The 56,987-nt window shown below is 46.2% G+C and carries 62 protein-coding genes (2 of these 62 only partly in view); 48 read left to right on the top strand and 14 right to left on the bottom strand.

Annotated elements, in window-relative coordinates:
• From KNO76_RS01770 to nadE, 6 genes are all read left to right on the top strand, one after another.
• A protein-coding gene (locus KNO76_RS01770) for an NADPH-dependent FMN reductase (RefSeq protein ID WP_214797859.1) crosses the window boundary here: on the top strand, positions 1-491 show its 3' portion. 70 nt of this gene lie to the left of the window's left edge; only the last 491 of its 561 coding nucleotides appear in the window; its start codon lies off the left edge, out of view; its stop codon occupies positions 489-491.
• Between the two features lie 68 nt (positions 492-559).
• Positions 560-799, top strand: a complete 240-nt coding sequence (locus KNO76_RS01765; protein WP_214881824.1) for a hypothetical protein — start codon at positions 560-562, stop codon at positions 797-799.
• 84 nt (positions 800-883) lie between these two features.
• Entirely contained in the window at positions 884-1,975 is a 1,092-nt protein-coding gene (locus tag KNO76_RS01760; RefSeq protein ID WP_214881821.1) for a virulence factor, read from the top strand.
• Between the two features lie 246 nt (positions 1,976-2,221).
• Positions 2,222-2,416 carry a hypothetical protein gene (locus tag KNO76_RS01755; protein WP_015881244.1) on the top strand — a complete coding sequence of 65 codons (195 nt, stop codon included), beginning with the start codon at positions 2,222-2,224 and terminating at the stop codon, positions 2,414-2,416.
• A gap of 99 nt (positions 2,417-2,515) precedes the next feature.
• On the top strand, positions 2,516-3,304 hold the full coding sequence (locus tag KNO76_RS01750) for a BsuPI-related putative proteinase inhibitor (protein WP_214881818.1): 789 nt from the start codon (positions 2,516-2,518) through the stop codon (positions 3,302-3,304).
• Between the two features lie 114 nt (positions 3,305-3,418).
• Positions 3,419-4,234: an ammonia-dependent NAD(+) synthetase gene (nadE, locus tag KNO76_RS01745; protein ID WP_214881815.1), complete on the top strand. Its 816-nt coding sequence runs from the start codon at positions 3,419-3,421 to the stop codon at positions 4,232-4,234.
• Between the two features lie 44 nt (positions 4,235-4,278).
• Here nadE and KNO76_RS01740 read toward each other — a convergent pair whose 3' ends face one another.
• A complete protein-coding gene (locus KNO76_RS01740; protein WP_214702309.1) occupies positions 4,279-4,665 on the bottom strand; it encodes a disulfide bond formation protein B in 387 nt (128 codons plus the stop codon).
• Positions 4,666-4,773: 108 nt separating this feature from the next.
• Between KNO76_RS01740 and KNO76_RS01735 the strand changes: the two genes are divergently transcribed.
• The 5 genes from KNO76_RS01735 to KNO76_RS01715 all read left to right on the top strand — a co-directional run bounded on the left by KNO76_RS01735 (position 4,774) and on the right by KNO76_RS01715 (position 10,256).
• Positions 4,774-5,652 (top strand): transcriptional regulator CcpC, encoded by an 879-nt coding sequence (locus tag KNO76_RS01735; RefSeq protein ID WP_026826380.1) that lies wholly within the window; start codon positions 4,774-4,776, stop codon positions 5,650-5,652.
• On the top strand, positions 5,649-6,770 hold the full coding sequence (locus tag KNO76_RS01730) for an N-acetyldiaminopimelate deacetylase (RefSeq protein ID WP_214881801.1): 1,122 nt from the start codon (positions 5,649-5,651) through the stop codon (positions 6,768-6,770). Before KNO76_RS01735 ends, KNO76_RS01730 begins: the two co-directional genes overlap by 4 nt.
• Before the next feature lie 258 nt (positions 6,771-7,028).
• The gene (locus tag KNO76_RS01725) at positions 7,029-8,417 is read left to right on the top strand and encodes a cytochrome ubiquinol oxidase subunit I (protein WP_214881799.1); all 1,389 of its coding nucleotides are present in this window, start codon (positions 7,029-7,031) and stop codon (positions 8,415-8,417) included.
• Between the two features lie 14 nt (positions 8,418-8,431).
• Positions 8,432-9,463, top strand: a complete 1,032-nt coding sequence (locus tag KNO76_RS01720) for a cytochrome d ubiquinol oxidase subunit II (protein WP_026826377.1) — start codon at positions 8,432-8,434, stop codon at positions 9,461-9,463.
• Between the two features lie 130 nt (positions 9,464-9,593).
• Complete coding sequence (locus KNO76_RS01715) at positions 9,594-10,256, top strand: potassium channel family protein (protein ID WP_026826376.1); 663 nt, start codon at positions 9,594-9,596, stop codon at positions 10,254-10,256.
• A gap of 78 nt (positions 10,257-10,334) precedes the next feature.
• On the opposite strand, the gene KNO76_RS01710 is transcribed toward KNO76_RS01715, so the two are convergent.
• Complete coding sequence (locus tag KNO76_RS01710; protein ID WP_214881797.1) at positions 10,335-11,123, bottom strand: Cof-type HAD-IIB family hydrolase; 789 nt, start codon at positions 11,121-11,123, stop codon at positions 10,335-10,337.
• Between the two features lie 199 nt (positions 11,124-11,322).
• On the opposite strand from KNO76_RS01710, the gene rnjA reads away from it, so the two are divergent.
• Entirely contained in the window at positions 11,323-12,990 is a 1,668-nt protein-coding gene (rnjA, locus tag KNO76_RS01705) for a ribonuclease J1 (protein ID WP_026826374.1), read from the top strand.
• A 62-nt stretch (positions 12,991-13,052) separates the two neighbouring features.
• Positions 13,053-14,510: a phospholipase D family protein gene (locus KNO76_RS01700; protein WP_214881795.1), complete on the top strand. Its 1,458-nt coding sequence runs from the start codon at positions 13,053-13,055 to the stop codon at positions 14,508-14,510.
• Positions 14,511-14,553: 43 nt separating this feature from the next.
• Here the strand turns inward: KNO76_RS01700 and KNO76_RS01695 are convergent, their stop codons facing one another.
• Together KNO76_RS01695 and def are read right to left on the bottom strand one after the other, a co-directional pair.
• Entirely contained in the window at positions 14,554-16,179 is a 1,626-nt protein-coding gene (locus tag KNO76_RS01695) for an alpha/beta hydrolase (RefSeq protein ID WP_214881793.1), read from the bottom strand.
• Position 16,180: 1 nt separating this feature from the next.
• Positions 16,181-16,720, bottom strand: a complete 540-nt coding sequence (gene def / locus KNO76_RS01690) for a peptide deformylase (RefSeq protein ID WP_214881790.1) — start codon at positions 16,718-16,720, stop codon at positions 16,181-16,183.
• Between the two features lie 331 nt (positions 16,721-17,051).
• Here def and pdhA point away from each other — a divergent pair, with 331 nt between their 5' ends.
• The 4 genes from pdhA to lpdA all read left to right on the top strand — a co-directional run bounded on the left by pdhA (position 17,052) and on the right by lpdA (position 21,897).
• Positions 17,052-18,137, top strand: coding sequence for a pyruvate dehydrogenase (acetyl-transferring) E1 component subunit alpha (gene pdhA, locus KNO76_RS01685; protein WP_026826370.1), 1,086 nt, complete (start codon positions 17,052-17,054; stop codon positions 18,135-18,137).
• A gap of 3 nt (positions 18,138-18,140) precedes the next feature.
• The gene (locus KNO76_RS01680) at positions 18,141-19,118 is read left to right on the top strand and encodes an alpha-ketoacid dehydrogenase subunit beta (protein ID WP_214881788.1); all 978 of its coding nucleotides are present in this window, start codon (positions 18,141-18,143) and stop codon (positions 19,116-19,118) included.
• 78 nt (positions 19,119-19,196) lie between these two features.
• Positions 19,197-20,480, top strand: a complete 1,284-nt coding sequence (locus KNO76_RS01675; protein ID WP_214881786.1) for a dihydrolipoamide acetyltransferase family protein — start codon at positions 19,197-19,199, stop codon at positions 20,478-20,480.
• A gap of 4 nt (positions 20,481-20,484) precedes the next feature.
• Positions 20,485-21,897, top strand: coding sequence for a dihydrolipoyl dehydrogenase (lpdA, locus tag KNO76_RS01670; protein ID WP_214881782.1), 1,413 nt, complete (start codon positions 20,485-20,487; stop codon positions 21,895-21,897).
• A gap of 19 nt (positions 21,898-21,916) precedes the next feature.
• Here lpdA and aac(6') read toward each other — a convergent pair whose 3' ends face one another.
• A complete protein-coding gene (aac(6'), locus tag KNO76_RS01665) occupies positions 21,917-22,369 on the bottom strand; it encodes an aminoglycoside 6'-N-acetyltransferase (RefSeq protein WP_214881778.1) in 453 nt (150 codons plus the stop codon).
• Between the two features lie 79 nt (positions 22,370-22,448).
• Between aac(6') and KNO76_RS01660 the strand changes: the two genes are divergently transcribed.
• The gene (locus tag KNO76_RS01660; protein WP_034771146.1) at positions 22,449-22,754 is read left to right on the top strand and encodes a DUF3055 domain-containing protein; all 306 of its coding nucleotides are present in this window, start codon (positions 22,449-22,451) and stop codon (positions 22,752-22,754) included.
• A gap of 119 nt (positions 22,755-22,873) precedes the next feature.
• Here the strand turns inward: KNO76_RS01660 and KNO76_RS01655 are convergent, their stop codons facing one another.
• Positions 22,874-24,355: an aminotransferase class I/II-fold pyridoxal phosphate-dependent enzyme gene (locus KNO76_RS01655; RefSeq protein WP_214881775.1), complete on the bottom strand. Its 1,482-nt coding sequence runs from the start codon at positions 24,353-24,355 to the stop codon at positions 22,874-22,876.
• A gap of 157 nt (positions 24,356-24,512) precedes the next feature.
• On the opposite strand from KNO76_RS01655, the gene KNO76_RS01650 reads away from it, so the two are divergent.
• The 3 genes from KNO76_RS01650 (at position 24,513) to KNO76_RS01640 (ending at position 26,534) form a co-directional block, all read left to right on the top strand.
• Complete coding sequence (locus tag KNO76_RS01650) at positions 24,513-24,779, top strand: UPF0223 family protein (protein WP_026826363.1); 267 nt, start codon at positions 24,513-24,515, stop codon at positions 24,777-24,779.
• Between the two features lie 236 nt (positions 24,780-25,015).
• Positions 25,016-25,204, top strand: coding sequence for a hypothetical protein (locus tag KNO76_RS01645; RefSeq protein ID WP_214881772.1), 189 nt, complete (start codon positions 25,016-25,018; stop codon positions 25,202-25,204).
• Between the two features lie 76 nt (positions 25,205-25,280).
• A complete protein-coding gene (locus tag KNO76_RS01640) occupies positions 25,281-26,534 on the top strand; it encodes an inositol monophosphatase family protein (protein ID WP_214702300.1) in 1,254 nt (417 codons plus the stop codon).
• 53 nt (positions 26,535-26,587) lie between these two features.
• Here KNO76_RS01640 and KNO76_RS01635 read toward each other — a convergent pair whose 3' ends face one another.
• Positions 26,588-26,767: a DUF5325 family protein gene (locus tag KNO76_RS01635; protein ID WP_026826361.1), complete on the bottom strand. Its 180-nt coding sequence runs from the start codon at positions 26,765-26,767 to the stop codon at positions 26,588-26,590.
• Between the two features lie 163 nt (positions 26,768-26,930).
• On the opposite strand from KNO76_RS01635, the gene typA reads away from it, so the two are divergent.
• Both typA and KNO76_RS01625 read left to right on the top strand, forming a co-directional pair.
• Positions 26,931-28,775 carry a translational GTPase TypA gene (gene typA / locus KNO76_RS01630; protein ID WP_026826360.1) on the top strand — a complete coding sequence of 615 codons (1,845 nt, stop codon included), beginning with the start codon at positions 26,931-26,933 and terminating at the stop codon, positions 28,773-28,775.
• 85 nt (positions 28,776-28,860) lie between these two features.
• The gene (locus tag KNO76_RS01625; protein WP_214881769.1) at positions 28,861-29,205 is read left to right on the top strand and encodes a YlaH-like family protein; all 345 of its coding nucleotides are present in this window, start codon (positions 28,861-28,863) and stop codon (positions 29,203-29,205) included.
• 36 nt (positions 29,206-29,241) lie between these two features.
• Here the strand turns inward: KNO76_RS01625 and KNO76_RS01620 are convergent, their stop codons facing one another.
• On the bottom strand, positions 29,242-29,442 hold the full coding sequence (locus KNO76_RS01620) for a YlaI family protein (protein ID WP_026826358.1): 201 nt from the start codon (positions 29,440-29,442) through the stop codon (positions 29,242-29,244).
• A 115-nt stretch (positions 29,443-29,557) separates the two neighbouring features.
• On the opposite strand from KNO76_RS01620, the gene KNO76_RS01615 reads away from it, so the two are divergent.
• Together KNO76_RS01615 and KNO76_RS01610 are read left to right on the top strand one after the other, a co-directional pair.
• Positions 29,558-30,007, top strand: coding sequence for a PNPOx family protein (locus KNO76_RS01615; RefSeq protein WP_214702299.1), 450 nt, complete (start codon positions 29,558-29,560; stop codon positions 30,005-30,007).
• A 33-nt stretch (positions 30,008-30,040) separates the two neighbouring features.
• Positions 30,041-31,357: a PhoH family protein gene (locus KNO76_RS01610; RefSeq protein ID WP_214881766.1), complete on the top strand. Its 1,317-nt coding sequence runs from the start codon at positions 30,041-30,043 to the stop codon at positions 31,355-31,357.
• Between the two features lie 39 nt (positions 31,358-31,396).
• Here the strand turns inward: KNO76_RS01610 and KNO76_RS01605 are convergent, their stop codons facing one another.
• Positions 31,397-32,569, bottom strand: coding sequence for a multidrug efflux MFS transporter (locus KNO76_RS01605; protein WP_251127831.1), 1,173 nt, complete (start codon positions 32,567-32,569; stop codon positions 31,397-31,399).
• A gap of 125 nt (positions 32,570-32,694) precedes the next feature.
• Positions 32,695-33,162, bottom strand: coding sequence for a hypothetical protein (locus tag KNO76_RS01600; protein ID WP_214881763.1), 468 nt, complete (start codon positions 33,160-33,162; stop codon positions 32,695-32,697).
• Positions 33,163-33,334: 172 nt separating this feature from the next.
• Between KNO76_RS01600 and KNO76_RS01595 the strand changes: the two genes are divergently transcribed.
• The 4 genes from KNO76_RS01595 to KNO76_RS01580 all read left to right on the top strand — a co-directional run bounded on the left by KNO76_RS01595 (position 33,335) and on the right by KNO76_RS01580 (position 39,812).
• A complete protein-coding gene (locus tag KNO76_RS01595; RefSeq protein WP_214698112.1) occupies positions 33,335-33,613 on the top strand; it encodes an Fpa/YlaN family protein in 279 nt (92 codons plus the stop codon).
• An 86-nt stretch (positions 33,614-33,699) separates the two neighbouring features.
• Complete coding sequence (locus tag KNO76_RS01590; protein WP_214881760.1) at positions 33,700-34,935, top strand: FtsW/RodA/SpoVE family cell cycle protein; 1,236 nt, start codon at positions 33,700-33,702, stop codon at positions 34,933-34,935.
• A 21-nt stretch (positions 34,936-34,956) separates the two neighbouring features.
• Positions 34,957-38,406 carry a pyruvate carboxylase gene (locus KNO76_RS01585; RefSeq protein WP_214881757.1) on the top strand — a complete coding sequence of 1,150 codons (3,450 nt, stop codon included), beginning with the start codon at positions 34,957-34,959 and terminating at the stop codon, positions 38,404-38,406.
• 53 nt (positions 38,407-38,459) lie between these two features.
• Positions 38,460-39,812 carry a cryptochrome/photolyase family protein gene (locus tag KNO76_RS01580; RefSeq protein ID WP_214881754.1) on the top strand — a complete coding sequence of 451 codons (1,353 nt, stop codon included), beginning with the start codon at positions 38,460-38,462 and terminating at the stop codon, positions 39,810-39,812.
• Positions 39,813-39,845: 33 nt separating this feature from the next.
• On the opposite strand, the gene KNO76_RS01575 is transcribed toward KNO76_RS01580, so the two are convergent.
• Positions 39,846-40,751, bottom strand: coding sequence for a COX15/CtaA family protein (locus tag KNO76_RS01575; RefSeq protein WP_214881751.1), 906 nt, complete (start codon positions 40,749-40,751; stop codon positions 39,846-39,848).
• A 333-nt stretch (positions 40,752-41,084) separates the two neighbouring features.
• Between KNO76_RS01575 and cyoE the strand changes: the two genes are divergently transcribed.
• The 9 genes from cyoE to KNO76_RS01530 all read left to right on the top strand — a co-directional run bounded on the left by cyoE (position 41,085) and on the right by KNO76_RS01530 (position 48,408).
• On the top strand, positions 41,085-42,008 hold the full coding sequence (gene cyoE / locus KNO76_RS01570) for a heme o synthase (protein WP_214881748.1): 924 nt from the start codon (positions 41,085-41,087) through the stop codon (positions 42,006-42,008).
• A 97-nt stretch (positions 42,009-42,105) separates the two neighbouring features.
• Positions 42,106-43,083 (top strand): cytochrome c oxidase subunit II, encoded by a 978-nt coding sequence (coxB, locus tag KNO76_RS01565; RefSeq protein WP_214882010.1) that lies wholly within the window; start codon positions 42,106-42,108, stop codon positions 43,081-43,083.
• Positions 43,084-43,121: 38 nt separating this feature from the next.
• Positions 43,122-44,990: a cytochrome c oxidase subunit I gene (gene ctaD, locus KNO76_RS01560; RefSeq protein WP_214702872.1), complete on the top strand. Its 1,869-nt coding sequence runs from the start codon at positions 43,122-43,124 to the stop codon at positions 44,988-44,990.
• Positions 44,991-45,617, top strand: a complete 627-nt coding sequence (locus KNO76_RS01555; RefSeq protein ID WP_015881284.1) for a cytochrome (ubi)quinol oxidase subunit III — start codon at positions 44,991-44,993, stop codon at positions 45,615-45,617. It begins immediately after the preceding gene.
• A 1-nt stretch (position 45,618) separates the two neighbouring features.
• Positions 45,619-45,948 (top strand): cytochrome C oxidase subunit IV family protein, encoded by a 330-nt coding sequence (locus KNO76_RS01550; RefSeq protein WP_214733659.1) that lies wholly within the window; start codon positions 45,619-45,621, stop codon positions 45,946-45,948.
• Between the two features lie 134 nt (positions 45,949-46,082).
• Complete coding sequence (locus tag KNO76_RS01545; protein WP_214881745.1) at positions 46,083-47,006, top strand: cytochrome c oxidase assembly protein; 924 nt, start codon at positions 46,083-46,085, stop codon at positions 47,004-47,006.
• Between the two features lie 23 nt (positions 47,007-47,029).
• On the top strand, positions 47,030-47,491 hold the full coding sequence (locus tag KNO76_RS01540; protein WP_214698118.1) for a DUF420 domain-containing protein: 462 nt from the start codon (positions 47,030-47,032) through the stop codon (positions 47,489-47,491).
• 21 nt (positions 47,492-47,512) lie between these two features.
• Positions 47,513-48,127, top strand: coding sequence for an SCO family protein (locus KNO76_RS01535; protein WP_214881735.1), 615 nt, complete (start codon positions 47,513-47,515; stop codon positions 48,125-48,127).
• Positions 48,128-48,132: 5 nt separating this feature from the next.
• The gene (locus KNO76_RS01530; RefSeq protein ID WP_214881733.1) at positions 48,133-48,408 is read left to right on the top strand and encodes a hypothetical protein; all 276 of its coding nucleotides are present in this window, start codon (positions 48,133-48,135) and stop codon (positions 48,406-48,408) included.
• Between the two features lie 451 nt (positions 48,409-48,859).
• Here the strand turns inward: KNO76_RS01530 and KNO76_RS01525 are convergent, their stop codons facing one another.
• Positions 48,860-49,222 (bottom strand): YugN family protein, encoded by a 363-nt coding sequence (locus KNO76_RS01525; RefSeq protein WP_214881730.1) that lies wholly within the window; start codon positions 49,220-49,222, stop codon positions 48,860-48,862.
• A 104-nt stretch (positions 49,223-49,326) separates the two neighbouring features.
• Entirely contained in the window at positions 49,327-50,082 is a 756-nt protein-coding gene (locus KNO76_RS01520; protein ID WP_214881727.1) for an ATP-grasp domain-containing protein, read from the bottom strand.
• 132 nt (positions 50,083-50,214) lie between these two features.
• On the opposite strand from KNO76_RS01520, the gene KNO76_RS01515 reads away from it, so the two are divergent.
• Genes KNO76_RS01515 through KNO76_RS01495 form a run of 5 tightly spaced genes read left to right on the top strand, consistent with a single transcriptional unit; the run spans position 50,215 to position 53,010 of the window.
• Entirely contained in the window at positions 50,215-50,664 is a 450-nt protein-coding gene (locus tag KNO76_RS01515) for a YlbF/YmcA family competence regulator (RefSeq protein ID WP_026826338.1), read from the top strand.
• A complete protein-coding gene (locus KNO76_RS01510; protein ID WP_235181850.1) occupies positions 50,648-50,902 on the top strand; it encodes a DUF2129 domain-containing protein in 255 nt (84 codons plus the stop codon). Before KNO76_RS01515 ends, KNO76_RS01510 begins: the two co-directional genes overlap by 17 nt.
• Positions 50,903-50,954: 52 nt before the next feature.
• Complete coding sequence (gene rsmD / locus KNO76_RS01505; RefSeq protein WP_214881724.1) at positions 50,955-51,521, top strand: 16S rRNA (guanine(966)-N(2))-methyltransferase RsmD; 567 nt, start codon at positions 50,955-50,957, stop codon at positions 51,519-51,521.
• Positions 51,522-51,526: 5 nt separating this feature from the next.
• Complete coding sequence (coaD, locus tag KNO76_RS01500; RefSeq protein WP_026826335.1) at positions 51,527-52,021, top strand: pantetheine-phosphate adenylyltransferase; 495 nt, start codon at positions 51,527-51,529, stop codon at positions 52,019-52,021.
• Entirely contained in the window at positions 52,018-53,010 is a 993-nt protein-coding gene (locus KNO76_RS01495) for a SepM family pheromone-processing serine protease (RefSeq protein WP_214881722.1), read from the top strand. Before coaD ends, KNO76_RS01495 begins: the two co-directional genes overlap by 4 nt.
• On the opposite strand, the gene KNO76_RS01490 is transcribed toward KNO76_RS01495, so the two are convergent.
• Positions 52,989-54,119: a tRNA(Met) cytidine acetate ligase gene (locus KNO76_RS01490; RefSeq protein WP_214881719.1), complete on the bottom strand. Its 1,131-nt coding sequence runs from the start codon at positions 54,117-54,119 to the stop codon at positions 52,989-52,991. The two genes, KNO76_RS01495 and KNO76_RS01490, sit on opposite strands and share 22 nt — an antisense overlap.
• 156 nt (positions 54,120-54,275) lie before the next feature.
• Here KNO76_RS01490 and KNO76_RS01485 point away from each other — a divergent pair, with 156 nt between their 5' ends.
• The 5 genes from KNO76_RS01485 to bshC form a co-directional block, all read left to right on the top strand.
• A complete protein-coding gene (locus KNO76_RS01485) occupies positions 54,276-54,803 on the top strand; it encodes a YceD family protein (protein WP_026826332.1) in 528 nt (175 codons plus the stop codon).
• A gap of 22 nt (positions 54,804-54,825) precedes the next feature.
• Positions 54,826-54,999: a 50S ribosomal protein L32 gene (gene rpmF, locus KNO76_RS01480; protein ID WP_015881300.1), complete on the top strand. Its 174-nt coding sequence runs from the start codon at positions 54,826-54,828 to the stop codon at positions 54,997-54,999.
• Positions 55,000-55,118: 119 nt separating this feature from the next.
• Positions 55,119-55,964: a ketopantoate reductase C-terminal domain-containing protein gene (locus KNO76_RS01475; RefSeq protein ID WP_214881716.1), complete on the top strand. Its 846-nt coding sequence runs from the start codon at positions 55,119-55,121 to the stop codon at positions 55,962-55,964.
• Entirely contained in the window at positions 55,958-56,317 is a 360-nt protein-coding gene (locus tag KNO76_RS01470) for a DUF3397 domain-containing protein (RefSeq protein WP_026826330.1), read from the top strand. Before KNO76_RS01475 ends, KNO76_RS01470 begins: the two co-directional genes overlap by 7 nt.
• Before the next feature lie 24 nt (positions 56,318-56,341).
• Positions 56,342-56,987, top strand: the 5' end (the start) of a protein-coding gene (gene bshC / locus KNO76_RS01465) for a bacillithiol biosynthesis cysteine-adding enzyme BshC (protein ID WP_353047851.1). The gene runs 911 nt beyond the window's last position; only the first 646 of its 1,557 coding nucleotides appear in the window; it begins with the start codon at positions 56,342-56,344; its stop codon lies beyond the right edge, outside the window.

Raw genomic sequence — 56,987 nt, 5'->3', positions numbered from 1 at the left:
GCTCAATCATCGGACTTGCTCGAGACGATTTTGACATTGAAGTCGTCTCAATCGAGCTCCCATTATTTAATGATGATTTGATTGACCCAGATGAACCGGAAGTGGTGGCAACTTTGAAACAAGCCGTTCGGGAAGCGGATGGATTACTGATCGTCACTCCGGAATATAATCACAGTATCCCAGGTGTCTTGAAGAACGCGATTGACTGGCTCTCGCTCGAACCGGGTACCCCACTTCGGGATAAACCGGTCATGATTGCCGGAGCGTCTCCAGGTATGCTCGGAACGGCCAGATGCCAGATTCATCTTCGACAAGTATTTGCCACAAATCGAGCAAATGTTTTACCAGGAAATGAAATCTTTATAACGCATTGTAAAGACAAAATCGGGGAATCAGGACTTCACGATGAAAAGTCCATTAGACAAATTAAAAAAACGTTATTTGAGTATTATAAATGGATTGAATTTTGGAAGCGTAGCGCAAAAAATTAACTTGAAGTCGTTCTTGTTGTTTGATAGAAAGGAATTGTGAAAACAAACACAAGAGGAGCGACACCAAAATGGAAACTTACATCGAACTGTACAATGGCGGCGAATTAGGTGATCGGGCGGTAATGAACGATGGAATGACGTTTGGACGTATGACGATTGTAGAGTTGTTCTATCAATCCAATCATATTTTCGGTTATGTAAATGAAGACGGAGAAAAACGTTTCTTCCTTGAACCGATTGCAGATGACGACACGTTTACTGTGGATGGTGATACGTATTCGCTCCAACAGTTCATCGCGCTGTTCTAAACATAAATAGACGAATGATTGACGCAAGCGACTCGCTTGCGTTTTTTTGTCATTTTCGTCACGATGAAGAGTGAGGTGATGAGAATGAAACTAGTAGCAATTGAACCAACACCAAGTCCAAATAACTTGAAAATTATCGTAGAACCTCCATTTGAAGGAAGAGGCACCACGTATGACAAAGCGAGTACCGATGCTCCGGTCATCATTCAGGAGATTGTCGCACTTCAAGGGGTGAAATCAGTCTATGCTGTATCTGATTTTATCGCTGTCGAACGTCATCCGAAACATGATTGGCACGACGTGATGAATGAGATTCGTCGAGTTTTTGGGGAACAAGTCGAGGAAGTCGAGACCGCCCAAATGGATACGGACTATGAACCGGTTCACGTTTCTGTTCAGTTTGTACTCGATGTTCCGATGCAATTAAAACTCGTCAAAGGGGACGAGGAAAAACGAATCGGACTGTCGAAACGATTTGTTGATGCAGCGATGGAAGTTCAAGCACAGGTGAAAAATGTTATCCAAGACCGTCGTTGGGTGGAACAAGCCCCACGTTATGGCCAACTGGATGAAGTCAGTGCCGTCGCTCAAGAAGAGTTGGAGGCTGCGTATCCAAAAGAACGTGTCGAACGCATTGTAGCTCGGGCATTCGGACGCGAGGCTGATTTTGAGACGAACGCGAATCATTTACAATCGGAGAACTGGAAAGATCGGATGGCATTCCTAGATGAACTCGAAATCCATCATGAAAATATGCCATATTTCCGTCGTTCACTAGAAGATTCAGTGATGGCCATCCGTCGACAGGCTGTCGTTATGATCGGGATGTTTGAAGAGCGACGTGAGGAATATGTCACATATATCGAACAAGCCTTAGTAGACGCTTCTCCTATTGTGAGGCGCACAGCTGGGGACACAGTCTCAGACTGGGCGTTACCTCAATCACAGCCATCGATGATTGAAGCGCTAAAAGATAAGAACAAACTTGTCCGTTGGCGTGCGGCTCGATTCTTGTTTGATTGTGGAGATGAACGAGCTGTACAAGCCCTATCAATTGCCGAAGAAGACCGTGAATTTGAAGTTTCATTACAGGCAAGACTTGCGAAAGAGCGGATCACGAGCGGGGAAACGGCACTTGGAACGGTATGGCAACAAATTTCTAACCGCTCTAAATAACTTGTTTCGTTCGACAAGTGTTGAATCAATTTGATTTACAATTTAAGGTAAAGAGGAGCGTCTGCAGTGCGGATTGCTCCTTTTTTCATAAAATCATATGCACATTTCCCCAATTGCTTAACATTTGATGTAAGCGTTTCGACAATAGGTATAATGTCATTGGTTCACTGTCGAACGATAGGACATATATATCGGTTTAAGATTGGTACACTAGGTTTATCACAGATGAACAAAGGAGCCTTACTTATGATATTGTTTGCAGAAACGCCTGAACTTGTGGCTTATAAGGAAGTAGTAGGAGAAACGATGGTCGTCACGTTTGAATCGATGCACAGTGAGACGTTCTCGATTACGGCTCAAGTCCGGTCTGATCTCGATATCGCAGATTCATTGTTCATGACCGGCTGGCAGCAATACATGGAACAAACTAAAGTTTCGTAAAAAAGGTAAATAATATAAGGAAAATCATTACAAACGTCTGCACTTTGTATACACTAGTGCTATAGACGTTTTTTTATTTTGTTGAGGAGAGTGGGATCCATGAAGAAAACTTGGTTGCTCGCCGTAGTGACGGCAATCTTATTAGTCGTAGCAGGGTGTGGTAAAGAAGAGGCGAAACCGAGTCAAGTGAACAGTGATTCGTCTGAACCACCGGCTCCATTGACGCTCGACACGGAAGTGGCATACGATTCATCTGCAAATACACTGTCGGCAACAATCAAAATGACGAACCCAAATGAAGAAGCCGTGGACGTGACATTCAATACGTCCCAGCGCTATCAGTTGATTATCAAGCAAGGTGACAAAATCGTATTTGATTATGGTAGCGAATTTATGTTCACGGAATCGATTATTGAAGAAAAGTGGGCAGCGGATGAACAGAAGATCTTCGATGAGGTCTTACTGTTAGATGAATTAGAGACTGGTGAATATTCAGTCGAAGTGGTCGGGCTCGCTCAAGTCGACGGGGCTCCGGAAATTGCTGTAACGGATGAAACGACGTTCACAGTTGAACGATCTGCCTCAGAAAAACCTGAAGAAGATACTTCAGAACCAACTACATCAGAACCTCAATCAGATGGTGCGTTCCGTGATGTACAAATTGATGTGAATGACACGATGATTCAAGTTAGTGGTTTCACGGACGAGGTAGAGTTCGAGTGGTCTGTATCAGATGGGCATAACCTGTATGCACAAGGAGCAGCTGAAGTCACAGGAGGCGGATTCTCGTTTGGCGTGTTGCTCGACGAAGCACCAGCGGATGATCAACAATTGTTCTTAGAAATGACACCGATTGGTGGAGAAGTCACATCATTTAAAATTCAATAACTTTCTTGACGGAAACGATTGTTTCCGTCTTTCTTTTTTTTAGAGTGCTAGTTGACGGGGTATAAGGATTATCGGACAATATAGCAAAATGAGAGAATAGTGGGAGGGTCATCCATGCAACAACATATCATTGAATCAACACATGTCAAACCGACCATCGATCCGAAAGAGGAGATTCGACAGCGGATTGACTTCTTGAAAACTTACGTGAGACGAGCTGGTGCGAAAGGACTCGTCCTAGGTATTTCAGGAGGACAAGACTCAAGTTTGGCCGGAAAACTATGTCAACTCGCGATGGAAGAGCTGCGATCGGAAGAGGGTGGAGAATATACGTTTTACGCGATAAGATTACCATATGGTGAACAACATGATGAAGGTGATGCGCAACTTGCTCTTGAGTTTATACGCCCGGACAAAGCATTGAACATCAACATCAAACCTGCTGTCGATGCATCACTTGAGGCGTTCCGACAAGCGACTGATCTTGAATTGAGTGATTTCCATAAAGGAAACACGAAGGCGCGAGAACGAATGAAAGCTCAATATGACGTCGCGGCAACTTTCGGTGCCCTCGTCGTTGGTACCGACCATGCAGCAGAGTATGTGACAGGATTTTATACGAAACATGGCGACGGTGCATGTGACCTCACACCTTTGACTGGCTTGAACAAGCGTCAAGGAAAAGCACTTCTCCACGAATTGGAGGCTCACGAACGTGTCATTTATAAAGTACCGACAGCAGACCTTGAAGATGGTCGTCCTGGACTTCCTGACGAAGTGGCGCTTGGTATGACGTATGATCAACTAGATGATTATTTAGAAGGAAAATCCATCGACCCGGAGATTGCCGAACGAATCGAGACGATTTTCAAGCGTTCACGTCACAAGCATCATATGCCTGCCTCTTTGTACGACGAGTGGTGGCAATGAAAATAGGAGAAGCTGTCGCGATGACAGCTTCTCCTTTATTTGTTTCACGCTTTCTTGAAAGGGGCGAACTGAATAATCAGAATGCATGTGAATGCGATGAAACTGAGTAAAGGAATTGTGACGAATCCAAAGTAGTTGACCCAGCGAATCAGGCAGTCGTTCGTACAGAAAGCCTCTCCATTAGGGATGCGTTCTAAAATCACGTGGTATAGGCTAATACACCATCCTGCTCCGGCCATGATTCCGACAAACAAGCGGTTGACATCACGAACGGTCAACATGGTGGTCAGATAGTAGATGGCCAGCGGATACATAAAAATACGCTGGAACCAGCATAATTTACACGGTAAAAAGAGCATAACTTCAGAATAATAAAGGCTGCCGAGTGTCGCGACAGCTGCGAAGATAAAGGCGAAATGACGGCGTTGCATCAGAATTCCTCCTAATACTCAAAATATTGAATAAACATGATATGATACATTGAAACAAATACTTATTCAGTATACAATCTTTCAAACGATAGAGAAACAGGTGACGTGATGCAAGTTTCAGAAGTAGAAGTGTTAATTATTCTTGCAGAAGAATTGAATATGCGTAAAGCGGCAGAGCGATTGTTCGTCTCACAACCGGCTCTCAGTCAGCGGCTCGTGACAATCGAGCATCAATGGGGGAAGAAGATTTTTGTTCGATCGACCCGAGGGCTCGCATTGACACCAGATGGCGAGAAAATCATCGAGTTTGCCAAAAAGATGTACAGTGAAGAACAGGAGCTAAGAGGCGAGCTGACAGCAAACCAAGGAGAAGTATACGGGACATTGAAAATCGCCGTCGCCTCTATCATGGGGCAATATTGGCTACCGAAAGTATTAAAGACGTTTGTGGAACGATATCCGTCCGTTCGAGTGAAGTTGGTCACAGGATGGTCGAGTGAAATGATGCGTTATATGCTTGAAGAAAATTATCATATAGGGATTATACGAGGGAATCCGGACTGGCGGGGCGAGCGTATGAAGTTGTTCTCCGACTCCTTACACTTGGTCGATTTGAAGATGACCGAACTCTCCCAACTGAAAAATAACGAACGCTCGTTCATTCAGTTTAAGAGTGATTCGACTTATTACCAGGAAATATTAGAGTGGTGGCAAGAACGGTTTTCAAGTCCGCCACTCACGACGCTTGTCGTAGATCAGATTGAAACGTGTAAACAGATGGCGTTACATGGAATCGGCTTTGCAATTTTGCCGGAGTCGACCATCAAAGACGTCAATGAGATGAATAAGATCCCATTGACCTCATCAGCTGGGGTGCCGCTTGTTCGAGACACTTGGATGCTCTCGACAGAATCGATGTTAGAGTTGGCGCAAGTTCAAGCATTTTGGAATATTGTTGAAGAAGTAACGAAGGAGACTGAATCATGAATTGGGCAATCGAAGCGAGAAGACAACTACATTTAATTCCAGAGGTCGGGTATGAAGAGTTCAAAACACAAGCGACTCTTGAACAATTGATTCGTTCGCTCGATTCACCACGTGTTCAGATCACGCATTGGCGGACGGGGCTCTTTGTACGTGTAGATGGACTTGTCGGTGAAAAGACGATTGGATATCGGGCTGATATGGATGGGTTACCCATTACGGAAGAGACAGATTTAGAATTTGCATCGATTCATGAAGGAATGATGCATGCGTGTGGTCATGACGTCCATATGTCCATCGCGCTCGGATTGATTAAACGTGCCGTCGAAGTACCGTTTAATCATCATCTCGTCATCTTCTTCCAACCTGCTGAAGAAGGACCGGGGGGAGCGGAACCGATGGCGAAATCTGAGTTGTTCTATCACTTTCGTCCAGATGCGTTATTCGGCTTACATGTTGCTCCTGAATATCCGGTCGGGATGGTAGCTTCAAGACCCGGTGTGCTATTTGCAAGCGCGCGCGAGCTCCATATGACGATTCATGGTAAAGGAGGGCATGGCGCCTTTCCTCATGCTGGAATTGATGCTGTCATCGTTCAAGCTGCGCTCATCATGCAACTGCAAACAATCGTGTCACGGAACATCGACCCGATGGGAAGTGCGGTCGTCAGCATCGGAAAAGTCGCGGCCGGGACGAAAGAGAATATCATTGCTGATACGGCTAAATTGGATGGGACGGTACGAGCATTGTCTGATAAAGAAATGGTCGTGCTCGAGAGTCGGATTCGTCAAGTCATCGCTGGGATCGAGATGACGTATAACGTTCAAATTGATCTTGAATTCGGGAATCGCTACCATGAGGTCGTCAACGATGAGCGCTATCTCTATCAATTCGAAGAAGCGGTCGAAGAGGTGGGCTATTCGTATAAGACTTGCGTACCAGCCATGACGGGCGAAGATTTCGGATATATGCTGAAGCAAGTCCCGGGCTTCATGGTTTGGTTAGGGGTAAACGACATGGGGTCGGGTCTCCATCAATCGACACTCAATCCGGATGAACGTGCGATAGAAGTTGCCATTGATTTATTTGATCACTACTTCCGTACAGTCATGATTCAATAACTCGGAGCGGTCGCGTTTGTGACCGCTTTTAGTGTGTTCAAATAGGAGTGAAGCTTGGTGGAAAAGGGAAAAGTGAATGAATGTAAAGCGACGATTTTGTGGCGATTGCTCAAATGTGAACATTTTGCGAACTCAAGCGTTAGGACATTACAGCGCAATACAAAATCATTATGATGAAAGTATCGAAGGGTATTCATCTGTGATTGTCGCTTCATACATGTTTCGAAGTGATAGAGAGAGATAGGAGGTAATCAATAGATGTTTCAAGATCCTGTCCTGATGAGCCGGGCATTGACGGCACTCACATTAGGGTTTCATGTGATTTTTGCCACACTCGGCGTCGGGGTTCCACTTTTAATCTTATTGGCAGAATTTTTAGGGATTCGTAAAAAAGATCCGAAATACACGCTCATGGCTCGACGATGGTCACGTGGCTATGTCGTGACGGTAGCGGTCGGTGTTGTGACGGGTACGGCAATCGGTCTACAGCTTTCTCTATTATGGCCGAATTTGATGCGCGTCGCGGGTCAAACGATTGCGCTCCCGCTGTTCATGGAGACGTTCGCGTTCTTCTTTGAAGCGATTTTCCTCGGGATTTATTTGTACACGTGGGATCGCTTTAAAAATCCATGGCACCACATGCTTCTTGGCATTCCGGTAGCGGTAGGTGCATTGTTCTCAGGATTTTTCATCACAACGGTAAACAGTTTTATGAACCAACCTGTAGGGTTTGATATTGTCGACGGTCGTTTGGCGAACGTTAGTCCCTTTGAGGCGATGTTCAGTCCGGCGATGCCGACGAAGATGGCACACGTGCTGACGTCTGCGATTTTAACATCTGCGTTCATCCTAGCAGCGATCGCAGCCGTACAATTGTTGCGTCAACGTCGTAATCAACTCGACAAGATGTCGATCGAGTACCACAAAAAAGGTCTTCGTTTGACGATGACAGTCGCACTGATTTTTGCGATTGCGACAGCGCTTGTTGGTGATTTCTCAGGTAAATATTTGGCTCAATATCAACCGGATAAATTAGCGGCAGCAGAATGGCACTTTGAAACCTCCTCCGAGGCAGAATTGATTCTCGGTGGTTGGTTAGAAGATGACGGTGAAGGTGGATATGAAGTCCGAGGGGCTTTGAAGATTCCTTATGCACTTTCTATTCTCGCTGGTGGTGTCCCGAACTATGAGGTGACAGGTCTAGATGAATTCGCAAAAGAAGACCAGCCGCCGCTCTTTGTTCACTACTTGTTTGATGCGATGGTCGGAATCGGGATGCTTCTCGCGCTCATCTCTTTCCTATTCGTACTAGGGCGCTATATTAAGCGATTGAACCAGTTCAGTAAACCGATGCTCTTTGCGATTGCAGCCGGTGGACCGCTTGCGATGGCAGCGATTGAATTTGGATGGTTCTTCGCTGAGTTTGGTCGCCAACCTTGGGCGCTTTACGAGTTGATGCGCACGAGTGATGCAGCTACGACATCGGCAAATGTCGGTTGGATGCTTGTCGCTTTCGCGATCCTCTACGCGGTACTTGGAACAGTCACAGTATTGGTTCTATCACGCCTGTTCAAAGAGAACCCAGTAGGGAAAGAACTAAAACAATCCGAACATCGTGGTGAAGCGATGTTTGCGGATGAAGTGTGATCGGAGGGTATGACATGCAAATTCAAGAATTAGGGATTGCCGTCTTATGGACGTTCTTGTACGGCTATCTCATCGTCGCATCGATTGACTTCGGTGCAGGATTCTTCGCCTTTTATAGTCGCTATACGAAACGCGACCATCTAGTGAACCGACTCGTCAAGCGGTATTTGTCCCCGACATGGGAAGTTACGAACGTATTTTTTGTCTTCTTCTTTGTCGGAATTGTTGGATTCTTCCCTGACACGGCTTACTATTATGGGACGGCATTACTCGTTCCGGCATCTGTAGTTTTAATCTTGCTTGCGATTCGTGGTAGCTTTTATGCGTTTGCGAACTACGGGTCGAAAGAAAGTACGCTTTATGTATTCCTTTACGGGGCGACCGGGTTACTCATCCCAGCTTCGATGTCGACAGTATTGACGGTCAGTCAAGGTGGTTTTATCACCGAAACGGAAAACGGAGTCATCTTTGACGCGGCGAAGTTGTTTACCAACTTCTACTCGTGGACAGTCGTCATTTTAGCAATTGTCTCGGTCCTATATATTAGCGCCATGTTCCTTTTGTTCTATGCGGACAAAGCACGTGATCGAGATGCGGTCGAACTCGTCAGAAAATGGGCTCTCTTTTGGAGTGTACCGACGATTATTGCTTCAGGGCTTGTCTTCTTCGGCTTGAAGTCGCAGGCGGCTTGGCACTATGAAAGTATTCTAGGAGGAAACTGGTGGTGGTTCGCGATGAGCTTCCTCTTCTTCGTCATCGCCGTCTCCTTCGTTTATATGAAACGGAACTACGGTATTGCTTTCCTGATGGTTATGGGACAATTTTTCATGGCTTGGTTCGGATACGGATATTCGCACTTGCCGTATATCTTGTATCCGTACATCGATATCAATGGAAGTGTCGTCAACGAGTCGATGGCGGTGGCGCTCGTCATCGTATTCATCTTAGGATTGCTCCTTCTCGTTCCGGCGCTCTATCTCTTGCTTCGTTTGTTCTTGTTCGACAACGACTACGTACGAGGGAAACGCTCGAGTGGAAAAGCATAATGTCAAAGACGGGATTTCCTTTATTTGAAGGGAATCCCGTTTTGTTTTTTGTATAGAGTTTTGAAGTGGAATCAGTTAAACTGAACGAAGAATCAAGAAGAGAATATGTGTAGGAAAGGGATGTAGCATCATGACAGGTGAATTTGCAGTCATCGGATTAGGACGGTTCGGTGGATCGATCGTCCGTGAATTGTCTTCAAACGGATATGACGTCCTCGCCATCGATTCCGATGAAGAACGCGTCAACGAGTTTATGGGGTTAGCCACTCATGCCGTTATTGCCGATACGACAGATGAGAACGTATTGAAAAGTTTGGGGATTCGTAACTTTGAACATGTCATTGTCGCAATTGGAGAAAACATTCAAGCTTCGATTTTGACGACGTTAATATTAAAAGAGCTCGGTGTACAAATCATCACGGTGAAAGCGACAAACGATTACCATGAAAAAGTCCTTCGTCGAATTGGGGCAGACAACATCGTCCACCCAGAACGGGATATGGGCGTTCGAATTGCAAATGGATTGATGAGCCAAAGTATTCTCGACTATCTTGAGTTATCGAATGAACACTCGATTGTCGAAATCAAAGCGTCTGATAAGTTGTCGAACAAATCTCTTATTGATTTGGACTTACGAGCGAAATACGGGGTGAATATTGTTGCCGTTCGTCGCGATGATGATGTCCTCATTTCTCCGCAGGCGGATGAAATGATTTTATCAGAAGATATTTTGATCATCATTGGTAAAGATACTGATCTAGATAGACTCGAGCGGACGTTACGTTCGAAATAAAAAAGACCTCTTGAGCGATACCGTGATTGTTGAATCGTTTGATCCAACTCGACGGTTTGACTCAAAAGAGGTCTTTTTTTAGATTAGATTCATGGTCTTCAAACCGTGTTCGATACCATCTTCGAGGATTGATTTTGTCACAAAATCCGCAACGTCCTTCGCTTCAGAACGAGCATTGCCCATGGCGATACCTGTCCCTACATATTGGAGCATGGCCAGGTCATTCAAAGCATCTCCGAAGGCGTACGTATTTTCAACGCGGTAGCCGTTCGTTTCGATAAAGTGATGGATGCCATCGGCCTTACTTGCCCCTTTATTGATCACGTCCATCGCATGAGGGTGCCAACGAATGAAATCGAACTCCTGATAGGTACCGATATAGTGATGTTCATCTTCTGGCGTACAGTAGAGGAGTGTCTGGTACACATCCTCTTCCACGTGGAAGTTCGGTTCAAATCGAGGAATCGGCATGGCGAGCTCTCCGAGGGATTGATTGACAATGGTATCATTCGGTTTTGAGGCGCCTCCACTATCCTGTCCTAAATAGACGAGGGTATGGTCATTTGATGTGGCGTGAGTCGTCAAACGGTTTAAGGCGTCTTTTGAGAGCGTATTACGATACACGATTTCGCCTTGATGCACTACGATTTGACCGTTGTAACATACAAGGCTGTCAATCCCGACGCGTTCTGGGATGTCCGAGAGCATGGCTGGTCCTCGCCCCGTAGCGATAAATGTTTCGACACCATTTGCCTGCAAAGCTTGAATTGCTGAAATCGTTGAAGGTGGAATATAACTTCCTTCATGTAAAAGCGTTCCGTCAATGTCGAAAAAAACAACTTTTTGGTCTTCCATTTGATTCACCATTCTTTCTCTTTGTCTAAAAATATGTTTTTCGAACCCACTAAAAGGATAACATGAATTAGGGAAACTACCATGAATATCACATCGTTAGTGAAATATTGGCATGATATGAGCTATAATGAAAAAAGAATCTTACGGGCATATTCGAGAATTACTTATGTTTCACATAGATGTATTAATAATTAAAGTAAGGAGAGATTAAATGAAGTTTGTTAAGAACCACCAAACAGCTGTGTTCGCATTAGGCGGACTAGGAGAAATCGGGAAGAACACATATGTTGTTCAATTCCAAGATGAAATCATCGTCATCGATGCGGGAATTATGTTCCCAGAGGATGACTTGCTTGGAATTGACTATGTGATTCCAGATTACTCGTACTTGATTAAAAACAAGGACAAAGTAAAAGGGGTATTTATCACGCACGGTCACGAAGACCATATCGGTGGGATTCCATTTTTACTAAAGCAAGTTCAGTTACCGATTTATGCGACAAAACTCGCCCTCGGTTTGATTAAAGTAAAACTAGAAGAGCACGGATTATTACGTGAAGCGGAGCTCCATGAAATTGATGAAGATGCAATCGTTAAATTCCGAAAAACGAGCATCTCGTTCTTCCGTACGACTCACTCGATTCCGAACTCACTCGGTGTCGTCGTGAAAACACCACAAGGGAATATCGTGCATACGGGTGACTTCAAGTTTGACTTCACTCCGGTCGGTGAACCGGCAGACCTCGCTAAGATGGCGGAAATCGGAAAAGAAGGTGTGCTCTGTCTTTTATCTGACTCTACCAATGCGGAAGTCGAAGGTTTCACGATGAGTGAAAGTGTTGTCGGAGGTACCATTAGCGAGACGTTCCGTAAGGCAGACGGTCGTATCATCTTTGCAACGTTTGCATCAAACATCTATCGATTACAACAAGTGGTCGATGCCTGTGCCGAGACTGGACGCCATCTGATGATTTTTGGTCGCTCGATGGAAAAAGTCATGACGATCGGGCAAGAGCTCGGTTTCATCAACGTTCCGAAAGGGATGATCATTGAGACGAATCAAATGCGTCATTACGACCCGAATGAGATTGCGATTCTTTGTACCGGCTCACAAGGTGAACCGATGGCCGCGCTCAGTCGCATCGCAAACGGGACACACCGTCAAGTGTCGATTATTCCTGGAGATACGGTCATCTTCTCATCTTCTCCGATTCCTGGTAACGCCATTTCCGTCGGGAAGACGATTGATCAGTTGTATAAAGCAGGGGCGGACGTTGTCTATGGGAAGTTGACTAACATTCATACATCAGGACACGGTTCGCAACAAGAACAGTTGTTGATGATTCGTCTACTCAATCCAAAATTCTTTATGCCGATTCACGGTGAGTATCGGATGTTGAAGAAACATGCGGAACTCGCTGAATCCGTTGGCATCCCGAAAGAGAACAGCTTCGTCATGGATAACGGGGAAGTGCTCGCCGTCGATGCCGATTCGGCTGCTGTCACCGGTAAAATTTCTGCGAATGCTGTTTATATTGATGGAAATGGAATTGGCGACATCGGAAATATCGTATTAAGAGACCGACGCATCTTGTCTGAAGATGGACTCGTTGTCGTCGTCATCAGCATCGACGGCAAGACACGTAAACTCGTGTCAGGACCAGATATCATCTCACGAGGATTTGTCTATATGCGTGAATCAGGTAGCTTGATTCGTGATGGTGAACGTCTGCTGAAGAAAACGGTCGAGCAAGGATTGTCAAATAAGCAGATGAAGTGGTCGGAGATGAAGCAACTCGTGTCTGAGACGCTCACACCATATTTGGCACAAAAGACGCGGAGACACCCGATGGTTCTACCGATTATTATGGAAGTATGATTTGAACGGGCTGTAGAAAACTACAGCCTGTTTTTTTTCACCGCAATTAAGGAGGGGAAAGTATGGCTAATAAGACTGGGAAAAAGAAGTGGTGGAAGTGGGGGACGGCAATCATTGCGGTCATTTTTCTCATCACGCTCGTATATCATCAAATCAAACCATTACCGGAAGGGGTGTCACGTCAGTCCGAACCATATATGATTTCGGATGACCAAATCGATTTTCTACATGATCTGACGTATCAGGGTGAGGATACAGAAATTGTCAAGCAAGAAATCTTTAATGAAGTGGAACGAGCCATTCGAGAGGCGAAAGATTATATCGTCATGGACTTCTTCTTATTTAATCCTTATTCGAACGAAGATCGGCAATATCCAGATATTACTTCAAGACTCTCTTCCGCGTTGCTTGAACAAATGGAACGCTATCCGGAATTAAAGGTTGTTTTTATTACAGATGAAATTAATACGACATACAACGGTCACGTGTCAGACTATTTCTACGTACTAGAGGAAGCAGGGGCAGAAGTCGTTTACACGAATCTTGACGAACTTCGTGACCCGAATATTTTATACTCCTCGTTTTACCGGATGGCGATTCAATGGTTCGGAAATAGTCAGGACGGTTGGTTACCGAATCCGATGGCCTCATCTGCGCCGGACATTACTGTTCGTGCGTATTTGAGGCTGTTAAACATCAAAGCGAACCACCGGAAGGTCATGGTCACTGAAAATGAAGGGTTCGTGTTATCTGCGAATCCGCATGACGCCAGTGGGTATCATTCAAACGTCGGTGTCCATTTAAAAGGACCGATTTTAAAAGAAATCATTGAAGGCGAGCAAGCGGTTGCGACGTTCTCGAAAGGGGATGCACGACGCTTCCCGGATGACGAGGCGTTGTCTAGCATTGAGAGCGAACCGTCTGAGGCGACAATGAAAATTCGTTATGTCACGGAAGGGAAGATTCAAGAGTCGGTGCTCGACGCGATGAATGGAGCGGACGATGGAGATACCGTTTGGATCGGAATGTTCTACCTGGCTGATCGGAATATCATCCAGGCAATCGAGGACGCCGCGGGACGAGGTGTGACCGTTCATTTGATTCTCGACCCAAACACGAATGCGTTTGGTCGTTCAAAGTCGGGATTACCGAACTTACCGGTGACAGCCGAACTAAATACCGTCAACCCGGAACGAATCGAGATTCGCTGGTATGACGTTGGCAAAGAGCAGTATCACCCGAAAATTCTATATGTCGATGGAGATGAGAAAACGGTCGTGTTAGGCTCTGGGAATTATACGACCCGAAATATGAATGACTATAACTTAGAGGCAGATGTCGAAGTGAAGGGGGAAGGAGATACAGCATTCTTTGATGAAGTGGACGGATATTTTAATCGTTTGTGGAATAACGAGAACGGGACATATACGGTAGCATATGACGAAATACAAACAGACATTCCACTCGGTAAGTACGCGATCTATTGGCTTCAAAAAGTCACGTGGACGATGACATATTGAAAAAACAGCTATCCTCAGTCAAATGGGGATAGCTGTTTTAACGTTAATTCGTCTCAATGGGATTAAATTCATTCGTGTATTCGTACAAGAATTTCCCCGTCTCTTCCAATACATCGCTCTTTCGATGGAGCGAGAAGTGGTCATATGGGACGGTTTCGGTTTGAATATTATTTGTATACTCTTCTAGTAGCAGAGAACTGGATTTCTCGATAAGATTAAATTCGCCACCTCGTCCGGAAAATGAGAGTACTTGTACGGAGCGTGGCCATGTCTCAAGTTTTGATTGGAATGCTTGCAACCCATCCGAGTTAGGTGATAAGTCACGGATAGCGGGACTACCTGTATTGATTCCGAAATTACTTGCAGATAGTCCGAAGTTCGCAAGTCGTGTGCCGCCGAACGGACTATCAAACGTGACGAACTTATCCACGATGTAAGTCTCTTGATTCAGGATATAGTTGGCAACAGCAACACCACCCATACTGTGACCGATAATATACATGCGATCAAACGAACGATTTCTTGTTTTTTTATACGTTTCGATGGCAGCGTTAAACCACTTCGTCTGGTTGTTTAAAGAAGCCTCCGCATCTTCGAATTCGATTCGGACAATAGGGCGATTCGAACTATAATCATAAATTTCACAATCGGCTTTTCCTTTTACAGTAACAGTGCAGAGTGCGCCATCAGTCGCTTGACCACTTTGTTCCATAGCTTGAGAGAAGCGAAGGAAGGTCCGATCTGTACCGAGTAGACCATGCACTGCAAAAGTAGGGATGAATTCATTCGTTTGTGAAGCTTGACGAACCGCCTCAGATTGTCGCTCGTTCGCTAACTCTTGTCGGAATGTGACAATGATGAGCGATAGCGATAGCGAGACAATTAAAAGTCCTAGCAGTCGTGAACGAATCGAGGTCTTTCTCGGATTGCCAACATTTCGACGATATTTACGCCAAATAAAATAGGATAAGATTACCGCCGCAATGAGTACGATGATCGTCACAATCCACGCTTTGATGTTTGGTACGTGGGCGACGAGCTTCAAATTGTTTTGGCGTCCTCCATATACTTGCCACTCAACATGTTTCATAGAACGGAGATCAAGACCGGTCCCGTCCTCGACAAACACGCCGGTCGGCACGTTCAAGTTGAAACGGATATCGGCTTGACGGATATACCGCTCAGCTAACTTTTTAGGAGACCCCGTCAGTTCAACTCCTGGTAAGTCGACTTGATCAAGTCGAAGGTCGAGGTTCGTCTGAAGGGTGTAAGAATCGAACCAGATACCCTCTCGCTGTTCGATGTCGAATCGAATGTCTGGAGGAACCAAAATTCCAGCTGGACCCGTTTTCCACTCTTCTTTAATCTGTTGCAACTCATCCACATTTTTAAATGTCTTCCTCAAAACCATTCCTTCATAGTCGTCGGTACTCGAGTAATCATCCGTTTCATACCCGTTATCCTCAGCCTGTTCTTTCCATGTATCCCAATCGAGCCTGAGATTGAGCAACTTCATGACCGGATGTTCCCGAAAGGCGTATGTCGTTTCGAGAGAAACGGACTGATCGTAGTTTACAGTCGCGTCATAATTAATACGTACACATCCCCCGATTAAAAGAAATAAAAATGGGAATAGTAACAACAGTGCCCTTTTTCTCGAGCTTTTCATGTTAAATCGGATCGCCGTAAGATTCTAACGGGTTCGCTGTATTGATACGGTCATAAAATAAAATTCCGTCCAAATGGTCTAGCTCGTGCTGACAGACGATGGCGCGCATTCCGCGTAAGCGAAGCTTAATCGGCTTCCCGTCTCGGTCGAACCCTTCTAATGTGATTCGACGAAAACGAGGTACATTTCCTTTGACCACGCGGTCTACCGATAAGCAGCCTTCCCCACCATTTAAAAATGTTTGTTCGACGGAATGGCTCGTGATTTTAGGGTTGAAGATGGAGAGTTTGAATGTCTCTTCCTCTTCTTGAAGCAGTATCGTGAAGAAACGACGGTTCACGCCGAGTTGTGGAGCAGCGATTCCGACACCGCCCCGCAGCTCATATTTTTCGCTCATTTCTGGATCTTGACTATTGACGAGGAACGTCTCCATCTCGTCGAGTAATGCCAAATCTTCTTCTTTTGGCGGAATCGGTACTTCAGTTGAGCGAGCGCGAAGCCGTTCATCTCCCTCGCGAATCACATCTTTCATTGTTAACATACACAACTTCCTTTCTATCAAACGTATACGTTTGATTATATCATATTTAATCAGGAAGTAATGTGGATGGTACAGAAGGTGAAATGAAAATAATACAGCGGTAAAAAAGACGTAATATCCCTTCAATGTAAGCGGTTTATTTTAGTGAGCATATTTTTTGCGTTATTGTAACAACCCGTTTTATACTAACAAGGAAACGGCAGGATAGAATAACTTTCCTGAATCACGTTAATACAGATTGCTTTTTTGGACAGATACACGTAAGATTTGAGATAGTGTTTGATCACAAAAAAGACAATTGTCTCATAGTTGAAAGGATGAGGTGAAACGAATGAACAACGTTCAGGTACTTCAAAACGTGGAAGAAAATTTCCAAACGTTCCGTATTCTCGACGAGAAGGGTGAGGTCGTCAACCAAGACGCAATGCCTGACTTAACGGACGAGCAACTTCAGGAGCTCATGCGCCGCATGGTCTATACTCGAATCTGGGACCAACGCGCCATCTCACTTAACCGTCAAGGACGCCTAGGATTCTACGCGCCAGTGGCAGGTCAAGAAGCGACGATGATCGGGACGCAATATGCGCTCGACAAAGAGGACTGGATTCTTCCAGGATACCGTGATATTCCACAACTCGTATTCCACGGACTTCCGCTCTATCAAGCATTCTTGTTCTCACGTGGACACGTGGCAGGAAACCGCATCCCTGAAGGTGTCAACGTATTGATGCCGCAAATCATCATCGGTGCACAAATCGTTCAAACTGCGGGTGTGGCAATGGGTCTCAAACGCAACGGCAACAAAAATGTCGCCATTACTTACACCGGTGACGGCGGGTCATCACAAGGTGACTTCTACGAAGGATTGAACTTTGCAGGTGCATTCAAATCACCAGCAATCTTTGTCGTTCAAAACAACCGCTTCGCTATTTCGACGCCAGTTGAGAAGCAGACGGCAGCTAAGACGATCGCGCAAAAAGCTGTTGCAGCTGGAATCAACGGAATTCAAGTAGACGGAATGGACATTCTTGCAGTGCTTGCAGCGACACAACAAGCTCGTGTAGACGCACTCGAAGGAACACCTACACTCATCGAGTCACTCACATACCGTTACGGACCACATACGCTTGCTGGGGATGACCCAACACGTTACCGTACAAAAGAACTCGATACTGAGTATCAAGAAAAAGATCCGCTTGTTCGTTTCCGTCTCTTCCTTGAGAACAAGAAGCTTTGGAACGAGGATATGGAGAACGAAGTGATCGAGCAAGCGAAGGCAGATGTGAAAGAAGCAATCAGCCAAGCTGACAAAGAACCAAAACAAAAAGTTTCGGACTTCATCAACAATATGTATGAAGAACTTCCTTCAAACTTGAAAGAACAGCTTGAAGAATATACTGCAAAGGAGTCGAAGTAAGTTATGGCTCAAATGACAATGATCCAAGCGATTACTGATGCGATGCGCGTTGAAATGAAACGCGACGAGAAAGTACTTCTTTTCGGAGAAGACGTTGGTAAAAACGGTGGGGTATTCCGTGCGACGGAAGGTCTCCAAGACGAGCTCGGCGAAGACCGTGTCTTTGACACGCCACTCGCTGAATCAGGGATTGGTGGTCTTGCAATCGGTCTAGGTCTTACTGGATTCCGTCCAATCATGGAAGTTCAATTCTTCGGATTCGTATTCGAAGTTTTCGACTCAATCGCAGCTCAAATGGCACGTATGCGTTACCGTTCAGGCGGCGCTTACAGCCAACCAATCACAATCCGTTCACCATTCGGTGGTGGCGTTAAGACACCTGAGCTTCACGCGGACAGCCTTGAAGGTTTAATGGCTCAGTCACCAGGTCTAAAAGTCGTTATTCCATCAACTCCTTACGATGCAAAAGGTTTGTTGATCGCGTCAATCCGCGACAACGACCCGGTTGTGTTCCTCGAGCACATGAAATTGTATCGTTCATTCCGTGGCGAAGTGCCTGAAGGTGATTACACAATCGAACTCGGTAAAGCAGATGTGAAACGTGAAGGGACAGACGTTTCAATCATCACTTACGGTGCGATGGTTCACACTTCACTTAAAGCAGCGGAAGAGCTTGAAAAAGAAAACATTAACGTTGAAGTCATCGACCTCATGACAGTGAGCCCGCTTGATATTGAGACAATCGTAGAGTCTGTTAAGAAAACAGGTCGTGCGATCGTCGTTCAAGAAGCGCAACGTCAAGCAGGAATCGCAGCAAACGTTGTAACTGAAATTCAAGAGCGCGCAATTCTTCACCTCGAAGCACCAGTTCTTCGAGTGACTGCACCAGACACAGTCTTCGCATTCGCACAAGGTGAAGACATATGGTTACCTGACCATAAAGATGTCGTTGCAAAAGTTAAAGAAGTTGTGAACTTCTAAGATCGTGTCGAATAAACGATGAGGGAGATTTGTCTCCCTTATCGTATTTACATGATGAATTGATGGGAGGAAAAACCAGTGGCAGTATTTGAATTTAAATTACCAGATATCGGTGAAGGTATTCACGAAGGTGAAATCGTCAAGTGGTTCGTAAAAGCAGGGGATACGGTCAAAGAGGATGATGTTCTCTTGGAAGTACAAAACGACAAAGCAGTCGTTGAAATCCCGGCTCCAGTCGACGGTACAGTCAAAGAGGTTAAAGTTTCTGAAGGTACAGTTGCCGTAGTCGGTGACGTCCTCGTTACATTTGACATCGAAGGCGACGCACCAGCAGGAGAAGAAGAAGAGACTCCTGAACAACCAAAAGCAGAAGAGAAAACAGAAGACGTAAAAGAAGACGTGAAAGAAGACGCGCCACGCGACGTTCAACTTCACAAATCTGAGCGCGTCATCGCAATGCCATCTGTCCGTAAATATGCACGTGAAAAAGGTGTCGATATCCGTGAAGTGAGCGGTTCTGGCGACAACGGTCGTGTCATGAAAGAAGACATCGATGCATTCGTGAACGGTGAAGCACCGTCTGCAGAATCTACAACAGAAAAAACAGATTCTGCAGCAGCGGCGAAAACGGAAATCAAGCCTTACGAGTCAGCGACCCCAGAGCTTGAAACACGTGAGAAAATCCGTGGAATCCGTAAAGCTATCTCGAAAGCCATGGTTAACTCGAAACACACTGCACCACACGTTACACTCATGGACGAAGTCGACGTTACAAAACTCGTCGCACTCCGTAAAGACTTCAAACAAGTCGCGGCTGACCAAGGTGTGAAACTCACATACTTGCCATTCGTCGTGAAAGCATTGACTGCTGCAGCGAAAGCATTCCCAACAATCAACGCTTCAATCGATGACGTGAACGAAGAAATCGTTTACAAAAACTACTACAACATCGGGATCGCAGCTGACACAGACAACGGACTCGTTGTACCAGTCGTTAAAGATGCAGACCGTAAATCAATCTATTCACTTGCTACAAACATTAACGAACTTGCGGGTAAAGCTCGTGAAGGCAAGCTCGCTGGGGACGACATGAAAGGCGGATCAATCACAATCACAAACATCGGTTCAGCCGGTGGACAATGGTTCACGCCTGTCATCAACCACCCAGAAGTTGCGATTCTCGGTATCGGCCGTATCGCTGAGAAAGCTGTCGTGAAGAACGGTGAAATCGTTGCCGCGCCAGTCCTTGCACTTTCATTCAGCTTTGACCACCGCCTCATCGACGGTGCGACTGCACAAAACGCTCTTAACATGGTGAAACGCTTGCTCGAAGACCCAGCACTTCTAATGATGGAGGGATAAGAACATGGTAGTAGGAGAATTCGCACAAGAAACTGATTTGCTTGTCATCGGTGCCGGTCCTGGTGGATACGTTGCCGCAATCCGTGGCGCACAGCTCGGAATGAAAGTAACGATCGTTGAGAAAGGCAACTTCGGTGGTGTCTGCTTGAACGTAGGATGTATCCCGTCGAAAGCGTTAATCACAGCTGGACACAACTTCCAACACGCAAAAGGACACGATTCAATGGGGATCTCGTCTGACAACGTGTCAGTGGACTTCACAAAAGTTCAAGACTGGAAACAGTCAGTTGTTAACAAATTGACTGGCGGTGTCAAAGGTCTCCTTAAAGGAAACAAGATTGAAATCCTTCAAGGTGAAGCGTTCTTCGCTTCTGAAGACACAGTTCGTGTCATCACAGAAGATAGCTCGACTCCTTACAAATTCAAAAAAGCGATTATCGCGACTGGTTCTACACCAATCGAGATCCCATCGTTTAAATGGTCAAAACGCGTCCTTTCTTCAACTGGTGCATTGGCACTTCCTGAAGTACCGAAAAAACTCGTCGTTATCGGCGGTGGATACATCGGTATGGAGCTTGGAACTGCATACGCTAACTTCGATACAGAAGTCGTCGTTTTAGAAGGCGCTAGCGACATTTTGTCTGGTTTCGAACCACAAATGACGCAAATTGTTAAGAAGAAACTCAAACAAAAAGGAAACGTCACAATCCACACGAACGCACTTGCTAAAGGTGTTGAAGAAACGGAAGACGGCGTAACCGTTAAGTTTGAAGTAAACGGTGAAGAGCAATCTGTTGAAGCGGACTATGTCCTCGTCACAGTTGGTCGTCGTCCAAACACAGGCGACATCGGTCTTGAAAACGCGGAAGTGAAAATTAGCGACCGTGGCATCATTGAAATCGATGACCAGTGTAAAACATCGAACGAAAACATCTACGCAATCGGTGATATCGTTCCTGGACCACCACTTGCACACAAAGCTTCTTACGAAGCGAAGATTGCAGCAGAAGCAGCTGCAGGTAAGCCAGCTTACCTCGACTACTCTGCAATTCCTGCAGTCGTCTTCACAGATCCTGAACTCGCAACTGTCGGTTACACAGAACCACTCGCAAAAGAAGAAGGGCTCGAAATCACAGTTTCGAAATTCCCATTCGCAGCGAACGGTCGTGCACTCGCACTTGACGAGCCAGACGGCTTCATGAAGCTTATCACACGCAAAGAGGACGGTCTCTTGATCGGTGCTCAAATTGCGGGTACTGGCGCATCAGATATGATTGCTGAGCTTGGTCTTGCAATTGAAGCTGGTATGACTGCTGAAGATATCGCGCTTACAATCCACGCTCACCCATCACTCGGTGAGATGGCAATGGAAGCTGCTGAAATCGCAATGGGGATGCCAATCCACGTTGTAAAATAATAATGGCAATGAACCTCTTTCACGATTCGTGAGAGAGGTTTTTTATATAGGTGACGATGCGTTCGACTTCCTTGAATCCAATTTTTTTGTGAAACTGTTGGCTCTCTTTATTTTCAAGTTCGGTATCCGAAGCCAGTTCGATACACCCGTTACGTGTGGCAAAGGTAGAGGCAGCCTCAATCAAATGTGATGCAACACTTTGATGTCGTGCTGATTCGATGACATAGACACCTTCCACGTAGGCAGTCGGGGATGCAGACGAACCGGGCACATAATCATACCGGAAACTGAGTTGACAGAAACCGATGGCTCCTCCCGTGTCGGAGGACGCGATGAAATAATGCATCTTCTTTGAAGTGAGACCGAGCTTGACCTCCATCTGGAGTTCGTCAATCGGTGCGTCAGGCCATAACTGATGCATCAATTGAACGAGTGCGGTTTGATCTGATTGTGAGGCATATGCAATTTTCATGTCGAACGCTCCTTTGTTTAGGTTTCATACTCATAGTATAAAGGAAAATAATTGTGAAGAGAGAAGGGAGGGAATCCTGATGGCATTCGATGAGGAGTTATTATATACCGTATCCGAAACGAGTCGCGTAAGATTCACTGGAATCGAAACAGAAGCTGCACGTTATGATTTTGGGTTTGTGTACACCCATCAGTTTATGGGAAAAGTGTTGGTCGTATGTATGCAAACCGGACAATCGGCCCTTCTCGATCAACATGCGCTAGAAGAGCCGCGCCAATTATATCCGATGCTAGGTATCAATTTGAATGATACGGCGCACGTCGCTGAATTTTTACGGGTTTGTTTAGCTGAAAAAATAAAAGAATCAGAGGAAATTGATACTTGAAAAAATGTAAGCGTTTTCTTATAATAGGTAACAGGGGAAGCAATTCGATCATCTACAGCCACCTTTTCTTAGATGACATAAAAAATGAGCCGGTCGTAATGACCGGCTCATTTTTTTGTTTAGCGAATCGCTTTTGTTTGTTGAATGACTTTAATCATTTGGAGAGACTCGTCTTCGAGACCTTGAACCGGCAGTCCTGCTTCGATGTTGGCCATGATGTAGTCTAGTGTTGATGTCGTGATCAACTCACCTGGAATGATGATTGGAATCCCTGGTGGGTACACCATGATGAATTCCGCTGAAATGCGTCCGACAGCGTTCTCGAGTGGAATTGTTTCCGTTTCTTCATAAAACGCATCACGTGGGCTAAGCGCGAGTGGCGGGATTTCCGGGAGCATGATGGATAACGATTCATTTCCGGACTTCTGATAAACGGATACAACGTCACGCATCGCATCGATCAATGCCTGGATTGTCGACTCATCATCTGCTGATGTGACAATGAAGAGTACATTCAGTAAATCCGACATTTCCACTTCGATGCGGTGTTTTTCTCGGAGGTACTTCTCGACTTCAAATCCTGTTACACCGAGTTCACGTACCGATACGAGCACTTTTGTCTCGTCGAGTGCGTAAGTCGATTCAGAATGAAGCTCGGCATGCCCGTATACAGACAAGTTGGGCATATGACTGATGGCCGTACGGGCCGTTCTAGCGAAATCTAATGCCCGTTCGTTCATCTCATGCCCTTTTGTCGCGAGTTGTCGACGTGCAGCATCGAGAGAAGCAAGGAGCAAGTAAGATGTTGAGGTCGTTGTAATCATTGAAAGCATCGCATGGATCCGTTCCGGTGAAACGAGACCACGACGTACGTTCAAAATGGAGCTTCCAGTCATCGAGCCTCCAAGTTTGTGTACGCTCGTAGCGGCCACATCAGCTCCAGCTTGCATAGCTGAAAGAGGAAGTTCATTGTGGAACGGGAGATGTACCCCATGTGCCTCATCGACGAGAACAGGAACATCTTGCGCATGGGCGACGGAAACGATGCGTTCTAAGTCACCGGCGACACCGAAATAAGTCGGGTTGATGACGAGCACAGCTTTTGTATCAGGGTGAAGTTCGAGAGCACGTTCTACCGCGCTAGCTGTGATGCCATGCGCAATACCGTACGTCTCATCGAATTCTGGATGGATGAAGACCGGATGAGCACCAGTTAACACAAGAGCAGACATGACCGATTTGTGGACGTTTCGAGGCACAATAATCTTTTCATTCGGTCCAACGACGCCCATGATCATAGCCATGATTGCGCTCGAAGTTCCTTGTACGGAGAAAAAGGTCTCATCAGCACGGAACGCCTCTGCCGCTAAGCGCTCCGCTTCAGCGATTGCCGCCTTTGGATGATGGAGGTCATCTAGAGGGGCGATGTTAATCAAATCAATTTTTAAGGCGTTTTCGCCAATAAAGTCACGAAACTCAGGATCCATACCTTTCCCGCTTTTATGACCGGGAATGTGGAACGCTATCGGGTTCGAGCCGACATGTTCAAGCAACGTGTCAAATAGTGGCGTTTCGAGCTGAGTAGCACCTTTTAATTTCAATCGTAAATCCCCCTTGGAAACAGTTTATTTATATGATGAAAGATATCGTTACGTTATATGCTGATTTAAAAAAGAAGCAACAAAAAAACTATAGAGATTTCTAGCCCAACTTGCAATAGTTTTTTTTGTTGTTACAATGAGTGTCGAGGTGAACAATATGCAAATCAATTATCCAATCAATCCGGATTGGACGACAGACGAATTGATTGATGTCGTCGAGTTTTATAATGTCGTCGCACAGGCGAATGAAGGTGGGGTCGAGCGGGAAGTTTTCCTCGACGCATATCGGACCTTCAAACAAATCGTAACATCTAAGTCAGAGGAGAAACAACTGAACGCGGTTCACGACGAACAGACGGGATATTCCACTTATCGTACCGTACAAGCGGCAATGAAGTCCTCGAATAAAAGAATCAAACTGTAAGTCTAAGTATGCCTGTGCAATTTGAGGCATACTTTTTTGTTATTTCTCTTTTAAATCGGGTACAGTTCTTTAACACTAATCCAGGTTTAAGGGGCTCGAAATTGGGAATATATCCAGTAAGATAAAAAATTCGAAATAGTCAGACAATTATCTTTCTTTTTCAGATTTTATCTGATATACTCAATTCAACTCATTAAACCGTAACTTGTAGCCCAACAAAAGGAGTGTGGCATCTTATGAAACAAGTGATTGAGGCATTCAAAAGAAAAGACGCAGAAAAACGGATTCCGGTGCTGCGCTTAGAGATTGATTATGAATTGGCAACCCTCTTCGATGCGATGGGGTCACAAGATGATGCTACAGTTCAGGCTAGTAAGCATCGGTTAGAGAAGTACCGCCAAGAATTATTGCGTCTCGAAGCCTAACCATTACACACATTCAACCAGTATTCCGAGCGGATACTGGTTTTTGTTTGGTACAATACAGTTGAGGTGATCACAGATGATAGAATGGTTTGCAGTCGATTTAATCAAACAGGCGGGGGAGTTAATTCGTCGTGAGATAGATCAAAGTTATGAAGTGGAACGAAAGACCGGAAAGGGGGATTTGGTCACTGAAATTGACCGGGCGGTGGAACAGCTGATTGTTCGTCGTATTCAAGAAGCATTTCCACACCATCAAATCATGGGGGAAGAAGGGACGACAGACTCACCGGACACATTAACAGGAACGGTATGGTTCGTTGACCCGATTGATGGGACGTTAAATTTCATTCATCAGAAACGAATGTTTGCGATTTCAGTTGCTATAATGATTGATGGAGCCGTGGAGTATGGATTCGTGTATGATGTCATGGCAGATGAGATGTTTATGGCTCGAAAAGGTTTTGGTGCGACGTTAAACGGTAGGATGTTGACGACTCTTCATGAACATCAAGTACGAGATGCTTTTTTAAGTATGAATGCCACGTGGGTTACGCCGAACCATCAAATCGCCCCGGAAATCCTCGCTCCGATTGTTCGGGACTCGATTGGGACACGGGCGCACGGGGCCGCGTCACTTGAACTTGCCTGGCTAGCTGCCGGGCGTGTTGACGGGTACATCACGATGCGTAATATGCCGTGGGACTATGCTGCTGGGAAGCTGCTCGTAGAAGAAGTAGGAGGGCGTGTCGTTTCTGTATACGGTGAACCGATTCAGTATGATAGCAAAACGTCCGTATTGGCAGGCAGCGAATCATTCGTGAACGATGTCATCAAACATTATGTCATCGCAAAAGGGGTGACAGCCGAAGCGAAGCCAGATCTTCACATCGTGGAGCATGAGTCTTATGAAGAAGTCCGGGATCTTCTCGTGTTAGCAAATCCGAATGAAGCGATGGTCCTAAAACAATTTCAGGAAGGGCGTACGTTCAAAGCGTTACTCGGTGGTGAAATCGTGGGTGCATACATGTTAGTGTCACACGAGGTGGGACGGGTCGAACTCGTGAATATCGCAGTGAAGCCGGAACGCCAAAACCAAACAATCGGACAGCGAATGCTACAGGATGCAGTGAAGCGGGCATCATCGTTCGGCGGAAAAGAACTCCTCGTCTGTACGGGAAACTCTAGCATCATGCAACTTCGCTTTTATCAACAAGCCGGTTTCCGATTCGACTCGGTTGAACGGGATTACTTTATCAACCACGGATACGAAGTGATTGAAGAAGATGGATTGCTCCTTCGAGATCGCGTCTGTTTGACGCGTCCGATTTAACTTTTGATGAAGAAGGTGTAGCTTTGACCTGAGTCAAAGCTACACCTTTGTTTTCATGAAGATTGACGGTCTGAAAGAATGCGACGGCGTAACTGGATGCCAAAGAACGTTGCGACACCACTTAACACGAGACTACCTAAGATGATAGCGGTGCTCCCTTCGGCAACTCCGATGCCGACACCGACAAATCCAGCGACGACGGCTAAAGCAATCAATAAAAACATAAGCTGCATGGAGACTCCTCCTCATTTTCTGTTATCTTCCCTATTGTATGATAAAAAACATGCAATGAAAACGTTCATAGTCGATTCCACTCGACAAAGGTACTGTGACGTGTGCTATACTCTTAAAGTTGAAGAAAAGTTGAAATTTTTTAAATAAGAGAGGAATAACTACATGAACGTAAGAACAAACCTTCGTAACGTAGCCATCATCGCTCACGTTGACCACGGTAAAACAACGTTAGTTGATGAATTATTGAAACAGTCTGGTACATTCCGGACGAACGAGGCAGTCGCAGAACGTGCGATGGACTCAAACGATATCGAGCGTGAGCGCGGAATCACAATTCTCGCTAAAAACACGGCCATCGATTATAAAGACACACGAATTAACATCGTCGATACTCCAGGCCACGCAGACTTTGGTGGCGAAGTTGAACGAATCATGCGTATGGTAGACGGCGTAATCCTTGTCGTCGACGCGCGTGAAGGTTGTATGCCACAAACTCGTTTCGTCTTGAAAAAAGCGCTCGACCAAGGACTTCGTCCAATTGTTGTCGTCAACAAAATTGATAAGCCTATGGTTCGTCCGCTTGATGTTGTCGACGAAGTCGTTGATCTCTTGATTGACCTTGGTGCAGATGAAGATCAACTTGAATTCCCTGTCGTCTACACATCGGCTGTCAGCGGTTCAAGTTCGTTCGATCCTGATCCAGAAAAACAAGAAGATACCATTACTCACGTGCTCGACACGATTCTTGAAAACACACCGGCTCCAATCGATAACTCGGATGAGCCGCTCCAATTCCAAGTCACAATGCTCGACTACGACAACTATCTCGGTCGAATCGGTGTTGGTCGCGTCTTCCGCGGGAAAATTAATGTCGGAGAACAAGTCTCACTTTGTAAGACGGATGGGTCAATCAAGCAACTTCGCGTCACAAAATTGTTTGGTTACTTCGGACTCAAACGCGTTGAAATCGAAGAGGCGAAAGCTGGAGATTTGATTGCAGTTGCCGGTATGGAAGACATCAACGTCGGAGAGACGGTCACGCCGGTTGGGAAAGAGGATGCACTTCCACTTCTTCGTATCGATGAACCGACACTTCAAATGCGTTTCATGACGAATAACTCACCGTTCGCAGGACGTGAAGGGGACTTTGTCACAGCGCGTAAAATCGAAGAGCGTCTCTTGAAGCAACTCGAGACAGACGTTTCACTTCGTGTCGAAGCGACTGACTCACCGGACCAATGGGTTGTATCTGGTCGTGGAGAGCTTCACCTCGGAATTTTGATTGAAAACATGCGCCGTGAAGGATACGAACTCCAAGTATCTAAGCCGCAAGTCATCATTCGTGAAGACGAAGACGGTACGAAAGTTGAGCCATTCGAACGCGTTCTCATCGATGTTCCAGAAGAGTATACAGGACCTGTCATGGAATCAATCGGTCTCCGTAAAGGGGAACTCGCAAACATGAACACGAACGACAATGGACAAACACGTATGGAATTCATCGTTCCTTCACGTGGTCTCATCGGCTATCGTAACGAGTTTTTGTCTGCGACACGCGGATATGGGATTTTGAACCACACGTTCGAAGAGTATCGTCCGTTCATCCAGGCTGACATCGGCGGTCGTCGCAGCGGTGTCATGGTTTGTATCGAGCCTGGTAAGTCTACAGCCTACTCAATCGGCGCCCTTGAAGACCGTGGAACGATCTTCATCGAGCCAGGTACGGATGTATATGAAGGGATGATTATCGGTGAATGTAACCGTGACGTCGACCTTGCCATCAACGCTGTTAAAGGGAAGCAGTTGACAAACATGCGTGCCTCGGCAAAAGACTCTACACAAGTCTTGAAACGTCCGCGCGTATTCTCGCTCGAAGAGTCGCTCACATTCTTGAACGATGACGAATATTGCGAAATCACGCCAGAGTCAATCCGTCTCCGTAAGAAAGTCTTGAACAAAAACGAACGCGAGAAAGCTGACAAGCGTCGTAAACTTGGTAAAGAATAAATGGTAAAAGGGAACGCTTCGGCGTTCCCTTTTATGTGGAATAGTGTAGAATGGATGTGTATGAAATAAAGGGGGACTTATTGTCTTGAAAGCTTCTCAAACAATTGATATCACACAGATTGACGTTCCGTGGATCGCCTCGATGTTAGGTGTCGGTAGCGACCAGAACGACTTTTCCGTCGGTTTTAATGCACTTGTCGTTGTTGTCATTTTACTGACGATTCTCGTTTTTAAACTTGGTTTTGCGAAACAGTTGGCGTGGTGGAAGTCACTCATTGTCTATATTCTTCTGTCACTTGGAGCAGGGACGATGGCACTCGTCTTTTTCACTTGGCCAATTCCGGAAGTCCTTACCGTTATGGTGATTGTGTTGGCCATCTATCGGGGACGCCTCTGGTGGAACCGTCGTCAAGATGCAATTGAAGGATAAAAAATACGGGCGTCTCTTCGGAGGCGCCCGTTTGCATTACCAATTTCGTTTTTGACGAAATGTAGGATATAACTTAAATTGTCCAGATGCAGCGCGTTCGGTGGTTCGTTCGCTGATTCGCGCCTGACACTCTTGACACATATACGTTTTAGCCGGTTTATTGCGCAATCGTTTTGCTTCAAATGACCATGAATCGATCGTTTCGATTTTATCGCAAAGAGAACATTTTACACGCATCTTCTCACCTTCCTCTATAGGATGAGTATAGCATGATTTCATCCGTTGAAAGCAGGGAATTAAACCGGTAAGGGAGAATGGTACAACCATACCCGATTAAAAGGAGGGGAGTTGAATGGCGAGTAAGGCAACGTTTGAATTGACATCCGCGCAAGAGCGTCTGTTAAATGACATGCCGTTAACATTTCTCGTCGGTTTTGATGAGGCGAAGCGTTGGCCAATAAGCCATGCCATCAGTTGGGTGCAAGCAATCGATGCTGTCACGATTCGACTTGCTTTGACCAAAAACTCACACATCGTCACCATCTTAACGACTGAAAAGACGGCAGGTCTCATCTTTATCGAAGATGGTCAATCTTATCACGTCTTGCTTTCATCCATCCAAGAATTCGAGCCATCGATCAAACCGAGCCTTCATCTTCGTTTTTTCGAAGGGCATGTTGAAGAAGTGAGGAACATCTCGTTTTATGGCGCATCCTACGCTCAGCCTGAAATCACAAAAACGTATGATATCCGTGCGGCGGAGAAACTAGACCGTGAAGTGGGAGAAAGCCTTCATTCTTGACCACCATCCTATATTCGAGGGGCGGCAAAGTCTATGAAAAAAACGTATGTCTTAGATACGAACGTACTTCTACATGATCCGCTATCCTTATTTCAATTCGAAGAACATGATGTGGTCATTCCGGCCATCGTCTTAGAAGAGCTTGATGGTAAAAAACGAAACATGGATGAAGTTGGACGGAATGCTCGTGAAACGTCGCGTGTCTTGGACCAACTTCGGGCAACAGGTAAACTTCATGATGGCGTGCCACTTGAAAACGGGGGCCGTCTCTTTGTCGAGATTGGTCACGAGCATCAGGTCGATATTCCTTTTGACGTGATGACGAACGATAATCGGATTTTAGTCGTCGCGTTGAAACTAATGAAACAATATGAGGATGATGAAAATCGAAAAGTCGTCATCGTCTCAAAAGATATATTAGTCCGAGTGAAAGCAGATGCGATTGGAATCGATGCAGAAGATTATTTGACAGACCATATCGTGGATACAACTGACTTGTACGCTGGCTACCGCGAAATTGAGGTCGACCAGTCACTCGTCGATGAATTTTATAAGGTTCGTCAACTACCAACATCCGCCTTTACCCAACAAGTCCTTTATCCGAACTCGTTTGTCGTCTTGAAAAGTAATGTCTCAAAGGCGAGTGTACTTGCGGTAGTCGATTCGCTTCAACCGATTTTACGACCACTGGCACTTGATGCAGATCACATTTGGGGAATTCACCCGCGAAACGTCCAACAACGAATGGCACTCGACCTGTTGCTTCGAGATGATATTCCTTTCGTAACTTTACTTGGGAAAGCTGGTACCGGTAAGACGCTCCTTGCTCTAGCAGCAGGGCTCTCGCTTGTTGAAGATGAACAGCGTTACAATAAGCTGGTCGTCGCTCGCCCGGTCGTGCCGATGGGGAATGATATCGGCTACTTGCCAGGGGAAATGGAAGAAAAGCTTCGCCCATGGATGCAACCGATTTATGATAACCTGGAATTTTTATTTAATGCGAATTCAAAAGACGAGCTCGGGAATATATTAGCCGGTATGAAATCGATTCAGCTCGAAGCGCTCACCTATATTCGAGGTAGAAGCATGCCTGACCAGTTCATCATCATCGATGAGGCGCAGAACTTAACGAAGCACGAAATCAAAACAATTCTCACCCGAGTCGGGGAGAACTCAAAAATCGTACTCGTCGGTGACCCATACCAAATCGACCATCCGTATCTTGATGAATATTCGAACGGACTGACGTATGCGGTGGAACGGTTCAAAGGACAAAATGTCTTCGGGCATGTTCGGCTGGTGAAAGGGGAGCGTTCGTCGCTCGCAAGATTGGCTGCAGATTTACTATGACGGATGCACGACAAATAACGCCGAGCACCTTGCCCGGCGTTATTTTGTATCGAGTTGTAGCGACTGGACGTTCGTCCGTTCTAAGAAAGCGTTCGAGATCATGATTAGTCCCGTGATGATGAACAAGGCCGAAAAACCGAAATAGGCTACGATTTGAGAACCGAATAGCGGCCCGAGTAAATTCCCCATAAATTGAGCGGACTGGTTATACGAAAAGATTCGACCCGTCGCCGATACGGGAGTGTGTTGGCGTAAGAGTGACTGAACCGATGGCATCAAGGCGGCTGTCGCGAATCCAATTCCAAAACGCAGTAAAATGAGTTGGGTCGTCGATGTGACGAATGCTTGCGGAATTAAGAAAACGATATAGAGAAGCAGTGCCCAAAACAAGATACGTTCTGCCCCGTATCTGTCCGATAAGCGTCCGAGGCGCTGAGCTGAAAAGAGAGCGACGAGTCCTGGGGCGGATGCGACGATACCTGCCATGAAAGCGAGCGCGGTCGTATGCGGGTTCAATTCACGTACATATAATGTCAAGAGCGGTCCGATGGATTGTGTCGAGAACTGAATAAGGAACGTTGTCACAAACAGTCCGACAATCAACTGAGGATGTCGCAGTGAAGCGAAAATGGACTTCATCGAAGCGAGCTCATCACGCTTCACGGGAACGAAATCTTCTTTGACGAACCAGAGCGTGATGAGAAATGTCAGGAAGAGTGCACTTCCGGTAAAGAGAAAAACGGATCGAAGCCCAATCCAGTCTGCGAGCAACCCGCCGATAAGCGGGCCTAAAAGACCTCCGGTGATGCCACCGGTTGACAGGGTACCAAGCGCCCAGCCACTTTTCTCTTTAGGGGTTTGGGAAGCGACCAAGGTGATACCGGCCGAGATAAATCCAGAGACGGCACCCATGAGTAAGCGCAACCCGACAAGTTGATAGACATCTTGGACGAAGCTGATGAGAAACATGACGACGGCCATACCGAGACTGGCCCGGATCAGCATCAGTTTTCTCCCTTTTCGGTCAGCTAATCGGCCCCACATTGGGGAGACGATTGCGGCAACGAGGAATGTCGCACCAAACGCAACAGCAGACCAGGTGACGACATGATCTGGGTCCTTCACACCGAGCTGTTCAATGAATAGTGGAAGAAATGGTAGAACAAGACTCATCGAAGCGGCAGTCAAGAAGCTCCCGATCCAAACTACCATTAAATTTCGTTTCCATAAAGGAATCGTAAGCGTCACAACCTTTCATAGATTCATTATAATCAATACACTATATGTTACACTTTATGAACTAAAAAGTCCAAAAAAATGAGAAGGAAATTTCCTCCTCATTGATTGCTCAGTACGGTGATGTGATTGACTTGGCGGATGACTTGATTGTTGTACAGCACATAGACCGGTCCGTCGGCAAGTACCTTTCCATCTTTTGAAAATTGTAAATGAACAAGAGGTGCCTCGTTGAGTGGAATCGTCAACACCGTTTCGCCGTAGAAGCGGATATGTGTAGCCAAGTCGACAGGTTCGGCATTGTTCAAAAACGGTGCGAGCGGCATCGCGAACGAATCGCGCAGTGCAGCGTCCTTGTCTTGTCGAGACATTGGTTTATTGTGATCGATTCTAGTCCCTTGCGATAATCCGTCATCCCATGCTTTCCCCATTTTTGCATAGTAGGCCTCACGATCATTTTCTGTCACCGAGTCCAATTCTTCAATTTTTCGTTTCCGTTCGTCAAAAATCCATACGGTCGGGTCAATCGTCAAGTTGTGACGAACCGCTCCGTCTAGTGGAAATATCATGATTACGTCCCCCTTCATCCACATTACATGTTTCATTATAGCGCTCTTTCTCGTAAAATGGAAAAGAGGAAGAATGTCGCGTTCATTCATACTGTACATTGAATTATGATGAAAGATAATGTACAGTTGAGTTATGACAAACAGTCTGTCATCGTACGGAGGAGGGGTCGTAGTGGCGACAAATTTGGCTGCAATCCAACGGGAGCAAGCGCTTCTGTTACTCGAGGCGGATGCTGAAAAAATCCGTTGTCTGATTGAAGTACAGTTAGAAAACCTTAAAATGCCGAAGTGCCCGCTTTATGAAGAGGTGCTTGATACACATATGTTTGGACTATCGCGCCAAATTGATTTTGCGGTTCGTCTTGGACTTATTTCAGACATTGAAGGTAAAGGACTGCTCGATTCATTGGAACAAAAGTTGTCTGCCTTGGCAGAAGCTTCAGAATTATGAACCTTATACTCAAACTGTGCAAGTGGCGCTGTTTGAGTATTTTTTTATAAAGGTTGTCGGATTGTTTTACATAAGGAAGTGAATACATGAAAGCACGGTTTCGGTATTTTGATTTTGCGTTGTTTTTGTCAGTGCTCTTGCTTGTCGGGCTAAGCTCCATCATGATTTATAGTGCGAGCGTATGGAATCGGGGGGACTACGCGAATAACAGTCTATTCTATCGTCAGCTCTTTTACGTAGGAATCGGGATTGTTATCTACTTGATTGCGACGTTGTTCCGCTACGAGATGTTTCGTAAGAAGGGTCTCCGGCTCAGTCTCTATGCGGTGTCCGTCATTCTGTTATTTGTCACTTGGGCGATGCCCCCTTTAAACGGAGCGCGGGCTTGGTTGATCATTGGTGGATTAACGATTCAACCGGTCGAGATCGCAAAATTCGTTCTCATCATTTTACTTGCGAATTACTACCATGAATTATGGAATAACGAGTTGAAAGGGTTACCGGGTCGACTAGCCCGAGCCGCCATTGTGAAAAAAGGGTGGCGCGCACAAATCGGTGCCTTCTTTTTAGTACCGGTCCTCTTTTACTTCTCGCTCTATGCCATCGCGATCAACGGTCAACCGGATATGGGTGGATTGTTTGTTCTCGGTTCCATCATGTTGCTCATGTGGTTCGGTGTCGGGGCGCCGCTTCGGATTTTGATTCCTGGGATTTTAGCAGCAATCGGAGCGGTCTTCTTGTTGTTTACGACCATTTTCTCAGAGAATCAACGGAGTCGAATCGAGGTCGTGTTCAACCCATTCATGGACCCGGAAGGATATGGTCACCAATTGCTCATGTCCATCATTTCAATCGTACACGGTGGATTGACAGGGGTGGGACTCGGCAACAGTTTTCAAAAGTACGGGTATTTACCAGAACCTGAGACCGACTACATCATGTCGATCATTGCTGAAGAGTTAGGGTTCTTCGGTGTGTTGACAGTTTTGGTACTACTCTTTTTTATCGCGTTTCGCGCGATTCATATCGCCAATCATGCGGATAATCATTTTGCGATGTTCGTCTCGTTTGGTATTGCATCACAAATCATTGTTCAAACGGCCATCAACATCGGTGCGATGTCCGGTTGGTTCCCAGGGACAGGCGTGACCTTACCGCTTGTCAGTTATGGTGGGACATCGCTCATTATGATGATGGGGGTTCTCGGTGTGCTCAGTAGTATCTCGATGCGAAATCGTCATCAAGAAGCGACAAGACGAGAAGAGATTCGAGTGAAGTCAGAAGAAAATGTACAACGTTCACCGCTTCACGTGATCAGGTAATATCAATATCTAATTTCATTAATGGGGGGATTTCATTTGAAAGCAATCAAAAAGTTACTTGTTGCAAACCGTGGGGAAATTGCCATTCGGGTATTCCGAGCGGCAACGGAGTTAAGCATTCGGACCGTGGCCGTCTATTCGCAAGAAGATAGCGGCTCGTTACACCGTTTTAAAGCCGATGAGGCCTATTTAGTGGGACTGGATAAAAAGCCGATCGATGCGTATCTCGATATCGAAGACGTTATTCGCATCGCTAAAGAATCGGGCAGTGATGCGATTCACCCAGGATATGGATTCCTTTCTGAAAATATCGAGTTGGCACGACGTTGCCGCGAAGAGGGGATTATCTTCGTCGGACCTCATGAGTCGCACCTACATGCCTTCGGGGACAAAGTACGTGCACGCCAAAGTGCAATAGCCGCTGGACTCCCTGTCATTCCAGGATCAGACGGGCCACTCACATCTTACGCAGATGCGGAGGCGTTTGCCAACGAGCACAGTTTCCCGCTTATGGTCAAAGCATCTATGGGTGGTGGGGGACGCGGTATGCGTGTCATTCGTACCGAAGCCGAAATGAAAGATTTAATTGAACGTGCGAAATCAGAAGCGAAACAAGCGTTTGGTTCTGATGAAGTGTACATAGAAAAATTAGTTGAACGTCCGAAACATATCGAGGTCCAAATCCTCGGGGATGAGCATGGTCACATCGTTCACTTGTTCGAACGTGACTGCTCGGTTCAGCGTCGCCACCAAAAAGTCGTCGAAGTGGCTCCGTGTGTGACGTTGTCTGAAGCATCTCGACAAGCGATTTGTGATGCAGCGGTTCAACTTATGCGGCACGTTGGATATGTCAACGCCGGTACGGTCGAATTTTTGGTGACTGAAGACGAATCGTTCTACTTCATCGAAGTCAATCCGCGTGTCCAAGTCGAACATACCATTACCGAGATGGTGACAGGCTTTGATATCGTTCAAACACAACTGATGATCGCTCAAGGCGAGTCGCTTCACGGCGATATGATTCAAATGCCACGACAAGAGGACATTAAACTTCTCGGATACGCGATTCAGTCACGTGTTACGTCAGAAGACCCAGGCAACAACTTCATGCCGGACACTGGAAAAATTATGGCGTATCGTTCACCGGGCGGCTTTGGTGTCCGTTTGGATGGTGGGAACGCATATGTCGGTGCAGAAATTTCTCCATACTATGACTCGCTTCTCGTTAAATTGTCGACACATGGGATGACATTTGAACAAGCTGCCTCAAAAATGGTTCGAAACTTGAATGAATTCCGGATCCGTGGAATCAAAACGAACATTCCATTCTTGATTAACGTGATGAAACATGCGAATTTTATCAGTGGCGACTACAACACGTCGTTCATCGATGAGACGCCAGAGCTTTTCGTTTTCCCGAAACGGAAAGACCGTGGAACGAAACTGTTGAACTATATCGGAGACGTCACGGTGAACGGATTCCCTGGTGTCGGATTGAAGGATAAGCCGATTAGCCGTTCAGTACGAATCCCGCATAACCTCCCGTCAGAAGCGAAGCCAGGAACGAAACAAATCCTGACTGAACTCGGACCTGATGGGCTCGCCGACTGGATCAAGCATCAACCTGAACTGTTATTGACAGATACGACGATGCGTGATGCGCATCAGTCATTACTCGCGACACGTATGCGGACGCAGGACATCCTCAATATCGCGGAGCCAACGAGCAAACTGATGCCGGAATTGTTCTCGGTCGAGGCGTGGGGAGGGGCGACATTTGATGTAGCTTATCGCTTCTTGTCTGAAGATCCATGGGTTCGACTCATGAAGCTTCGTGAGAAGATGCCGAATGTCTTGATTCAAATGTTGCTCCGCGGTGCGAATGCGGTCGGATATAAAAACTATGCAGACAATGTCATTGAGAAGTTTGTACATGAAGCGGCTTATGCAGGTGTTGATATATTCCGAATCTTTGACAGTCTCAACAACTTAGAGTCGATTCAACTTGCGATTGATGCGACATTACCGACAGGGAAAGTGGCGGAGGCGGCCATCTGTTATACGGGCGATTTATATGACGGTAACCGCCCGAAATATCACTTACCTTACTACGTCGATCTTGCGAAGAAGCTTGAGGCGAGTGGTGCCCATATCTTGGCAATCAAAGATATGGCTGGTCTCTTGAAGCCAGAATCTGCATATGCACTCGTATCGGCATTGAAAGATGCTGTCGATCTACCGATTCATCTCCATACACACGATGCATCCGGAAACGGGATTTTCACATATGCACGGGCGACAGATGCCGGGGTTGACATCGTAGACGTTGCTGCGAGCTCGTTGTCAGGGATGACGTCACAGCCTTCAGGTGGAAGCTTAGTGTATGCGCTCAACCATCATGAACGTCAACCAAAGATTGATCCAAAACACTATGAAGTCATCAGTGACTACTGGCAAGACGTTCGTCACAACTATGAACCGTTTGAAAGTGATATGCGCGCTCCACATCCGTCTGTATACGAACATGAGATGCCAGGGGGGCAATATTCAAACCTTCAACAACAGGCGAAAGCAGTCGGACTCGGGGACCGTTGGGGAGAAGTCAAAGCGATGTACGCACGGGTCAATATGTTGTTCGGTGATATCGTCAAGGTGACACCGTCATCAAAAGTCGTCGGTGACATGGCGCTCTTCATGGTCCAGCACAACTTGACGGAAGAAGATGTGATGACGCGTGGTCATCAGTTAGACTTCCCAGACTCGGTCGTCGAAATGATGCGAGGTGAGTTAGGGACGCCTCCTGGTGGATTCCCGAAAGAAGTGCAACAAGTCATCTTGAAAGGGGAAGAACCACTAAACGTTCGTCCGGGTAAACTGATCAAGCCGTACGACTTTAAATCTGCAGGTCAAGAACTGTTCGAGAAATTTGAACGACCGGTTACGGACTTTGAGCTTCTCGCCCATGCGCTCTATCCGAAAGTGTATGAAGACTATATCAAACATACAACGACATATGGTGACGTATCGGTGCTCGACACGTTAACGTTCTTCTATGGACTAAACGTTGGCGAGACGATCCATGTTGAAATCGAGACTGGGAAAACGTTGATTATTAAGCTCGTGCAAGTCAGTGCACCAAACGAAGATGGCATTCGTCTCGTCTCTTATGAGATGAACGGGGTACCACGTGAGATTGAAATCAAAGACGTAAACGTCAAGTCGGCGACGACGAGCCGTCCGAAAGTGGACCGGGGGAATCCGAAACAAGTTGGTGCATCGATGCCAGGTTCTGTCTTGAAAGTACTGGTTGAACCAGGCAGTCGTATTCATCGTGGGGAGCAGCTGCTCGTCACGGAAGCGATGAAGATGGAGACGACCATTCAAGCAGCACAAGATGGTGAGATTAAAGCCATCCACATAAAAGAAGGCGACACAATACAAAGTGACGACTTGTTGATTGAATTTGTATAATCAAAAGAAGCATAGTTCGCTATGCTTCTTTTTTGTAGATAGGAGTGAAAATCATGAAACGAGTATGTTGGTTCCGATCGGATTTTAGGCTGACCGATAACCATATGCTACACCGTGTTTTGAAAGATATGGGGGAAGGTGACGACCTAGATTTTGTTTTTTGGTTAAACCCTGAATATTGTGATCCGTTTGAGGTACGCCACGACTACTTCTTTTCGACAATGCGTACCTTTATGGATGATTTAGAAGCGGATGGGTTAGGACTTCGTGTCCTCGTCGCCGAGTCAGAAGCTGACTTCGTGAAACAGCTCGGTGACATCGACGTTCTTTATTTTAATGCGGAATATGTGGAACCATTCAAACAGCGCGACGATCGCGTCATCGAAGCACTTGGTGAAGAAGTGAAAGTCGTACGACTGCTTGACCGGCATCTGTTTCAACCTGATGCGTTTAAGACAAAGAGCGGTGATCCATACAAGGTGTTCACCCCGTTCAAAAAAGCGGCATATTCCGAACAGCCGCCGAAACCTTACGATGTGGATGTCGATCGCTTAGCGCAATTCATTAGCACAAAGAATGAAATACCGAGTGAACTAAAAGACTTGTTCAAACGTTGTGAACGCGAGTGGAAAGGGTTAGGGGAGACCGAGGCGAAGAAACGGTTGACCCGCTTCGTCAATGATCGCATGGTCGATTACGGTGAGAAACGTGACATTCCAAGCATCGCAGGAACGAGTCGATTGTCCCCATACTTACGTACCGGTGTATTGTCGATTCGAACCATCACCGAACATGTATTGTCCGCTAAACAGTCGAAAGGACGCGACACGTATTACGACGAACTATTGTGGCGCGAATTTTACTACATGGTCATGGCAAAGTTCCACGGATTGAAAGAACAACCGTTCAATCCCAAATATAAGTCGCTTGAATGGGAAGAAAATGAGGAACAGTTCGAAAAATGGTGTAACGGGGAGACCGGTTATCCAATTGTAGACGCAGCGATGCGTCAACTGAACGAGACCGGATGGATGCACAACCGTCTGCGTATGATCGTCGCATCTTTCTTGACGAAACACCTCCTTCTCGATTGGCGGAAAGGGGAACGGTATTTCGAACGGAAACTGATTGATTACGAGGCATCGTCGAATATCGGTGGATGGCAATGGGCCGCTTCGGTCGGGACCGATGCTGTTCCATATTTCCGTATCTTTAACCCGACGACTCAATCTGAACGGTTTGACCCCGATGGAACGTTCATTCGGCATTATGTGCCGGAACTGAAGCATGTGTCAGATAAGTCAATTCACTTCCCGGACCCGTCGGAAAGGGAAGATTATCCGAAGCCGCTTGTCGACCATAAAGAAGCGAGAGAACGTGCCCTCGAACGATTTAAAGAATTGTAAACAAAAAAGCGCTGAAGCGCTTTTTTGTTTGAGTTATCCATTCATGTCTTTCAGTCGTGCTACATCTTTCCGAGCTGTCGATCGATAAGCGTGGTAAGAAAGGTATGACAGAATACCAAAGTAGCAAGTAATCAAAAATGCGTGTAGAAGTGGCACGTATGTGGCGTGGCCACCAAGTACGATCCATGCTCCTGTTCCGACTTGAAGAAGGATGAAGAAGAGGGACGCCATCATCCCACGTTCGATCAACTGATCCATCTCTTTCTTCGCTAAGTAGAGAACGAATAATGTGTACAGGACAAGAAGCCCCGCCATCAATCGGTGTCCCATTTGAACATAAGATTCGAACGTCCATACATTTTGATCACAAATCGGCCAACCGACACAAGCGTAAGTCGCTCCTAAATGTCGGACGTACGCTCCCGTATAGACGACAATCATCGTATAAATAGAAAGGCCGTACAGATGAGCGCGCAATTTCTTTGATACAACTTTATGTTCTCGGTCCCCCTCGAATAAGAGAATCGTCAAAATGAGTAACGATGCGAACGACACGAGAGAAATTCCAAAATGAAGGGCCAGGATGGCATCCGACTGTTGCCAAATGACCGCGCCCGCTCCAATGATTGATTGGATGAGCATGAAGATAAATGCGAGAAACGCAAAGATTTTCACATCGACCCGATGTTTGACAGCGATGAACGTCCAAATGGCGAGCGCAATGATGAGAAGACCTTCAATACCGGAGACTACCCGGTGACTGTATTCAATCATCGTTTCAACACTGGGATTGGTTGGGATTAATTTTCCGTGACAGAGTGGCCAGTCCGTCCCACAACCATCCCCTGAGTCCGTCTTCGTCACGGTTCCACCCATGATGAGGACAAGCATCATTCCGAGGGTGACAAACCCTGAGAAAAACGCGAGTTTTTTATGCATGCATTACCACCTGCTTCTAATCAAAATCCGATAAAATTGTGCCTTGTTTATTTATATTTTTTTCGCCATACTTATTATACGGCTTTCTGTTCGAAAAACGAAATGGAAAAGCTTGCAATCGTTATCAAAAACGTTATTCTAATATTAGTAAAGCACATTAGGTGTGACAAATATCACACTATCGACACAAAAAACTCGCTATTTCACAAGCATAAAAGGCGTATTTTATAAAGAAATATGGTATCTTTGTAGAGAGTTAAGTGTATTTTGTTCATATTGTGTTTTTTCTGTGAAGAGAATGCGAGGATTTCGTGATTATGTGGGGGGGTCAGTATGACAAAAGTCAACCCAGGAATGACGGTAGAGGTAGAATATACAGAGTCAACGTCATTTCGAGATTACGTCGCTTTAGCGAAAATGGGAATCGTTCGTGCCAACTTGTTGTTGGTGTTTGCGGGATTCTTCGTGGCAGCGACGTATCAGAGCGATACGCCAGTACTTTACTTGTTTGAAGTTTGGCCACAGCTCTTATTAACGATGTTAGGAAGCGCACTCGTGATTTCGGGGAGTTGTTACCTAAACAACTTCGTGGACCGAGATATCGATTACTTAATGGATCGTACGGACAATCGACCGAGTGTAACCGGCAAGATTTCAGGGGAGAAAATCTTACTCCTCGGATTGACACAACTTGCGATTGGAACACTGTTATTGCTCCTTGTATCGTACGTCGCTGCAGTATTCGGTTTAATCGGGGCATTTTTTTATGTCGTGATTTATACGATGTGGCTCAAGCGTACGAGTACGCTCAATACGGTCGTCGGGAGTATTTCGGGAGCCGTTCCACCGCTCATCGGTTGGGCAGCACTTGACCCGACACTTCATATCGATGCGTGGCTCATGTTTCTTGTCATGTTTTTATGGCAACCACCGCACTTCCTAGCGCTCGCGATGCGACGCACGGAAGAGTATCGAGCGGCAGGCATTCCGATGCTTCCGGTCGTGAACGGATTTGCCATCACGAAACGGCAAATCATCTGGTGGATTGCGACGCTAATTCCAGCATCGCTCTTATTTATGCATTACGATCTTGTTTACTGGACAGTCGCAGCCGGTTTAGGGGGCTACTGGTTGTATCTCGGGTTGAAAGGATTCAACGCCGAGGATGAAATCAAGTGGGCAAACAAAATGTTCTTCTATTCATTAATTTATTTAGTCGTGTGGATTATCGCGCTGATTTTGACAGCACTCTGGTGACCGCACTCACTATATAGAAAACCATTACACATCATTTTGGGAGAAAGTGGGGATTGTTGTGAAATCATTTAAGAAGCTTCTGTTTGGCATCGTCCCGATGATGATGTTCGCAGTCCTGTTGTCAGGTTGCGGTCAAGAGGGATTGTCTGCATTGAAGCCGATGGGAGAAGGGGCTGAGCTTCAGCTCCGCATCATTCTCATCAGTTTGGCGATCATGCTCTTCGTACTCATCATCGTCTCGATCATTTACGTGTACGTGCTCATGAAGTTCCGTCGGAAAGATGAATCGATTCCGAAGCAAGTTGAAGGTAGCAGTACACTTGAGATGATTTGGACAGTCGTTCCGATTATCCTTCTCATCATTCTCGCTGTTCCGACAATCACGACGACTGTCGAACTCGCGAAAGCGAAAGAAGCGAAAAAAGAAGAAGAAATCAACGTTACAGCAAACTTGTACTGGTGGGAATTTGAATATCCAGAAGCAGGTGTTGTGACAGGGCAAGAGCTCGTCATTCCAGTCGGAAAACGAGTCGGCATCAACTTGACGTCTAAAGATGTCATTCACTCATTCTGGGTACCGGCTTTATCTGGTAAAACGGATACGAACCCAGGACTTGATAACGAAATGTGGTTGCATGCAAATGAACCAGGTACTTACTACGGGAAATGTGCAGAGCTTTGCGGTCCGTCACATGCCCTTATGGACTTTAAAGTCATCGCGCTCGAGCAAGAAGAATACGATCAATGGCTCGCTGACATGAAAGCCAAGCAAGACGATAACGGTGAGAATCTCGTCGCAGACAACACGAACTTGACGACAGGTGAACAAGTGTATGTCGAAAGTTGCTTGAGCTGTCACGGCGGCGGTAAAGTGGCGCCAAGTTTAACGAACTTCGGTGATCGTGAATGGCTCGCAGGTCACCTCGAAAACAACGAGGACAACTTGAAAGAGTGGATTCGTGACCCGCAAGAGAAGAAACAAGGGGCTCTCATGCCAGGTTTCAATGAAGGTCAAATCAGCAACGAAGAATTAGACGCACTCGTTGACTTCTTGTATGAGCAGAAGATTGACTAACGGGAAAAGGGGGATTTCACGTGGCACAGACCACTGCAATGCAGCAATCGCGTAAATACAATGGCATCATGGATTGGATTACGACGGTTGACCACAAAAAAATCGGTATTTTGTATTTGTTCTCAGGAATCTTCTTCCTCCTTCTCGGTGGAATTGAAGCATTACTGATTCGCTGGCAACTTGTTAAACCAATGAATGATTTCGTCAGCGGTGAGACATTTAACCAGTTGATTACGATGCACGGGACGACGATGATCTTCCTAGCGGCGATGCCGATGCTATTCGGCTTCATGAACGCGGTCACACCGCTTCAAATCGGGGCACGCGATGTTGCGTTCCCGTTCATTAACTCATTAGGGTTCTGGTTGTTCTTCTTCGGTGGAGTCATGCTCAACTTGAGCTGGTTCTTCGGAGCAGCACCAAACGCAGGTTGGACGGCTTATGCGCCGCTCTCAACACAACCGGAAGCGACAGGGGTAGACTTCTACGCCCTCGGTCTTCAGATTTCAGGTTTCGGTACATTGATGGCCGGGATTAACTTCCTCGTCACAATCTTGAACATGCGTGCGCCAGGAATGAAACTCATGCGCATGCCACTCTTCACATGGACGACTTTCGTTGCATCGGCATTGATCGTCTTTGCGTTCCCACCACTTACGGTCGGATTGTTCATGTTGATGTTCGAGCGACTCTTCGGAGCTGCCTATTTTGACCCGGCACTTGGCGGGAACGTCGTCATCTGGGAACACCTTTTCTGGATCTTCGGTCACCCGGAAGTATACATTTTGATTTTGCCGGCATTCGGTATTTTCTCGGAGATCATTCCAACATTCGCGCGTAAGCGCCTCTTCGGTTATACGACGATGGTCTTCGCGACAATGCTCATCGGTTTCCTTGGATTCATGGTTTGGGTTCACCACATGTTCACAGTCGGTCTCGGTCCAGTCGCTAACTCGATTTTCGCTGTTGCGACAATGGCCATCGCCGTACCGACCGGTGTTAAAATCTTTAACTGGCTCTTCACACTGTGGGGCGGTCAAATTAAATTCAACGTCGCTATGCTTTACTCAGTCGCGTTCATTCCTTCATTCCTCGTTGGTGGGATGACAGGTGTTATGCTTTCAGTCGCACCCGCTGACTATCAGTACCACGACAGCTACTTTGTTGTCGCTCACTTCCACTACGTTATCGTAGGTGGGGTTGTATTCGGTCTCTTCGCAGGACTTTACTACTGGTTCCCACTCATGTTCGGAAAAGCCCTTTCTGAAAAGCTTGGATACTGGCAGTTCTGGTTGTTCTTTATCGGATTCCACTTGACGTTCTTCCCGCAACACTTCCTCGGATTGTTCGGTATGCCACGTCGAGTCTTCACATACCTCGATGGTCAAGGTTGGGATACACTCAACGTACTCTCGACAATCGGTGCATTCTTCATGGGTGTGTCAACGATTGTCTTGCTCGTCGCTGTTGTGAAAGCCTTCTTGTCAAAAGAACGCGTCAAAACAGACCACTGGGGAGACGGACGTACGCTTGAGTGGACACTTCCTGTTCCGACTCCGGAGTACAACTTTGCACAAACACCACTCGTCAAAGGACTTGATACGTTCTGGCTCGAGAAAATGGCAGGCAACAAACGCGTGTCAGTCGCTGAGGAAGTTTCGGACATTCACATGCCGAACAACTCGCTCATTCCGTTCTTCATGTCACTCGGCCTCTTTATCGCAGGACTCGGTGCCATCTTCCAGATGGATAACACGGTCGTCGGTTGGTCATTGATTGGATTTGGATTAGCGATGACGTTCGTCTCGATGTTCCTACGTTCTTGGATTGACGATCACGGCTACTACATTCCGAAGTCACAAGTCGAAGCAGACTTGAAAGCGATTCGTGAGAAAGGAGAACAATAAATGGCACATGCAGTTGAAAAACACCCAGTGACCGGTATCCCGGCCAATCCAGAGAAAGCAACACTGGAAGGGAAAAATAAATATGTGGCCTTCTGGTTCTTCCTTGGTGGAGAGACAGTCCTCTTCGCCTCGCTCTTTGGAACATACGTTGGTCTCTTGAACTCTGGTGCGCCAGAGGAATTACGTTCGTATAACATTTTCGAAATGGAGCTCGTCTTCATCATGACGATGCTCCTCCTGACAAGTTCACTTACAAGTGTCCTTGCGATGATGAACATGAAGGCAAACAATCCAGGACGTATGAAGCTTTGGTTGATTGTGACGCTCCTTCTTGGTGCCGGATTCCTTGGTGCTGAGATTTACGAGTTCATTCACTACTACCACATCGGTCACACGTTCACGTCGAGCGCATTCGGTTCAGCCTTCTATACGTTAGTTGGTTTCCACGGCGCGCACGTAACGTTCGGTCTCCTCTGGATCACGACACTATTGATTCGTAACTGGAACCGTCCGATCGATGTATACAATGCACCAAAGTTCTATGTATCGAGTCTATATTGGCACTTTATCGACGTTGTTTGGGTCTTCATCTTCTCAATCGTCTACCTCTTAGGGATGGTGAACTAATATGGAAAAACGAGTAATGAACGAATCTCACAAGCAGTTAGAGCTTGAAGTAAAAGCAGAGTCGAAACGTGAGTATCAGCTTCAATTGATCAGTTTCGCGATGATGATTTTACTCACATTCGTGGCATTCGGCGCCGTCTATGCGGAATTGATGCCGGTGTGGGCAGCAGGTGGTTTCTTAATCATCTTGGCGGTCATCCAAGTCTTCCTACAGTTATATATCTTCATGCATATGAATAACCGTGGGAACACGTGGATTGTTGGCATGATGTGGCTAGGTATCTTTATCGCCATCATCACGGTCGCTGCACTCCGCTTACTCATTTGGTAATTGTGACAAAGGATTGAACATCTGTGGAAACACGGATGATTCGGTCCTTTTTCCTTTACTTCAAAAATGAATGAATAGTAATCTTGAAGTGAACGGTTTCAAAGGTTAGGGAGAGAAAGAAAAGGGGTGAACGGATGCTCTGGAATACGTCGGAGCTGCTCAATCAATTTGATTGGCTCACGTTATGGAGTCCGCTGTTCGGATTGCTCATGGTCGGGATTTATGTATTATACGCCGTCGTGACAGAGAGAATGGTGAAGCGAGGATATGCCTCGACCACGTTGTTACAAAAGTTTAGTATGTTGTTTGCCATTGTTTTGTATTACATCGGTTTTGGAAGTCCAATCGATGTCATGGCACATATCATTTTATCGGTGCATATGTTCCAGATGGTGCTCGTCTACATTTTGGCACCGGCACTCGTCGTTTATGGTCTGCCGTACTGGGTGTTTGAAAAAGTACTTAGCTTCAAGTTCATTGGACCGATGTTTAAGTTTTTAACGACGCCACTGATTGCGCTCATTTTATTCAACGCATTGTTCTCGATTTACCATATGCCGGTCGTATTCGACTACGTCTTGACGAACTATGGCGTTCACCGGATCTTCCACGGTGCACTAGTCGTCTTTAGTTTGACGATGTGGTATCCGGTCATCGTTCCGCTCGTCTCAGATGAAGAGGAAGGAATGTCCGATTTGAAACGAATGGTATATATTATCGCCAACGGGGTCTTGTTGACACCGGCCTGTGCGCTCATCATCTTTAGTCAAACGACGCTTTATAATGCGTATACGGATCCGCAGACGTTTGCGACGGTCCTTGGATACTGTCTACCGAACGGTGACGTGTCCGGAATCGATTTAGAGGCGTTAATGGGAGCGACGAATAGCGCGCTCGAAGACCAACGTTTCGGTGGGGTTCTCATGAAACTCGGTCAAGAAATCGTGTATGGTTTCTTCTTCGGCTGGACGTTCTTCGGCTGGGTGCGTCGGACGAAATCTCTTGCTCTCGATGAAGGTATGTCATTCACTCCGCAAGAAACAAATGAGAAAAATTAAAAAGAACAAAAGGGGAAACGTTGATGAACTATCTTGCCTTAATTAGTGTGTCATTCATCGTCATCAGTGCGATTCTAGTCGCCATCGGATGGGTGATTATCGCAAAAGACCGCAGCAACATTGAAAAACATAAAAAGGTGATGACGGCTGCCGCGATTGCAGCGACGACGTTCTTCATCCTATACGTCTCGCGTACCATTTTTGTGGGAAACACGGCATTCGGAGGACCGGATTCAGTGAAACCATTCTATCTCGGGTTTATGATTTTCCATATCCTTCTCGCGACAACAGGTGGTGTCCTCGGATTGATCACGCTCTATCTCGGTTATAAAAATAAAATCGAGAAACACCGTAAGATTGGACCAAAAGCTTCAGTCGTCTGGTTCTTTACGGCTATTACGGGTGTGACGGTGTACATTCTTCTCTATGTGGCATATGACCCTGGTGAAACGACGAACGTATTCCGCGCGATAATCGGAGGATGATTTATAGAGAGGGAGAGCTGTATGAAAAGGAATAGCTATTTGACGGTCGGTTTGACCGTCTTGACGCTTGTTGTCATCGGAGTAGCCGTGTATTTTGTTTTCTTCAATCAAGACGACCTACCCGTCATTCAAGAGCCAACCCCGTTCACATTGACGAACGCATTAAATGAAGAGACGTACAATTCCGATAATGGAAAAGTGAAAATCGTGACGTTCTTTTACACGAACTGTCCAGATATTTGTCCGCTCACGTTACGTGATTTCATGAAGCTCGAAAAAGAATTAAAAGATGAGAACTTATACGGCTCAGACGTAGAACTCGTCGCCATCACGGTCGACCCGGACGTGGATACCGTGCCCGTACTTAAAAACTATGGTGAGGCGTTCCAAGCGGAGCCGACGGGATGGAAGATGTTGACGGGAGACCAGGTCGACATCGACCGCATCACGCGTCAACTTCAATTTTATTATTCCAAGGCGAACAGTGGACTCGTGACGCACGCGACGACGATGTACGTCATCGACCGCCATCATGATGTCCGGGCTGTCGCGCAGATGGCAACGGCAGGGGATGAACCGGTCGATATCGAATCTATCATGGAGGACGTTAAAGTGCTCGCGAATGAAAAGGAGTGATCACCATGAACGATACGATGGCTGTGATTGGGAATGACTATTCATACGGAGACGTGACGATTGCGGAACGGGCGATTGAAGATTTGATCGCATGTAGCGCGATTGAATTCGACTTGAAAGAAGTGAAAGTCGTTTCTCGCTCGAAAGACCACTATGATTATCAAATCATTGCACCATTATCACTCGTCGAGGCAGAGCGATTGTATCGCTATGTTCGAGACCAATTCGATTTATTGCTCGGTCAAGTCGATGTGACGTTGACCGTCATTGCGACGAACTGATTAAAGCCCACGGAAGCGAATCTGCTTCGGTGGGCTTTGTTTCCATTCGTACTTTTTAATGAGATTGATACAAGATTAAAATTTTATTCTTAAGTGGGTCATGAAAAAGTTCTGCAAAGAAGCAATACCCATCTTGAAAGTCATCTAGGTCTGCTTCATTTGAAAGGACGATATGAGATTTGTATGACTCGTTCCATTGAGATCGAATATCGCTGATTGATTGAGGATCTAATATATTTCGATCATGTATTTGATAAGTTGAGAGATAAAGAGTCTGGATGGATTCAGAACAAATCATTTGTTCTAATTCATTGATTGAATTAGGCAGAGGAAGCACTTCTAATTGGATGCGTGACGCCCCAGTGTATAAGATGTTGCCCTCTCTTTCAAAATAAATCGAGTGATTCAAGGTCGGGAGCCTCCGATCTAGTCAAAAAACAAACCCCTTCGCTTATGCAAGGGGTTTGACTTCTAATGTTTCTGCGAGTGCTTTTAGACGGTGCTCACAGTCGCGGACGATTTCTTCTGGGAAGACTTCATCGTATTCAACACCATGTGGATAATAATGCTTTCCTAAAATCGGTGTAAGCATTTTGACAACAGCGTGACGATCTTCGATTTGACCTTCGATCGCGTATACAGGTAAGCGAAGATAGAATGTTTCGCCAGTCGATTGTTTCTCATATTTCATGTCATACGTGGCACGCTCGTAATCCCAAGCACCTTCACGGATGAAATGATGATGATCCATGATCGTCTCGAGCAAACCAAAACGGATTTCTTTTCCCTCGATGTGGAACTGCTCAAATTTCATCATAATCCCCCTTTTCGAATAAACCTCATATGTCATCATACCATATTCAAAAACGTTCTTGGAATAACGTGTGTTCAAATTGTGAAAAAAAGATGAACGATTAATCAGCCGAGTGTATTTAAGTATTTCTCGATTTTTTGCGGGAGTTTCACGCCGAGCGGTAGCAGTCCTTCCGACCCGAAAAAGACGTTGAATTCCAAAATATAAAATCCATCTTCTGTCACGATGACGTCAAACGCTGCGTGATTGATGGATAACGTATTCGCAATCGATTGAACTTCTTTGACGACGTCTTCCGGGATGTCTTCGTACGAGAAGTTAGCCCCTTGAGCGACGTTGTTTAAAAAGGCCTCACTGACACGCCAATAGGCACCGACGACTTCTTCTCCAATCACGATAACACGTAAGTCGCGGTCATTCGGGATGAACTCTTGGACATAGAACGTATCATGTTTCTCGACGTATTCTAACCAGTCCTGGTCGTTTTTAATCAACCATACGCCTTGACCCATCGAGGACTTGGCTTTTTTGGCGACGAACGGATAGTGGAACTCTTCCAAGACGCGTTCAATTGTGTATGGGTTTTTTCCGTAAATCAACGTCTTCGGAATCCGGTGCGGATACGTCGCTTTAAATGCACGCGTCATCTCGATTTTGTCATGACCGAGGTGATATGTCGCAGGAGACGGGAAAATGGCTTTGTTCATCCCATAGATGATGGAATTGACCATCCAATACTCGGGGAACAAGACGAGGTCGGCAGCGCGTACCTTGTCGAGTTGGTCGAAATAATATTCGGGTTTCGCATAATCCGTCTTGATGCCGGCTGATCGAATCATATTAAAAGAAACTTTTTTCATATACAGACGCACATGGTGCGTCTCTTCACTTCCTTTCTACATTGAACGCCTTGCGGTCACATTCAATTATAGTGTGGATTGCTTACATAGGGAAACAATTGTGGTAAAATCATGGCAGAAAGGGTGAGGGGTATGATAATCACTGAACAGACGATTGCCCTGCTCGATCAAACAGAAGAATTGACCGATTTGATTGAAGCAAGCGAATCGTTTCAAACATATATTCAAACGAAAGCGGCACGGCGCACATCGCAGGAAGCCAAGGAAATCGAGCGCGAGTTTTTAAAGATGAAAGAAGATTACGAATATGTCCAACGTTTCGGGAAACATCATCCGGATCATGACCGCATAAAAAAAGAGATGCATCTCATCAAACGTCGTCTCGACGTTCAGCCGGAAATTGCGGCGTTCAAAAAAGCGGAACGAAACTTGGATAAGTTGTTAGGGGAAGTGAGTGAACTATTGGCTCATTCAGTCTCTCCTAAAATCAAAGTCCCGACCGGCAACCCATTCTTTGACGAAGGTGGATGTTCCGGAGGGGGCAGCTGCGGAGGAGGCGGAAGTTGTGGATGCGCCGTCTAAGTTGAATGAACGGATTGGTATCGTCGTATATGTGAATTCCTTGAAACAATTGAAGGCACTCAGACGTTATGCAAACCTGTACTTTGTCTCGAAACGAGAGAAGTATGCTTTTCTTTACACGGACCTCGAAGGTTATGAAACCGTAATCGAACAAGTGAAGGCTCTGCCATTCGTGGAAGCGGTCGTTCGGAGTGAGCGTCCGTTCGTTTCAGAAACGTACGAGACAAAATTGAAATAATCAAAAAGATGAAGGTGGTGTCACCTTCATCTTTTCTGCTGGAGGGAAAGACATGCGTGTCATATCTGGAGAACGAAAAGGGACCCGATTGAAGGCGGTCCCGGGCACGGCTACGCGGCCGACGACGGATAAAGTGAAAGAGTCATTATTTAACATCATCGGACCTTATTTTTCCGGGGGGAAAGCGCTAGACCTTTACGCGGGTAGCGGAGGACTAGGAATCGAGGCATTATCGAGAGGTTGTGACGAAGCCATTTTCGTCGACCGTCAACCGAAAGCCGTCCAAACGATTCAAGAGAATTTACAGACGACCCATTATGAAGAGAAAGGGAAGGTATATCGTCAAGATGCCAAAGCTGGGCTCGAGCAGCTCAAACTGAAACAGGAATCTTTCAAACTCATCTTTATGGACCCTCCCTATCATGCGGAAGAACACGTTGCGTTCTTACAACTAATCGATGAGTCTGACATGTTGATCGATATCGGCGTAATCGTCTGTGAACACGGTAGTGACGTGACGTTACCGGAGCGAGTGGGACGATTTGAACGAATTAAAGAACAGCGATACTCAGATGTGATCACCATCAGTTTTTATGAGTATGCATCGATTGAGGAGTGAAACGAATGAAACGAATTGCGATTTGTCCGGGTAGCTTTGACCCCATCACGAACGGACATCTAGATATAATTGAACGAGCGGCGGCCATTTTTGACGAGGTCATTGTCGCCGTCCTTGAGAATTCAAGCAAGGCCCCACTGTTTGATGTGGAAGAACGATTAGGACTTATACGAGATGTGACGACACATCTTCCAAACGTGTCGGCCGATGCGTTCGGTGGATTACTTGTCGAGTATGCTGCAGAGCGGGAAGCGGCGACGATTGTCCGTGGGCTTCGTGCGGTATCGGATTTTGAATACGAGCTTCAAATCGCATCAATCAACAAAAAGTTGAATGAGAACGTAGAGACGTTATTCATGATGACGAATAGTCAATATTCGTTCCTCAGCTCGTCCATCGTCAAAGAAGTGGCGAAATACGGTGCATCGGTCAGTGAGCTCGTACCGGAGCAAGTCGAAGTGGCGTTACGGAAAAAATATCAAGTGAGCTCGGGACAATGAAATCGTTAAAAATTGGTCTTGGTCTACTTGTTACAGTGCTGCTCTTTCTTTTCGTACCGCTCCCTTACTACATCTCCTCACCTGGAGCGGCGACCTCGATTGAAGAGTTCCTGACTGTCCAAGGCGGCGTAAAGGATGAGGGGGAACTGATGATGGTGACGATCTCCCAACGACGCGCGACACCTTTTTGGTTAGTAGAAAGTTGGGTCACACCGTTCACGGAAGCGAATTTATCTAGTCGCTATTTATATGACGGTGAAAGCGAAGCAGATTACGACCGTCGTCAGAAATTATTAATGGATTCGTCGCAACAAGCAGCGATTCAATATGCCTATAAACTCGCTGGCAAGGAAGTGACAGTCGACTTTGATGGAATCTATGTGTCCGCACCGATTCCAGGGTCGCTCGCTGCCAATATATTAAAGCCCGGAGATGTTATCACCGCAATTGACGGGATGTCTTTTGCAACACGTGGAGACTTTTTAAAGCGGGTGATGGAATTTGATGCAGGTGATGAAGTGAGATTGACGATTGAGAGAGACGGGGAAGAGCGCATCGTCAAAACGCTCATTCAACCGATTGACCAGAGCGGCGATCGGGTCGGAATCGGGATATACGAGCCCCTTCCCGTGCAGGAAATCACAGCCAACCCTGAAGTGAATGTGTCCTTGACGAATGTCGGAGGACCCTCCGCAGGATTGATGTTCACGCTTGAAATTTATGATCAATTGACGCCGGGTGATTTGGCGAATGGCAAACGGATTGCCGGAACGGGAACGGTCGATGAGGAAGGAAATGTCGGACCGATTGGGGGCGCGTGGCAGAAAATCGTCGCGGCCGATGAAGAAGGCGCGGAAGTTTTTTTTGTCCCATCTGGTTCGAACTATGAAGAAGCGCTTGAATCGCGAGACCGTCTCGACAGTGACATCGAAGTTGTCCCTGTGAAGACGGCCGAAGATGCGATTCGTTATTTAGAAGAAATGAACTGAGGGCGTTGGCGATGTTCAATCAACTCATCGTTTTGAAGAGGGAGTCGATACGCTTCGGTTACACGGGCTTCGAAGTCGAGACGTGCATCGAACTTACTGACGATTGGAAGGTCTTGTTTCACATCTCGTAGCGCAAGTCGCCCAATTTCATTAAATGCGAGCGGTCTCACGTATGGGACATCTTCAAAAAGTGTCGGTACTTCCTCTTTTAACCAATGAAGCAGAACTGACACAAATGCCCGTTGAATCGCGGTACGCGTGTAACGACGTGTCGAGACGGCAGTAAGGGCCTGGTCAAAAGAAGTCTCTAATCCTGCACGTATAAGCCGCGGTGCGAGAGATGCATCAATCCCTACGAGTTCAGTTAGCGTGGTGAATGGAAGTGTTCGAAGTTTATATTGCAAGACTGGCCAATACAATTCCCAATGGGTCATCGATTGCGTCCGAAACATCGCTTCTGTCGCTTTTGGCACGGCACGAACTTCTCCAGAGTCCAAGTAATGTGCCCGAATGCCTGTCGCTGACATGACGTCCGCCAATGAAGGATCATGATAATCCGCACCTAGTCGTTTGACCGTGTGCAACTGAATCGTCTTCGCCGCTTTGGCGTAATGATAGGCCAAAATATTATTAGGGCGAGTCAAATCAAATGTAGGATAGACGGTCTGAAACGCACGACTCGAAGCTTGTGCAGATGAATGACCTGCTTGTAGCGCTTGACGGAGTTCCTTTTTATATATCGGCATCTCTTCGACGTCTGCTCGTGCTGCATGAAGAATAGCATCGACATCACCGCTCTCGCTCCCGAACGATAAGGTTTGGCAACCGAGTTGTTCTGCGATTGAGACAGCGGCTGTGGCGAAACGGTCGGCGCGCTGCACACCATATTGGGTCGGCAGTTCGATGACAAGGTCGATGCCACCGCTCTCGACGGCCGCTTTTGCCCGTTTCCACTTATCGAACGAGGCCGGTTCTCCTCGTTGAGTGAACTGTGCACTCATGATGGCAATCATGATATCAGCCCCTGTTTCTTGACGTGCAGTTTGCGCTTGGTAATAGTGCCCGTTGTGAAATGGGTTGTACTCTGCAATAATGGCCGTCTTTTGCATGATTTACTCCTTTGCATTGTCGTATGGATTGGTGTAAGATGAGTAAGTACGCTTTGGCAAAGCGCCGTCGTCAACTGATTTTAGTGTAAAGAAAAAACATTGACAAAACAAGTTGGCCTATCTATAATTCATATTGTTGCAATTGAGGTGATTCGGATGAAATGGTCTATTGCACAGCTACTTAAGCTCCGAAACCAGGGTGACGGTTTTACAATCGATGAGATGGTAGAACTACCAGAGCTGACTCAGCTCCATCCGGATATCCGTTCGATTCGCCCGGTGCATGTGCACGGGGATGCATCGTTCACATCTAATCAAGTTACATTCAATCTGAAGATTCAAGGGGACCTGACGTTGCCAGATGCGCGAACGTTAGAAGATGTCACTTATGAATTCGATATTGAATCGCTCGAGCCTTTCTTTTTGGAGAATGGGCGTTATACGGAGCAATTCGATGACGTGAATTTGCCAGAAGGAAATACGATCAGTCTTGTACCGATTGTAAAAGAGCTCATCATGTTAGACGTCCCGATGCAAGTTTACGGGAACGAAACAGACAAAACTCAGGTTGAAGGAGAAGGCTGGACGCTCACTGACGATCAGCCCGAAACCCAACCAAAAATTGACCCGCGCTTCGCGGGACTGGCTGACCTGTTCTCGAAAAAAGAGAACGAGGAAGGTTAACTTTTCAAGGAGGTGGACAACGATGGCAGTACCATTCCGTAGAACGTCGAAAACTCGCAAACGTCTTCGTCGTACTCACTTCAAACTCAACGTACCTGGTATGAACGAGTGCCCGAACTGTGGGGAAATGAAACTTTCACACCGTGTTTGCAAATCTTGCGGACATTACAACGGTAAAGAAGTAACAAGCAAATAATGCGAGAAGAAGCGATCTGATTTCAGGTCGCTTCTTTTTTGTTTGCGATTTTTGGGTCATAGCGAAAAGATGTGGTAAACTTTTTGTGCGAAAATAGTTTTTATAGGAGGAGCGCAACTATGAACTCCATCAAACGTATCGGGATAATCGGAAACGGAGCGGTCGGACTATTGATGGCATCCTTACTTGCTGATGATTATGAGGTGACAGTCTATGGACGAAACATATCATCACCTGACGAGCGGCTATCCATTACGAGGACAGGTATGACGAATGGATCAGCGCATGTATCTCTCAAGTCTAGCGAGGCGTTACAAGAGACCGACGAGGACATCTTCTTTGTCACGACAAAAGCCCATCAAGTAGAGGGAGCTACGGAGCGACTGACAGGAAAAGTGCCGGTCTTCATTTGTTCAAATGGGATCGCACATCTTGACTATGCGAAACGCCGAGGCTTTCATTTGGGAATCGTCGAACACGGTGTGACGAAATCAAGGGGCGGAATAGAACACCGAGGACTCGGACGTATTCGAATCGGAAGTTCGACAGGTCTTCCTCCGATTCAGATTAAAGAGAGTCCGCTCCAGCTTGTGTGGGAAGAGGATATCGAACAAGTCGTCATCGAAAAGCTATTCGCCAATGCCATCATCAATCCCATCACAGCATTATGTCGTGTCCCGAATGGAGCACTCGTTAACTCTCCATATCGTGAGATTGCGCAGTCAATTTATCGTGAGTTGACGCCGTTGTTTCCGCAACAAGTCCCATACACATACATTGAGTCAATCATCGCAAGCACCGCGGAGAACCGTTCCTCGATGCTTCGAGACATTGAAGAAGGTAGGCCAACAGAAGTGGATGCAATTTTAAAGCCGGTGATTGAAAAAGCCGCTCTGACGCAGAATTCACTCACCGTCATTCCACTGCTACATAAATTGATTATAGGAGCGAGCGCATCGTGTTAGTGTATATCGTTTCATTTCCACTCATCTTATGGTTTATGGTGTATATGATACTTAGAAAAATTATGCCGAAATCAATCAACTCATTTAAACTCGCCTGTGATACTGGAGTTCTCCTATGGTTTTATGCATGTGGCGTTTTACTTGAGGCTATCGTCGGGACGGAAGTGTTTCTTTTATTCCTTGCTATTTGTTGTGCCATTTTTCCAATCAATGCAATCTGGCAGCGGATTCGATACGAGGAAGTATTGTTTACAAAGATGTTTGTCCACGGCTGGCGTTTGCTCTTTTTGCTCCTTGTGCCGACACATGCGATTTTATTCGCAATCGGTGTGGCTCGAGAAATGATTCGTTGATTGATTGAAAGGAAGTTGTTATTCGTGAAAGTAGAAGCATTTGATGCCCTATATACACCCACATCTCCGATGATTCAAGTGGAGCATGGGTACGGGCGTTGGCTCGATTATCGAGGCATGGATGAGGTCGAGAAACGTGCGCAGGAGATTACGGGACGCTCCTATGAACATTTGCATGAGATTGTCCATATTTTAAAACAGCAGCAACGGCAGTTTGGGGAACTATCGGATCGACTAGTAGCGAACCTTGATCTACTCGAACAGCGAGAAGCATACGTCATGGTGACGGGACAGCAGGTTGGCGTATTCGGTGGACCTTTGTTTGCTGTGTACAAACTGTTGGCAGTCATCAAACGGGCGAAGCAGGCAGAGAAAAAACTAGGAAAGCCGGTCCTTCCGATTTTTTGGATGGCGACGGAGGACCATGACTTCGCTGAAATCAATCATGTTTTCACGACCCAGACGTTTTCGAGAACTTTAAAGAAAGATGCTTTGTCCACAATTCCGCTAGCAGGAAAAGCTTCCGTAGGGGAACTGGAGTTCGATCGTCTAAAGCTCGAGCTTGTTCAAATGGCGCAGCAGTTACTATTGAACGAGACGGAGACCCCGTATACCTCTGATTTGTACAATGAGTTAATCGACCTTATTCAAATGAGCCATTCTTTCGCTC

This window comes from Exiguobacterium sp. s101, from assembly GCF_018617835.1.
GTDB classification, from domain to species: Bacteria; Bacillota; Bacilli; order Exiguobacteriales; family Exiguobacteriaceae; genus Exiguobacterium; species Exiguobacterium marinum.
The sequence above is the reverse complement of the archived record's forward strand: the minus strand, read 5'-3'. Positions and strand labels throughout refer to the sequence as shown.

What these genes read in the sequence shown, in the direction of transcription:
- KNO76_RS01765 (WP_214881824.1), top strand. Translation starts at nt 560, where the DNA reads ATGGAAACTTACATCGAACTGTACAATGGCGGCGAATTAGGTGATCGG.
- KNO76_RS01760 (WP_214881821.1), top strand. Translation starts at nt 884, where the DNA reads ATGAAACTAGTAGCAATTGAACCAACACCAAGTCCAAATAACTTGAAA.
- KNO76_RS01755 (WP_015881244.1), top strand. Translation starts at nt 2,222, where the DNA reads ATGATATTGTTTGCAGAAACGCCTGAACTTGTGGCTTATAAGGAAGTA.
- KNO76_RS01750 (WP_214881818.1), top strand. Translation starts at nt 2,516, where the DNA reads ATGAAGAAAACTTGGTTGCTCGCCGTAGTGACGGCAATCTTATTAGTC.
- nadE (WP_214881815.1), top strand. Translation starts at nt 3,419, where the DNA reads ATGCAACAACATATCATTGAATCAACACATGTCAAACCGACCATCGAT.
- KNO76_RS01740 (WP_214702309.1), bottom strand. Translation starts at nt 4,665, where the DNA reads ATGCAACGCCGTCATTTCGCCTTTATCTTCGCAGCTGTCGCGACACTC.
- KNO76_RS01735 (WP_026826380.1), top strand. Translation starts at nt 4,774, where the DNA reads ATGCAAGTTTCAGAAGTAGAAGTGTTAATTATTCTTGCAGAAGAATTG.
- KNO76_RS01730 (WP_214881801.1), top strand. Translation starts at nt 5,649, where the DNA reads ATGAATTGGGCAATCGAAGCGAGAAGACAACTACATTTAATTCCAGAG.
- KNO76_RS01725 (WP_214881799.1), top strand. Translation starts at nt 7,029, where the DNA reads ATGTTTCAAGATCCTGTCCTGATGAGCCGGGCATTGACGGCACTCACA.
- KNO76_RS01720 (WP_026826377.1), top strand. Translation starts at nt 8,432, where the DNA reads ATGCAAATTCAAGAATTAGGGATTGCCGTCTTATGGACGTTCTTGTAC.
- KNO76_RS01715 (WP_026826376.1), top strand. Translation starts at nt 9,594, where the DNA reads ATGACAGGTGAATTTGCAGTCATCGGATTAGGACGGTTCGGTGGATCG.
- KNO76_RS01710 (WP_214881797.1), bottom strand. Translation starts at nt 11,123, where the DNA reads ATGGTGAATCAAATGGAAGACCAAAAAGTTGTTTTTTTCGACATTGAC.
- rnjA (WP_026826374.1), top strand. Translation starts at nt 11,323, where the DNA reads ATGAAGTTTGTTAAGAACCACCAAACAGCTGTGTTCGCATTAGGCGGA.
- KNO76_RS01700 (WP_214881795.1), top strand. Translation starts at nt 13,053, where the DNA reads ATGGCTAATAAGACTGGGAAAAAGAAGTGGTGGAAGTGGGGGACGGCA.
- KNO76_RS01695 (WP_214881793.1), bottom strand. Translation starts at nt 16,179, where the DNA reads ATGAAAAGCTCGAGAAAAAGGGCACTGTTGTTACTATTCCCATTTTTA.
- def (WP_214881790.1), bottom strand. Translation starts at nt 16,720, where the DNA reads ATGTTAACAATGAAAGATGTGATTCGCGAGGGAGATGAACGGCTTCGC.
- pdhA (WP_026826370.1), top strand. Translation starts at nt 17,052, where the DNA reads ATGAACAACGTTCAGGTACTTCAAAACGTGGAAGAAAATTTCCAAACG.
- KNO76_RS01680 (WP_214881788.1), top strand. Translation starts at nt 18,141, where the DNA reads ATGGCTCAAATGACAATGATCCAAGCGATTACTGATGCGATGCGCGTT.
- lpdA (WP_214881782.1), top strand. Translation starts at nt 20,485, where the DNA reads ATGGTAGTAGGAGAATTCGCACAAGAAACTGATTTGCTTGTCATCGGT.
- KNO76_RS01660 (WP_034771146.1), top strand. Translation starts at nt 22,449, where the DNA reads ATGGCATTCGATGAGGAGTTATTATATACCGTATCCGAAACGAGTCGC.
- KNO76_RS01650 (WP_026826363.1), top strand. Translation starts at nt 24,513, where the DNA reads ATGCAAATCAATTATCCAATCAATCCGGATTGGACGACAGACGAATTG.
- KNO76_RS01645 (WP_214881772.1), top strand. Translation starts at nt 25,016, where the DNA reads ATGAAACAAGTGATTGAGGCATTCAAAAGAAAAGACGCAGAAAAACGG.
- KNO76_RS01640 (WP_214702300.1), top strand. Translation starts at nt 25,281, where the DNA reads ATGATAGAATGGTTTGCAGTCGATTTAATCAAACAGGCGGGGGAGTTA.
- KNO76_RS01635 (WP_026826361.1), bottom strand. Translation starts at nt 26,767, where the DNA reads ATGCAGCTTATGTTTTTATTGATTGCTTTAGCCGTCGTCGCTGGATTT.
- typA (WP_026826360.1), top strand. Translation starts at nt 26,931, where the DNA reads ATGAACGTAAGAACAAACCTTCGTAACGTAGCCATCATCGCTCACGTT.
- KNO76_RS01620 (WP_026826358.1), bottom strand. Translation starts at nt 29,442, where the DNA reads ATGCGTGTAAAATGTTCTCTTTGCGATAAAATCGAAACGATCGATTCA.
- KNO76_RS01615 (WP_214702299.1), top strand. Translation starts at nt 29,558, where the DNA reads ATGGCGAGTAAGGCAACGTTTGAATTGACATCCGCGCAAGAGCGTCTG.
- KNO76_RS01610 (WP_214881766.1), top strand. Translation starts at nt 30,041, where the DNA reads ATGAAAAAAACGTATGTCTTAGATACGAACGTACTTCTACATGATCCG.
- KNO76_RS01605 (WP_251127831.1), bottom strand. Translation starts at nt 32,569, where the DNA reads ATGGTAGTTTGGATCGGGAGCTTCTTGACTGCCGCTTCGATGAGTCTT.
- KNO76_RS01600 (WP_214881763.1), bottom strand. Translation starts at nt 33,162, where the DNA reads ATGATATTTCCACTAGACGGAGCGGTTCGTCACAACTTGACGATTGAC.
- KNO76_RS01590 (WP_214881760.1), top strand. Translation starts at nt 33,700, where the DNA reads ATGAAAGCACGGTTTCGGTATTTTGATTTTGCGTTGTTTTTGTCAGTG.
- KNO76_RS01585 (WP_214881757.1), top strand. Translation starts at nt 34,957, where the DNA reads ATGGGGGGATTTCATTTGAAAGCAATCAAAAAGTTACTTGTTGCAAAC.
- KNO76_RS01580 (WP_214881754.1), top strand. Translation starts at nt 38,460, where the DNA reads ATGAAACGAGTATGTTGGTTCCGATCGGATTTTAGGCTGACCGATAAC.
- KNO76_RS01575 (WP_214881751.1), bottom strand. Translation starts at nt 40,751, where the DNA reads ATGCATAAAAAACTCGCGTTTTTCTCAGGGTTTGTCACCCTCGGAATG.
- cyoE (WP_214881748.1), top strand. Translation starts at nt 41,085, where the DNA reads ATGACAAAAGTCAACCCAGGAATGACGGTAGAGGTAGAATATACAGAG.
- coxB (WP_214882010.1), top strand. Translation starts at nt 42,106, where the DNA reads ATGATGATGTTCGCAGTCCTGTTGTCAGGTTGCGGTCAAGAGGGATTG.
- ctaD (WP_214702872.1), top strand. Translation starts at nt 43,122, where the DNA reads ATGCAGCAATCGCGTAAATACAATGGCATCATGGATTGGATTACGACG.
- KNO76_RS01555 (WP_015881284.1), top strand. Translation starts at nt 44,991, where the DNA reads ATGGCACATGCAGTTGAAAAACACCCAGTGACCGGTATCCCGGCCAAT.
- KNO76_RS01550 (WP_214733659.1), top strand. Translation starts at nt 45,619, where the DNA reads ATGGAAAAACGAGTAATGAACGAATCTCACAAGCAGTTAGAGCTTGAA.
- KNO76_RS01545 (WP_214881745.1), top strand. Translation starts at nt 46,083, where the DNA reads ATGCTCTGGAATACGTCGGAGCTGCTCAATCAATTTGATTGGCTCACG.
- KNO76_RS01540 (WP_214698118.1), top strand. Translation starts at nt 47,030, where the DNA reads ATGAACTATCTTGCCTTAATTAGTGTGTCATTCATCGTCATCAGTGCG.
- KNO76_RS01535 (WP_214881735.1), top strand. Translation starts at nt 47,513, where the DNA reads ATGAAAAGGAATAGCTATTTGACGGTCGGTTTGACCGTCTTGACGCTT.
- KNO76_RS01530 (WP_214881733.1), top strand. Translation starts at nt 48,133, where the DNA reads ATGAACGATACGATGGCTGTGATTGGGAATGACTATTCATACGGAGAC.
- KNO76_RS01525 (WP_214881730.1), bottom strand. Translation starts at nt 49,222, where the DNA reads ATGAAATTTGAGCAGTTCCACATCGAGGGAAAAGAAATCCGTTTTGGT.
- KNO76_RS01520 (WP_214881727.1), bottom strand. Translation starts at nt 50,082, where the DNA reads ATGAAAAAAGTTTCTTTTAATATGATTCGATCAGCCGGCATCAAGACG.
- KNO76_RS01515 (WP_026826338.1), top strand. Translation starts at nt 50,215, where the DNA reads ATGATAATCACTGAACAGACGATTGCCCTGCTCGATCAAACAGAAGAA.
- rsmD (WP_214881724.1), top strand. Translation starts at nt 50,955, where the DNA reads ATGCGTGTCATATCTGGAGAACGAAAAGGGACCCGATTGAAGGCGGTC.
- coaD (WP_026826335.1), top strand. Translation starts at nt 51,527, where the DNA reads ATGAAACGAATTGCGATTTGTCCGGGTAGCTTTGACCCCATCACGAAC.
- KNO76_RS01495 (WP_214881722.1), top strand. Translation starts at nt 52,018, where the DNA reads ATGAAATCGTTAAAAATTGGTCTTGGTCTACTTGTTACAGTGCTGCTC.
- KNO76_RS01490 (WP_214881719.1), bottom strand. Translation starts at nt 54,119, where the DNA reads ATGCAAAAGACGGCCATTATTGCAGAGTACAACCCATTTCACAACGGG.
- KNO76_RS01485 (WP_026826332.1), top strand. Translation starts at nt 54,276, where the DNA reads ATGAAATGGTCTATTGCACAGCTACTTAAGCTCCGAAACCAGGGTGAC.
- rpmF (WP_015881300.1), top strand. Translation starts at nt 54,826, where the DNA reads ATGGCAGTACCATTCCGTAGAACGTCGAAAACTCGCAAACGTCTTCGT.
- KNO76_RS01475 (WP_214881716.1), top strand. Translation starts at nt 55,119, where the DNA reads ATGAACTCCATCAAACGTATCGGGATAATCGGAAACGGAGCGGTCGGA.